Genomic DNA, 48,927 nt, shown 5'->3' on the forward strand with positions numbered 1-48,927 from the left:
GTATCGACGCATTAGTCATGTCCTCAAGCCCCCGGATGTACTGATCAGAGGGGTGACAACTTTCCTGAAACTGGGGGCCAGCCCCCTCCTCGATGTAAGCGCGTTCCTGGCGGCCGAGGGGCCGATCGTGGACGTGCGCAGCCCTGGGGAGTTTGAGCAGGGGCACATTCCGGCAGCGTCCAACCTGCCCCTGTTTAGTGATCAAGAGCGGGCTGAGCTGGGTACCGCTTACAAGCAGCAAGGGCGGCAGGTTGCCGTGCAGCTGGGACTGAAGTTGGTAGGGCCGAAGTTGCCAGATCTGGCCCAGGCTTTGTTGGAGCTTGCTGAAGCAGGCAAGACCCTGCGCCTGCACTGCTGGCGCGGCGGCATGCGTTCAGGCAGCATGGCTTGGCTGGCGAGCACCCTGGAACTGCCCGTTTTGCTGTTGCAAGGCGGCTATAAGGCCTACCGCCGCTGGGTGTTGGAAAGTTTTGAGCAACCCTGGCCCCTGCTGGTGCTCGGTGGCCGCACCGGCACCGGTAAAACCGACCTGCTGCTTGCCCTGAGGCAAAGAGGGGAAGCAGTGGTTGATCTCGAGGGACTGGCTAATCACCGTGGCAGCAGCTTCGGCGGCCTGGGCCTTCCCCCTCAACCGAGCACGGAGCATTACGAGAACCTGCTGGCTGCAAGCCTTACGGCCAGCGCAGGCCAGTCACCAATCTGGCTTGAAGCCGAAAGCGCTCAGGTTGGTCGCTGCCGTATTCCTGCGGGCTTGTGGCGCCAAATGGGTGAGTCGCCGGCTGTTGAGATCCAACGTCCCATGGCGGAGCGGGTTGAGCAATTGGTTTCCGTATATGGCAACCAAGGGGAGGAGTCCTTGCGCCTCGCCACCGAACGCATCGCCCGGCGGCTTGGCCCCCAGCGCACGGCAACAGCTCTAGAGGCGATCGCCTCTCAAGACTGGGCGGCTGCCTGCCGGCAGATGCTCGACTACTACGACCGCTGCTACGACAGCGAACTCAGCAAGCGCGATAAACCCCTGCTGTCCAGCTTCGATTTGGGCGGACTAGACCCCGATGCAGCTGCGGCTGAATTGCTGCAACCAGCTCCCTGGTGGGATCAGGTCTGCGGGGAGATAGTTGAGGCGAGCTCCTAGGATCGATTTTTGTCCCCGCTTGCCATGGGCGCCGCCATTCAGTTCTTCCGTGGGGTGGATGAGCCGGTCGTGCCCGACATCCGCCTCACCCGCTCGCGGGACGGCCGCACCGGCCAGGCCCTTTTCGTGTTCGAGGAGCCCGATGCCCTTGCCCCCGAAAGCATGGGCGACATCACCGGCATGTTTCTGGTCGATGAGGAAGGCGAGCTGGTGACCCGTGAGGTGAAGGCCCGCTTCGTCAACGGCAAGGCCAGCGCCCTGGAGTGCACTTTCACCTGGAAGAGCACCGAGGATTTCGATCGCTTCATGCGCTTCGCCCAGCGCTACGCCGACAGCCACGAGCTGGGCTTCTCGGGTAATAAAGATGATGATCAGCCCGAGCAGGACGAGGCCTGATCCATTGAAATTCGGCCAGTGGTTAGGCCTGTTAGCCCTGGTGGCATCCCTGGTGCTGCTTTGGAGCCTGCGTCAGAGCCTGATGCACCTGTTTGCAGCCGTGGTGCTTGCCATGGCCCTCTGCACTTTGGTGGGATCGATAAAGTCCCGGCTGGGGTGCTCTAGGCAGCTGGCTCTCCTGCTCAGCCTGGGCACGGTACTTCTGGTGGTGGCTGTGACGGCCACCGTGGTGATCCCACCTTTTATTGATCAATTCAGTCAGTTGCTCGGCAAGCTGCCGACAGCAGCTGAAACCCTGTCAGAGCTCATGAGGGGGAGCCTGTCAAAAGTCTCTCAAATGATCTACGGCAATACCGATAGCGGCCTCTCCTGGCTTCGAAATGGTCTGGTTGGCAGCAGCGTTTCCGAACGCCCTGGGATCGCTACAAACCTAGGCAGCAGTCTCGGCAGCGGCGCCCTGCGACTGCTTGGGTTTGCCGGTGGAGTCGGCACTGGATTGCTGCAATTCCTGTTTGTCGTTGCTGTGGCCCTAATGGTTGCGGTGCAGCCCACCGCTTACCGAGAGGTGGGTGTGCTGCTGGTGCCCTCTTACTACCGGCGCCGCTTCCGTCAGGTGTTGGTTCAATGCGGTGATGCCCTAAGTGCCTGGATGGTGGGGGTGTTAATTAGCTCACTCTGCGTTGGCATCTTGGCGGCTATCGGCTTGAGCTTGCTGGGGGTGAAATTAGTAGCGGCAAATGCTTTGCTGGCAGGCCTGCTGAACATTATTCCCAACATTGGACCAACCCTAAGCACGGTTTTTCCGATGTCCGTGGCACTGCTAGATGCTCCCTGGAAAGCAGCAGCGGTGCTAGCGCTTTATATAGCTATTCAAAACCTGGAGAGCTATATAATTACCCCTTCTGTGATGCACCACCAGCTCAAGCTGCTGCCCGGTCTCACCCTTACCGCCCAGTTGCTATTTACGGTGGTATTTGGTCCCCTAGGGTTATTACTGGCATTGCCATTGGCCGTTTGCTTACAGGTGATGGTGCGCGAACTGCTTATCCGCGACATCCTGGACCCATGGAAACGCCTGCGCCTGGCAGGCTGATGCGATGAACGGACGCACGGTGCTGGGTGCCTTAGCCCTGATTGTCCTTGGACTACTCACCTGGGAGTTGCGCTGGGTCCTCCTGGTCCTATTCGGCGCTGTTGTCCTGGCTGTTGCCCTTGATGTTCTAATAAGCCTATTGCGGCGATTTTTACCTCTCAATCGCCCCACGGCCCTTGTAGTGGTCTTGGTGTCTTTGGTGTTGTTAGGCGGGCTACTAGGCCAGCTTCTGTTGCCTGAGCTGCTGGAGCAGATCAACCAATTGACCTCCCTTTTGCCTGTTTTAGCTCTGCGGCTGAGCAGCCTGGCCCGCCAGGTCGATTGGCTACCCGATCTGGAGCAGCAGTTGATGGCGCTTGGCACTTGGGAGAGGCTCCAGCCCCTGGGCGGTCAACTTCTTGGCATAGCAGGAGGAGCTGCAAGCACCACAATCCAGATGCTGCTTATGGCCTTGCTAGCGATCCTGCTGGCCCTGGATCCTCGTAGTCACCAGAAGGTGGTGGTTGCCCTTACTCCCAGCTTCTGGCGACCCCAGATGCAGCATCTGCTGGGTGAATCACGCCAAGCCCTGGGTGGCTGGCTGGCTGGCATGACCCTCTCTTCGGTGAGCGTGTTTCTGCTCACCTGGGCCGGGTTGGCCCTTTTGGGCGTGCCGCTGGCCCTATTGAGCGCCCTGGTGTGCGGCCTGCTTACCTTCGTGCCCACCATTGGCCCCACCGCCGCCACCTTGTTGCCACTGGCGGTGGCTTTACTGGTATCACCAGCAAAAATGCTGCAGGTTCTAGTGCTACGGCTCATTCTGCAGAATGCCGAAGCCTTTTTGCTTACGCCTGTGCTGCTGCGGCGAACCGTGAATCTGCTGCCGACCGTGGCACTCACTGCCCAGCTTTGCCTTGGTGCTCTGCTGGGGCTGCCAGGGGTGCTACTTGCCTTGCCGTTAGTGGTCGTGCTGCAATTGCTCTTTGAAGAAGTAGTTGTAAAGGAAGTGATGGATCACTGGGATTGATCACTAGAGCTGATCACTACATTAACCTTTAAGGCCTTTGACGGTAGTGCTGCAATAACGAAGGTAATAATAGCAAGACTGCTGTGGCTAAGAGATGGCTGCGAATCGCTGCCGCCAAGGAAGTCAAGGTGAAGTGGTCTGCTAGCAGCTGCAGTTCGACCCACAAATCTAGAAAAGCGAGCAACCCGAGCAAGATCGGCACAATGGAGCCTCCCAGCCTCCGCCGACTCGGCCTTGCAGCATTAGCAGGAGTCTGATTAGCGACGGGACAATACCGGTAGCAGAGTGGGGGCCACAACAATACTTGAGTAAGCTCCTGCCAAAATACCAAAGCTCAAGGCAACTGAGAACCAAAACAGGGTGCTGCCACCAAAGAAAATCAGCGCTATTAAAGGCAGGAGAGTTGTTAGTGATGTATAGACAGAGCGGGTCAACGTACTTATGACTGCCTCATCTGCCTGATCCGCCAGGGATAGGTCCTTGAGTTGTGCACGCTTCTCCCTTATTCGGTCAAAAATAACCACAGTGTCGTTCACTGAATAGCCCGCAATAGTAAGTAGGGCCACAGCAAAAAGGCTATTAACCTCTACCCCGGCTAGCACTCCAAGCCAAGCAAACAAGCCACAAGTGATCAAAACATCATGGCCTAGGCAAACAAGTGCCAGAAATGCATATACTCGGTCGTAGCGGAAGGAAATGTATATGGATATGCCTACGAAACTAACTAACAAAGAGATTAAGCTGGCCCGCAGCAGCTGGGAACCAAGGGTGGGGCCAATCGTGTCCACAGCCAACCCCCCCGAGACCGTATCGCCTATCTGGCTCTGAAGGGACTTGAGCACCGTTTCGGACTGGGCTGGGCTCAGGCTTGGGAGGCGCAAAACCAAAGAACTCCCACCATCAAGAAGCTGGACTGAGGCTCCAGCGAGTGGTGGAGCAGGATCCTCGCCATCCGCTGGCAGCTTCAAGGACGCCAGGCTGGCTTGGACCGAATTTGCAGTCAGTGGGGAACAAGCAGGGTCGCAGCTGCGCTCTATCTGAATCTGGGTGCCACCAGTGAAATCAATTCCTGGTCTCAGTGGAGCGCGAATTGACGGAGACAACCAGCTAACAGCCATTCCCAGAAAACTCAAAAGCAAAGCTACTGTGGAAAGTAGCCATAGTCTCCGGCGATGGTGGTTAACGCGGAAAGAAAACATTGGCCGATGACTAGTTGGTGCAAGGGACATCTCAGGCGACCCCCTCGGCGCGTTGAGCTAAAGGGATGAAATAGTTGATGCGGCGTAAGCCTGGATAGCTCATCAACACACGCAAGAGCGTGCGAGTGCATGTAAGTGAGCTGAACAAGCTAAGCAAAACACCAATTCCAAGCGTGACTGCAAATCCTTTGACAAGCCCGGTTCCCAGCGTGAATAAAGCAATGCAGCTTATAAACGTTGTAACCTGGCCATCAAGGATGGACGAGAATGCGAGGGCGAAGCCAGTATCAATGGAGCGAATCAAAGTATTGCCGGATCGCAGCTCCTCCTTGATCCGCTCGAAGATCAATACGTTTGCGTCTACTGCCATTCCCAGCGACAAGATAAATCCAGCAATTCCTGGCAGGCTGAGAGTGACCGGAATCAGGGCATAAACAGCCAAGTTGAACAGGCCGTAGAGGGACAAGGCAACTACCGCAACCAGCCCAGCCAATCGATAAACGATCACCATGAAAACAGCTACTAGCAGTAGGCCTGTAAGGGCTGCCACCAGGCTGGTGCGAATGTTTTCAGCTCCTAATGAGGGCCCAACTGTGCGCACTTCGAGGATTTTCACTGGCAGGGGCAAGGAGCCCCCTCGGAGCTGAACCTCTAATTCTCTAGCCTGCTCGGCGGTGAAATTACCCGTAATACTTGCTGAGCCTCCAGTAATGCCCGCCGCCTTGAACTCAGGGCCAACGCTGGCCTCACTTATGGAGCGACCATCCAGAACAATGCCAAGCAAGCGGCCAGTGCCGGCGATCGACTGGGTAAGGCTGGCAAACTTATCGCCTCCATCTTTAGTGAAACCGAGAGTCACATCCCAGCCGGTGCCTGTTTGCTGCTGCTGGCGTCCTGCGGTGACAAGATCCTTGCCGCTGATGACTGCTGGTTCGAATTGGGCGACGATGTCAACGTTGATACGTTGTAGATCTGCTTCTAACTGATCACGATCAGCTTCTTTGTCGTCAGGCGAAGTTGGTACATCCGGCTGGGAGTCAGCAGCTTCATTCACAGGGCCGTTTAGGCGGATTAAAAGTGCCGTTGCTTGGCGCTTTAGGTTGAGCAGTTCCTGCATCCGCTGCTCGGTACCCGGTTTTTGGGCCCGAAATTCAAGTAGTGCCGTAGTGCCAAGAACCTTGGCGGCGCGTGACGGATCCTGCTCCCCAGGCAGTTGCAGCACTAGCTGATTGTCACCAACAGTTTGCAAGGTCGACTCAGCCACACCCAAACCATTAATGCGTCGATCAAGTACCTCCTTGACAGCATCTAGCTGCTCCTTTTCTACCTTTTTGATGGCACCGGCGGGTAAAACCTGGAGAGTGAGTTGGCTGCCGCCTCGCAGGTCAAGTCCAAGTCGCTGGCCTAGGGGGGTCTCCGGTGTGTTCCAACTAAAGAGCAAGGCCCCGGCCGCAATTGCCAAGGCAAGGATCAGGGCAAACCACCCCTGTTGACGAGCCATATCTAGATCTTTCCGGCGACGAGCTGCTGGGCCGCATCAACAATCTGATGGGGTTGAATGATGGTCAGGTTTTCCAGGGCACCGTTGTAGGGAGTTGGGATGTCCTGGGAAGACAACCGAATCGGCCGAGCATCAAGCTCATCAAAACAATGTTCCGTAATCAAGGCCAATAATTCAGCCCCAATGCCGCCTGTCTTCATACATTCCTCCACCACAATCACCTTGTGGGTTTTGCGGATCGAGGCGGATATGGTCTCCATATCAAAGGGCTTAAGGCTGATTAGATCGATCAGCTCCACGCTCACCCCCGCCTTCTCCAACTGCTCGACAGCCTTGAGACAGTGATGGCGCATGCGTGAGTAGGTAAGAATCGTGACATCCGATCCAGCCTTTACAACCTCGGCCTGGTCAAGAGCGCAAATGTAATCACCTTCTGGAATATCTTCAGAAAGGTTGTACAGCAGCACGTGCTCAAAAAAGAGCACGGGGTTGTTGTCGCGGATTGCGGCCTTCATCAGGCCTTTGGCATTGGTGGGGGTGCTCACCGCCACAATTTTGATGCCGGGTACGGCATGGAAATAGGCCTCTAGGCGCTGGCTGTGCTCAGCGCCTAGCTGGCGACCAACCCCGCCAGGACCCCGCACGACAGTGGGAATGGTGTAGTTACCGCCGCTGGTGTAACGCAACATCCCCATGTTGTTGGAGATTTGGTTGAAGGCAAGCAGCAGGAAGCCCATATTCATGCCCTCCACGATTGGGCGCAGCCCCGTCATCGCCGCACCAACTGCCATGCCAGTGAAGGCGTTTTCGGCGATCGGGGTGTCCAGCACCCGCAGCTCACCATATTTTTCGTAGAGATCTTTAGTGACCTTGTAGGAGCCGCCGTATTGGCCGACGTCCTCACCCATCACGCAGACATAAGGATCTCTAGCCATCTCCTCGTCGATGGCTTCCCGGAGGGCATTGAAAAGCAGCGTCTCTGCCACGTCTGGGCTTGCACCATTTAGCTGCCAACCTATCTCAGCCGCCGGCGGCGAAGGTTGACAGCAGCAACACCGAAAGCAGCATGCCGGGGAGCAGCAGCGTTACTAGCAGGCCCAGATCGTGGGGAGTCATAGGGAAAAGTTAGGGCTTTTCGCCCGCCTCGGCAGGGGCCGATCCGGAACCGGACACCAAGCTGCGCACGAACACCAGCGCCAGACCAATGCCAATGAAGGCAAAGCTGAAGGTGGCAAGAAACGACATGCCAACAAGCAGTGTTTTGAGGGCCGTGGCGATGCTCTGGGCAATCGCCGAGCTGTAGCTGGGGGGATGCAGGGCGTAGTACGCCACCAATTTCTGGCTCAGACCCAAGGCCAGCCAGGCCAGCAGACCAGCGGTGAGCGAGCCCGAGAGGAAACTCAGCGGCCCTTTACGGGGCGCTGGATCACTGGGCTTGATGGGGGATTCGGATTTGGTCACTTAATCAGGCTGACACCCCGATCGCTGAAGCCACAACTCCAAGACTCAAAGCCGTCCCGCTCAAACCGTTCGGCTAGGTCTGCATGGGCGCTGCGAGCTTGGTCCACCCCTGGAAACAGGGCGAACAGACTGGGTCCAGAACCGCTCATGGCGACCGCCAGGGATTGCTCGCTCTGGCGCAGTAGTGCCAGACCCTGGCTCACGGTTTCCACCTCTGGTTCTACCACGGCCTGCAGGTCGTTGCGCAGTGGTGGCCAGCTCCCATGTCCCGCGATGGCCCCTAGCAAGGGCGCTTGGCGTAGGGCCTGACGGCGCTGCTCAAAGTCTGCTTCAGCCTCGAGATAGAAATCGCCGCGTAGCTCCTTGCAGCGTCCATAGGCCCAGGGCGTGCTGACACTCACCTCCGGGTGCTTGATCAGCAGTAGCGCCGGAGGCTCGCTTGGATTGAAGGGCAAGGATTCCAACAGCTCACCGCGGCCAAAGCAGAGCTGGGTGCCGCCATCAAGGCAAAACGGCATGTCGGAGCCAAGTTCAGCCGCCATGCTGTGCAGTTCCTGACTCTTAAAGCCCAGTCCCCATAGCTTGTTGAGACCAATCAGCGCCGCCGCTCCATTACTGGAGCCGCCCGCAAGGCCAGCCCCGATCGGGATGCGCTTTTCGAGCACGATCTGGGCTCCAAGCTCGGCAAAACCTGAGCGGGCGCGCAGCATCTCACCTGCCTTGACGACCAAATTGCTGCTGTCAGTGGGCAGGTCGGCCCGATCGCACTGGAGGCTGATTTTGCCATCCGCCGTGGGCCGCATCCTCAGGCTGTCGGCCAGATCGATCGACTGCATCAGCATCGCCAGCTCGTGGAAGCCATCGGGGCGCAGGCCAAGCACCTCCAAGTGCAAATTGATCTTGGCGGGGGCACGCACGCATAGATCAGCCATGGGTAGGGGCGGCAGCGGGCTCAGCAATGACCTGATTCAAGCTGCCCGCCAACGCCACCCAGGCTGCTGGCGCGATCTCCTGGGGCCGCTGCTGCAGGCCGATGCCCGCTGCTTCCGCCAACCCAGCCAGTTCAGCTTCGGGCAGCAAGCCCGCCAGAGTGTTGCGCACCATTTTGCGTCGAGCTGCAAAACAGCGCTTCAAAAGCATCTCCACCGTGCGAGCTAGTTGGGGTGCCAATTGCTTCTCCACTGGCAGCGGCTCCAACAGGATCACCTCCGAGTCCACTTGGGGCGGCGGCTGAAAACAGCGCGGTGGCACGGCACATACGGAGCGGCAGTTGGCCAGCAGCTGCATGCGCACGCTCAGAGCTGAAAAGGCGCTGGCGCCAGGCTCACTGCGGATCCTTTCCCCTACCTCCCGTTGCACCAGCAGCACTAGGCGGTCGTAGGGATGGGCCACCGGCCGATCGAGCCGGCCCACCAGCCGCTCTAGGAGGGGGCCGGTGATGTTGTAGGGAATGTTTGCCACAACCTTGTTGGCGGCAGGCAGATCCACTGTCAGCACGTCCCCCGAGGTGAGTTGGAAGCGCGGCTGGTCGCCAAAGCGCTCCTGCAGCCCCAGCACCAGATCGCGATCAAGCTCCACTGCAGCCACTGCTGCCGCCGGGGTAGCCAGCAGCCGCTCGCTGAGAGCTCCCCGGCCCGGCCCCACCTCCAACACCCGATCGCTGGCTTCAAGCTCTGCGGCCGCCACGATGCGCGCGAGCACCGCCTGATCTATCAACCAGTGCTGGCCGAAGCGCTTGCGGGCGCGGTGGGCAGTAAATGTCATCTTGAAGTCGTCAGGTATCCACAATGGCTGTTGCCCCACATCCAGGCATTCATCCGCAGGCATTGATTTGCGCGGCCGCCATAGTTGCCGCCCTGCCGTTCCTGTCGCTCCCCGCTCAGGCAGGCAGCGTCACCGCCTCCTCGATCTGGGACAAAAGCAACGCTATTCAGCGGGCCCGCCAGCAGCTTCCAGCAGGCGCGGTTGTTACCGCTGAGCGTTGCCAGGAAACGGAGGTAGGGATGGGCAACTATCGCTACCTATGCACCGTCGAGTTCAGCCAGCCTGCGCCAGCGGCCACTACCGATCAGTGATCGGCGCGGATCCAGCGGACAGGTCCGGACGTCGGTGCCAGAGGCACCAAGGCAAAGACCAGCTCCACCGAGCTCTCCGCCCAAACCGGATGCTCCTCCAGCCAGCAGCGCCAGGCTCGCTCCAACCGCTGCCGCTTGCCGCGGCGCAAGGTGCCGGCACCCCAACTATCTGGCCCGCAACGACTGCGACCTTTCACTTCCACCACCAATAGGCGACCCCCTTTTTCCAGCACCAGATCCAGTTCTCCCCAGCGACATGCCCACTGGCGTGAGAGCAACCGCCAACCCCTGCCGAGCAGTAGGCGCAGCACCCGCTGCTCAGCCCAGTCGCCCTGGCGGCGTGCAGTGGTGCGAGCCATTGGCCTGGAGCAGCAGCCTGCAGGGTTCCCACGCAGTGCGCTGCTAGGTGCCCTGCCTAGGCTGGCAATAGCCATCCAGCTGCCATGTTGCCACCTTCATCTTCCGGTCGATCCCGTTCCGGTCGTTCTCCGCGCAGCCTGGCTGGCGGGGTTCTGGCGCTGTTGTTCGCCCTGGCCAGTGCCATCGGCTTGGGCTCGATTTGCCCACTGCCCGCCCAGGCGGCCATGGATGTGGCCAAACAGGTGCTAATTGGCGCTGATTTTCATGACCAGGATCTGAGGGGCGCCACCTTCAACCTCACCAACCTGCGGGATGCCACCTTTGCCGGCTCCGACCTGCAGGGAGCCAGCCTGTTTGGCGCCAAGCTTCAGGACGCTGACCTAAGCAACACCAACCTGAAAGAGGCAACGCTTGATTCGGCGATCTTCAATGGCACGAACCTCACCAATGCAGTGCTGGAAGACGCCTTTGCCTTCAACACCAAATTCACCAATGTGGTGATTGAGGGGGCAGATTTCACCAATGTGCCTTTGCGGGGTGATGCGCTCAAAACCCTTTGTGGCCTGGCCAGTGGCACCAACCCGGTGACCGGCCGCGACACCCGCGCCAGCCTGGGCTGCAGCTGAGAGCTAATCGATGAGCTTCGACGCCCGTAGCCGCGAACGCCTCCAAGCCCTAGGCCGCAGCCTGCCCCAACCCCTACCTAAGCCTGAGCCGCCTCAGCAAAGCCAAACCAAAGCCACCGATAAGCGCCACAAGGTGGAGCTGGAGCAAAACCCGGAGGCCCTGTTCCGGGAGCTGATGCAGGTCAGCCCCGATGGCACGGTGCCGCCCCACCTGATGGAGCGGCTGCGAGAGCTTGAGAGCCGCCGCCAGAGCGCTACCCCTGCGCCGGCGCCAACCATTGCCGCCAGCCCCAGCAAGCTCCGTGGTCGCAACACCGCTGGGCGGGCCGATCGGCGCACTGCAGCTGAATATGGCGATCTCTACACCGCCTTTCAGCAATTGCTGCTGGAGGACGAGGAGGACATCCCCTCAGCTATTGATAAGTGATGGCTCCACCCCTTTCCAGCGATCCCAGCCTGGCTGCCTTCGGCTCCAGCCTCACCGCCATCACCCTGGCCGAGCTGGGCGATAAAACCTTTTTCATGGCGCTGATCCTGGCGGTGCGGCACCGCGCCCGCTGGGTATTTATTGGCTCATTTGCCGCCCTAACCGCGGTCACCCTGATCTCCCTGGCCCTTGGATACGGCCTGCGGGAGCTGCTACCCCAAAGCCTGGTGCCCTGGCTGGCCGCCGTGCTCTTCCTCAGCTTTGGCATCAAGCTGCTGTTCGATGCCCAGGGCATGGCGGCCAATGCCGCCACCGAGGAGAAGGCGGAGGCTGAGCAGGCGATCAATACGGCGGAAAGCAGCAAGGCCTTCAACACGGCCTGGGCCGTGATCTGGGAGGCCTTCGTGCTGGTGTTTATCGCCGAGCTAGGCGACCGAACCCAGTTCACCACGATTTTTATGGCCACTGCACCGGCCCAGGTATTCAGCTTTGGCGGCCTGCTGGCCGGCACGCTGTTAGGACATGCCCTGGTCACCTGGCTGGCCGTAGGCGCTGGCAAATGGATTGGTCAATGGGTGAATGAGCGCCTGCTCTATCGCCTAAGCGGCGGCTTGTTTCTAGTGTTTGGTCTGGCGGCCTTGAGCCAGGCCCTGAGCTGATCCATCCCCCGTATGGTGCCCCCATACTTTCGCCACAGGGTTTAGGGAGCTCCGCCATGACCATTCGCATCGGCATCAATGGTTTCGGCCGCATCGGCCGCCTGGCCTTCCGCCGTGCCATGACCCTGGCGGACGTGGAGATCGTTGGCATCAACGACCTAATTGAGGTCGACTACCTGGCCTACATGCTCCGTTACGACTCCACCCATGGCCGCTTCCAGGGTGAGGTGGCCGTCGAAAACGGCCAGCTGGTGGTGAATGGCCAGGTGATCCGCATCAGCGCCGAGCGAGATCCAAACAACCTCAAGTGGGGCGAGGTTGGCGCCGACTACGTACTTGAGAGCACCGGTTTTTTCCTCACCGACGACTCTGCCCGCGCCCACATCAATGCTGGTGCCAAGCGTGTGGTGATGAGCGCTCCCTCCAAGGACGCCACACCAATGTTCGTGATGGGCGTGAACCACAGCAGCTACGCCGGCCAGGACGTGGTTTCCAATGCCAGCTGCACCACCAATTGCCTGGCACCTGTCGCCAAGGTGCTGAACGACAACTTCGGCATCGTCAATGGCTTGATGACCACGGTGCATGCCACCACCGCCACCCAGAAAACCGTGGATGGCCCTTCGGTGAAGGACTGGCGTGGTGGCCGCGGCGCGGCCCAAAACATCATCCCCAGCTCCACCGGTGCCGCTAAGGCGGTTGGCCGGGTGATCCCCGAGCTCAACGGCAAGCTCACCGGCATGGCCTTCCGCGTGCCCACCCCCGATGTGTCGGTGGTGGACCTCACCGTGAACCTGGCCAAACCGGCCAGCTACGACCAGATCAAGGCCGCCATGAAGGCTGCTAGCGAAGGGCCCATGGCCGGAATCCTCGGCTACACCGAAGACGAGGTGGTGAGCACCGACTTTCTTGGCGAGAGCTGCACCTCGGTGTTTGATGCCGGCGCCGGCATCGCCCTCACCGACACCTTCGTGAAGGTTGTGGCTTGGTACGACAACGAGTGGGGCTACAGCTGCAAGTGCCTCGACTTGATGCGCCACATGGCCAGCGTGGGATAGGGCCTGCGCCGCTGACCGTGGGACAGGCCGGGCACTGGAGAAGGGTCCTGTCCTTTTCTGCCCATGGCCTGTGCCGCTGTGATCTCCCTGCTCGAACCCTGCCAATCCCGCCAGGGCCACTGGCTGCTGCCAGATGCCGGCTTCCCCCAGCAGCTGGCCAGCTTGCTTGGCTCGCCCCTGCGCAGCAGCGGCAGGCCGCCCAGCAGCTGGCAGGAGCTGCAGGCTGTTTTCTTGCCATTGGCGCCGCTGCCGCCGCCAGAAACCCTGTCGCCAACGCCTGCTGCTACCTACCGCTACCTAATCTGCCTGGACCGGCGCGGTGGCCGTGTGTCCTGTTGGCGGCGCTATCCGGAAGGGCTGGGCTGGCAACGCCGTTGCGGTCCGATGCCGCTGGCACTGTTCATACGTCGCTTCAACCAGCGCCTAACCTCCACCCCATGACCGGCAATCTCCAGGCGATCGGCTTTTTGTTCAGCTGGGTGCTCGGCTGGGGCATCGGCGGCTCCCTGATCGATGCGGGACTAATCCAGGCCGGCGTCTATTCCCTCGAAACCGGCCAGCTCGGCACCCTCACCACCTTCGTGTTGTGGACCTTGCTGTGGGGTGCAGCTGGCGCCTGGCTCTACCGCCGCTTCACCACCACTACGCCCGAGTCCGGCGAGCCGGACTAAAACAGCGCGGCAGTACGCCTGAACTAGTGTGGGTTGACTCGCGGCGCGCGCCTGGCACACCCAGCCCATCCAGCCTCCTCGCCATTGCCGGGCAGCGCCAGTCTCAGTGCCCAGCTAATCCGCTGCCACGCCAGCACGGTGTTGCTGCGGGTGAGTGGTGAATCGATGCAGGCGGCCGGAATCAACCACGGCGACCTGCTGATCGTCGATCGAGGCCTGGAGCCCCGCCCCGGCCAGATCGTGGTGGCCTGCCTGGATGGCTGCTTCACCCTTAAACGGCTAGTAGCCCACCAAGGCCGGCTACGCCTGGAGGCAGCCCACCCGGCCTACCCGCCCCTAGAGCTGGATTGCTTTGATGGCGCTCGCATCTGGGCGGTGGCCCTGCACGTGATCCGCACGCTGAAAGCGCCATGACCTGCAAGCCCTGGAGCCGCCGCCGCCAGGCAATCGTGCTGATCGACGGCAACAACTTCTACGCCTCCTGCGAAGCGGTGCTGGATCCCGCCGTGCTGGGGAGGCCGTTGGTGGTGCTCTCCAATAACGACGGTTGCATCGTGTCGCGCAGCGCCGAGGCCCGAGCCCTCGGCATCCGCATGGGCCAGCCCTACTTTCAGGTGCGGCGCGAGCTGGAGCGCCAGGGCGTGGTGGTGCGCAGCTCCAACTACGCCCTCTACGCCGATATGAGCCAGCGGCTGATGGCCACCCTGGAGCCCTGGGTGGAAGCGCTGGAGATCTATTCGATCGATGAAGCTTTCGGCCAGCTCAGCCGGCCCGCCGACCAGCGCAGCCTGCACGATTGGGGCCGGCAACTGCGTCACCACGTGCTCTGCCAGCTCGGCCTACCGGTGGCGGTAGGCATCGGCCCCAGCAAGGTGCTGGCCAAGCTCGCCAACCGACTTGCCAAGACGACGGCCAGTGCCACGGGTGTCTTCGACCTCGGCAGCATGGATGACCCCGATCCCCACCTGGCAGCGGTCGCCATCGAGGATGTTTGGGGTATGGGCCGCCAGCTTTCCCGCTGGTGCCGCCTGCGCGGTGTAGCCGATGCCAAGGCTCTGCGCGACATGCCCAGTGGCGAACTGCGCCGCCGCTGCGGCGTGGTGGGACTGCGCCTGCAGCAGGAGTTGCGGGGTATGGCCTGCCTACCCTTAGAGACCATGCCGGCCGCCAAGCGGGAAACCTGCGTGAGCCGCAGCTTCAGCCAGCCGATCATCAGCCAGAGCGAGCTGAGGGAGGCGGTTGCTACCTACCTGAGCCGGGCAGCGGAGAAATTGCGGCGGCAACAGCAACGGGCTGGAGCCATCACGGTGTTCGTGCGCAGCAACCCCTTCAATGGCACCAGTTTTTACAGCAACAGCGCCACGGTGAGCCTGGCGCTGGCCAGCAATGACACCGCCGTGCTGCTGCAGGCAGCCCTACCCCTGGTGGCAGTGCTGTTCAGCCCCCACAAGCCCCTGCACAAAGCGGGGGTGCTGCTGCAGCAACTGCAGGGCGAGGAGACCCTCCAGCACAACTTGCTGCTGCCACTGCCTTTGGAGCAGCAACACCGTCGCACAGCCCTGATGGCCACCATCGACCAGCTCAACCGCCACTACGGCAGCGGCACCGTGCAATGGGCAGCAGCGGGAATGCAAACCCCCTGGCGGATGCGGCGCTCACGACTGTCTGGGGCGGCCACCACCCGCCTAGACGCCATCCCGGTGGTGCGGGCCTGATCACTGCGGGCCTGATCACGATGGCAACAAGGCCGCTTCGATCATGGCGGCAGTAACGGTGATCGTCTCCAGTTCATCGGCATTGTCGAGGTAGGCCTCAAACGAGGCATAGCGCCGGATGCAGGGAGGAGCGCTGGCAGCGGCGCAGGCCTCAGCCCAGCTGCTGTCTTCAGGCTGCACGGAGAGATAGGCGGTGAGGGCTTCCTCAAGATCGCTGCCATCGCCAATGGCTTCACCGTCCCAGAACACCTCGAAAAACCCCATGGAACCAGGGTGAAATCAGCAGTCAGGCAGCGTATGCGGGGATCAGCAAAGAAAGGAGTAGACAAAGGCTGACTGTGACGGGCCGATGACCCCATTGCCTAAAGCGCCCGGCAAAACCTGGTGGGAACACCAGCGCACCGGGCTATCAAAATTGGTGGCAGCACTGGCATTCCTTGTAGTAGCACTCACCCAGAGTCGCTGGGAGCTGAACCATGAGAATGTGGCCACTTTTCTGTTCAGCACGGGTCTTGGCCTGGCCGCCATTGGAGCAACAGGGCGGATCTGGTGTTCATTTTTTATCTCCGGCCGCAAGGACGGAGAGCTGGTCACTGAAGGTCCCTACTCGATCAGTCGCAACCCGTTATATGTATTCAGCTGCATTGGTTTAGTGGGGGTGGGACTTAGCACCGAAACACTCACCTACCCGCTGCTCTTTCTGGTGATATTTGGTCTTTATTACCCGGGAATTATGGCTCGGGAGGAAAGAACTGTTCGACGAGTCCTTCCGCCAATACCGGCAGCGGGTGCCACGCTTCTGGCCCAATCGCCGCCACATCCTCAGCGACATCTGGTTTGTATGGATTGCGGCAATCATTGAACTGGTGGAGGGCTTGCGCAACGTTGGCTTGCTACCCCACCTGCTGATGCTCTGGTGAAATCACCACCAGTCATTCAAGAAAGGGCCGCCAAAATCGTCGTCATAGGCGGGTTCCACGGTCCATGTAGGTGTGGGGCCACCTGCCTGCGGCGGTTTTGGGGGGCCGGAGAGAGTTTCGGCGTTGATGCCGGGAATCGGCACCACCCCACAGGGGCACTGACACAGACCATCTGGGCCGATCACGCCCTGGCTGGGTTGCTCACAGCTGCAGGGGCAGGGTTGGGCAAGCGCGGCAGGGGTAAGCCACAAAGGCATCAATAAAGACGGCAGTAAAAGTAGGGAAAGCCGGGGAAGAAACATCAAAGCGAAGGGAAAACAAAGTGCTGAAAAGGTCTTGGGGCAAGACAGAGGTGGTTACCGCTAATCAAGCCGCCGGTTGAGCCATCACCTCCTCGTAGCCAGCGCGGCGCTGGGAGTCGAGATGTTCGAGATGTTTGCGTTCGTTGTAATAGAGCTCCTGAAAGCGCAGGGCGTCGCTGTTGAGTTCGCTGAAGAGGGCCTCGATGCGCGATTCCATATCGCTCAGCGGTGCCAGGCCTGAAGCCGTGGCCCGGGCCTCCTCCCTTTCTTGCTCCAGCAGCCGGGCAATACAACGCTCCAGGGTCTCAAGACGCTGACTGCTCCAGGCATCCAGCAGATGCCGGCAGCGCTTGACGCTCTTCTGGCGCTCCAGAGATGCCGTGGCACCGCGCAGCTGAAGCAGGGGCTGGCCAAAAGCCATGCGCTGCAGCTCATTAGGCTCCAGCAAGGGCGTCAGCCTGGAGAGCAGGGCGCTCTGCTCCACCACCAGCTGATCACCCAGCAACCGGGGCAAATCAAGATCGGCGAGGTCTGAGCCGGGGTCTTGGCCTCGGTTGATCGCCTCGAGCCGGCCCACACCGAGGTTGACCTCCTCTAGGCCGCTAATCGCAGCCCAAAGCAGGCGGTGGTGCTTGAGGGCGAAATCATCGAGTTCGCGCTGCCGCAACTCCACCCGGATCGCACTGCGGTAGTTGGGGCAGTGCAGATACATCCGCAACACCTCCGCTTCTGCCCGCTCCCGAAGCCCAGCCTCACCCGGCAATTCCCACTTCTGGGAACGGCCATGCCAGCGCTGGCCTTTGACCTGCTGACGCAGATCGTCTTCCAGCTGGATCGCCAGACGGGCCTGACCACCGCTGAGGCGCTCGGCCACCCGCTGCAGATAGTGGCTGCGCACCGCGCTCTGGGGCAGCTTGCCAAGCAGGGCAACAAGGGCCGTCACCGCTAGCTGGAACTGGTCGGGGCGGGCTAGATCTCGGCCCTCGAGCACCTGCTCGATCTGCCAGTCGAGCCAGAGCGGCGCCTGATCAAGCAGGGCCCGGTAATCGCCGGCACCCTGGCTCTTAAGGAACTCATCGGGATCCTTGCCGGAGGGCAGCTGCAGCACCCGCAGCTCCAGCTGGCCCTGCAAGGCCAGCTGCTCCACTTCACCGATGGCCCGTTGGGCAGCGCGCACACCGGCGCCATCGCTATCGAAGTTGAGCACCATCCGGCGCCCCTCGCAGCAGCGGCAGAGCTGGGTGATCTGCTGGCTACTGAGGGCAGTGCCAAGGGACGCCACCGCGTTGGTGATGCCGGCGGCGTGCAGGGCGATGACGTCGAAGTAGCCCTCCACCACCACGGCCCGGTCGTCCTTGCGGATGGCGGCCGCGGCTTTGTCGAGACCAAAGAGGTGCTTGCCCTTCTCGAATATCTCAGTCTCCGGAGAGTTGAGGTACTTGGGCTCGCCGCCATCGAGGCTGCGGCCACCGAAACCGATCACCCGCCCTTGGCGGTCCTTGATCGGCACCATCACCCGGCCGCGGAAGCGATCGTAGAAGCCACGGCCGTCCTGGGAATTGGCGCCCTTGCGTGGCACCACCAGGCCTGCTTCCTCAAGCAACTCCGGCCCCAGCCCCTCCACCTGCTGCAGGTGGATTAGTAGGCCATCCCAACGGTCGGGAGCAAAGCCGAGCTCGAAGGCCTCCAGGGTGGCTTCACTCAAGCCGCGACTTTCGCGCAGATAGGTGAGAGCGGCGGCTCCCTCAGGGGCGCGCAATTGGCTGCGGAACCAACCAGCCGCCAGGGTGAGGACCCGGTGCAGCTGTTCGCGGCGGGAGAGCTGCTTGCGCAGCCGCTCCTGCTGGGGGCCATCGAGGGTCTCGATTGGCAGCTGGTATTTGCGCGCCAGCTCCAGCACCACATCGCTGAAGCTCTGACGCTGGTGCTCCATCAAAAACTTGATGGCATTGCCGCCGGCACCACAGGAGAAGCAGTAGTAGAACTGTTTGGCCGGGGACACCGTCATCGACGGCGATGTGTCGTCGTGGAAGGGACAGATGCCTACGTACTCACGCCCCTTCTTCTTGAGCACCACGTGCTCGCCCACCACATCAACGATGTCAGCCCGCTCCTTGACGGCCTCAATCGTGCGGGGGTGGAGACGCGGCAGGCTCAAGGAAGGGGCTAGTTGCGGTGGGCGCTGAAGCGAAGCCTGATTCTGACCGGGGGAGGCAAGCCATGCTCGGCATGGTGGCCAGTGCCCTGAGCTTTTCGCTGATGGGCGTTTGCGTCAAGCAGGTGGGCGGACGCATTCCCGCTGCTGAGGTGGTGTTCGCCCGGGCGATCGTGAGCGTGGCCCTGAGCTGGTGGCTGCTGCACCGAGCCGGGATTCCAGCGTGGGGCAATAGGCGCTGGCTACTGATCTGGCGCGGAGCGATCGGCACGGCCGCCCTGCTGTGTGTTTACGCCGCCCTAGCGGCCTTGCCCCTGGCAGCGGCCACGGTGCTGCAATACCTCTACCCACCGTTCACTGCCCTACTGGCCTGGCTGCTGCTGGGTGAGCCAATCGGCAAGCGAGTGCTGGCGGCCATGGCCCTGGGCTGGCTGGGGGTGCTGCTCGTTGCCCAGCCGGCCGGCCTGCTGCAGGGCGGCGAAACTCTGGCGCTTGTTCCCGTACTGATCGCCGTTGCCGGTGCCCTATTCACCGCCCTTGCCTACGTAAGCGTGCGCTCCCTAGGCACGAGTGAGCACCCCCTGGTGATCGTCTTCTACTTCCCTTTGGTGGCTCTGCCCTTGAGCTTGCCCCTGGTGGCCCTCAATCCCGTACTGCCCACCCCAGCGGAGTTGCTTTGGCTGGTCGGGGTTGGGGTATTCACCCAGCTTGGTCAGGTGTATCTGACCCGCAGCCTCACGGCCCTGCCGGCGGCGCGAGCAACGGCGATCAGCTACGTGCAAGTGCTGTTTGCCGGTAGCTGGGGCTGGTTGCTGTTCGGCGAGTCAATCGACAGCTGGACCATCGCCGGGGCTGGCCTCGTACTGGCAGCCACCCTGGTGAGCCTTAGCCAAAGTCAGCGACAGAAACCTTCTTAGCCTCGGCATGGGCGAGAACCCGGCGGCAAAACTCCACCAGCTCCTCCGGCGTCATGTCGTCTTTGGAGTCGTTGTCGCAGGTGCCAATCAGATGCCAGGCGAGCTGCTCGCCGGTCCAGTGGTCCAAGCCGCCCGATGCAATCACCGCGTTGTGAATCGCGATGCGGTATTTCTGCACATTGCTGCTGTCTAAGGCAGCCAGGCAGGCGGGCTCGTATCCATCCTTTAAGTCATGCCGATCAGCCCCTTGCCTTGAGTGGTAGCGGGTCGGTGATCCAGGTCTGCTGGCCGTCACCCCCAGCCCCGTCAGCGCCGGCAGATGCGGCAGGACCAACGGGGCGGGCCAAACGCCAGCTTTGCCCGCGCTCGCCCCGCTGCAGGAAGAGCTCAAAGGGACTGTCCACCCGGATCGGATCGCCAGAGAGGCGCCAGTCGAACTGGCCCTGCAGCCGCAGCCCCTTGGCCTCACCGATCCCGATCGGCTGCTGCTGAGCCACCCGCACCCGACTCACCTCCGGCATGCCGCCTGCATCTAGGGCCAGGGCATCAGCGATGGCGCCCTGGGTGAGCTGAATCTGCAACTCAAGGGCCTGCAACAACACCGACCGCGGCGGCTGAGCGGCAGTACTGCAACCGGTGAGCACTAGGCAAACCATCAACAGCAGTGGCAGCAAGCAGGCGCTCAACCGGCGAAGCAGCAGGGGCTGGGCACGGCTGAACACGGCGGGCACGATGGGGAACCTATTACTGACTCCATGATCGGCTGGCTGCAAGGGCAACTCAACCATCCCTGGCAGCAGGACAAGCGCTACGGCCTGCTGCTGGTGTGTCAGGGGGTGGGGTACGAGGTTCAGGTGAGCCAGCGTCAATGGCAGCAGCTGCCGGTGGAGGGCAGTGCTCTGGGGCTGCACATTCACCTGGCAATCCGCGACGACGCCTGGATTCTCTACGGCTTTGGTGAGCGCCACGAAAGGGATCTGTTTCGGGAATTGGTTGCCGTAAGCGGCGTAGGGCCCCAAATGGGCCTGGGATTGCTGGGAGTGATGGATCCCAGGGAGTTGGTACAGGCCATCGTGCAAACCGATCTACGCCGGCTCTGCCAGGCGCCCGGGGTGGGCAAGCGCACCGCCGAGCGCTTGGCTGTCGAGCTGCGCACCAAACTGCAACAGCGGTTTCTGGGGCAACTGGATAACCACGGCGATCCGGATTCGCTGGCAGACGGCCCCCTGCTGCCGGCAGAAGGCCGTGATGAAGTGCAGCTAACCCTGGCTGCCCTGGGCTACGAAGCCCTTGAAATCCATCGCGCCCTGCGCGCCGTAGCCGCTGTCGGCATGGGGGAGTCGGCCGGGGCAGAAGATTGGATCCGAGAGTGCCTGCGCTGGCTATCCCGCCCAATGGACTGAGACGGCAAAACCTATGTCCGCCAGAAGGTATGGTGGGAGCTTGCACCGTAGGTCCCCAAACCGGGCCCAGCCTGCGTTTTATTCCCCAGCCCATGCCGCTCACCACCACTAAAAAGCAGGAACTGATCAACGGTCACCAGACCCATGGCACTGACACCGGATCGGTGGAAGTGCAGGTGGCCATGCTCAGTGAGCGGGTCAGCCAGCTGACCGGCCATCTGCAGAAAAACAAGCACGATTTTTCTTCGCGCCAAGGCCTGCTGAAGATGATCGGACGCCGTAAGCGCCTGCTTGGTTATCTAAATGGCATCAGCAAGGAGCGTTACAGCGCTTTGATTGCCAAGCTCGGCATCCGGGGCTGATCGAGGCAGCCATGGCCGGAAAGGGAATGCAGGGTCGCGCCCAATCGGGCAAGGGCAACCCAAAACCGACCCGGCGTTCCGGCCCCAGCCAGCAGGTAATCCCTGACGCGGTTGCCAATCGCATGGCGCGCCGAATTGCAATCGGCACCGGCATTCCCACTTTGATGGGCATGGGCGTATTTATTGGCAGCTACTTATTAGTCAGCCGCCAAATCTTCGACGTTCCACCCAGTGCCACCTTGGCGGCATCGGGTGGATGTTTTTTTCTAGGGCTGCTGGGCTTGAGCTTCGGTGTGCTTTCCGCCAGCTGGGAAGAGAAGCCAGGCAGCTTGCTTGGCAGCGAGCAGATTGGACTCAACATCAGTCGCTTGCGCAGCTCGGTTAAGGCTATGCGCAATGGTGCGGGTAATCAGCCAACCAGCTCAGGCCGCCAAGAGCGATGAGCTGATGCGGGCCTGAAAATCGGCAGCGATGAGGGTATCAAGGGCAGCGCCCACATCGCCTACGCAGAATTGGGGGCCAAGCCGCACAAAGCGGGTCTGGCCCGCCTGACGAACCAGGGCCACCACAGGCACTCGCAGGCCAGCCTCGTCCTGAGGTGGCTTGTGACGATGTAGGCACTCGCGCAGGCGGTGCTGAATGGCGATGTCGGCGGCCTGATCGGCGGGTAAATCGACCATCAACAACTGCAGATCGTCAATGGAGCGGCAGTCCTCGACAATTAATTGCACCCGATCATCGCGGCGATCCACCGAAGCCCACACCAGCAAGCGCGCATCCACCATTAGGTGGTCGGCTAAACGGGCATAGCTTTTAGGAAAAACGACCGCCTCACAGCTGCCGGTTAGATCCTCAAGCTGAAGCACGGCCATCCGGTCGCCCTTGCGGGTGTTCACCTGACGCAGCTCAGGCACCATCACAATTGCACTCACCTTGGCCTTGTCGGCCATCTCCTCGAGATTGCCCAGAGCCACCGGCGATAGCAACTTCACCTGCTGGGCCAACTGTTTGAGGGGATGGTCTGATAAGTAAAAGCCCACCAACTCCTTTTCCAGGCGTAGTTTTTCGGTTGGGGGATAGTCGCGCACCGGAGCCGCTTTGGGGGCGGTGCTGATATCGGCCAGGCCGGTGGCAACGGAACCCCCAGCAGAATCGGCTGCGGCGCTGGCGCCAAACAAATCAAAGAGGTTGCCCTGACCGCTGGCCCGATCCTTGGCGCGGGAGCTGGCCCAGTCGATCACCAGATCCAGATCCGCCATCAATTGGGCGCGATTGCCCAGAGGCTCGAGGGCATCAAGTGCTCCTGAATGGATCAGGGCCTCCAAGGCGCGGCGGTTGAGCTGCTGACCAGGAATCCGATCGCATAGCTCGGCCAGGGAGTTGAAACGACCATCGCCAGAGCGAGCCTCAATCAACTGTCGAATCGCCCCATCACCCAAATTGCGAACGGCCGAAAGGCCAAACAGAATTCGATCGCCAACGGGTGTGAAATCGATGCCGGAAGCATTTACATCGGGGGGCATCACTTCGATACCCATAGCATTGCAGTTGGCGATATATCGCTGCACCTTGGCTGAGTCACCGGAATTTACGGTGAGCAGCGCCGCCATGTAGGCAACTGGGTAGTGGGCTTTGAGATACGCCGTTTGATAGGTCACCGCGCCATAGGCGGTGGAATGGCTCTTATTGAAACAGTATTCAGCAAATAGAACCATCTGCTCAAACAATGCCTCCGCTATTCGCGGTTCGACGCCACGTTCAGTAGCACCGCTCACGAAAAGGCTCTGGTGTTTCTCCATCTCACTCTTTTTCTTCTTACCCATCGCCCGCCGCAGCAGGTCTGCTTCGCCAAGGGAATAGCCCGCCAATTCCTGAGCGATCTTCATGATCTGCTCTTGGTAAACCATGATCCCGTAAGTCTCCTTAAGGATCGGCTCAAGCTTCTCGTGGGCTACATCAATTACCTCACGACCGTGCTTGCGATTAATGAATTTAGGGATCAGACCTGCATCAAGCGGACCGGGCCGGTATAGGGCCAAAATAGAAGATATATCCTCAAGTGATGAAGGCTTGAGATCGCGCACAATCTGGCGCATGCCGCTTGATTCAAGCTGAAAGATGCCCTCCAGATCACCACGGGCAAGCAGGGCGTAGGTACCTGCATCGTTAAGAGGCAGATCATCTGGGACAACCTTAACGCCACTATATTGCTGCACAAGATCGACAGTTTTATCGATCATTGTGAGATTTTTGAGGCCGAGAAAGTCCATTTTCAATAGACCCATCGACTCCACATCTTCCATGAAGTATTGAGTAATCACCTGGCCATCGTTGTTGCGCTGCAATGGGACCAATTCATCAAGGGGCTCCGCCGCAATCACCACGCCAGCCGCGTGTACGCCAAAGGTCTTGTTTGTTCCCTCAATACGCATTGCCATATCAACCCAGCGCTGTACCACTGGATCTTTTTCATATTTCTCGCGAAATTCTGGCGCCGGTGATTCGGCTCCGATCATTTCCTTGAGCTTGGCAGGTTTGCCTCGCACCACTGGGATCAACTTGGCCAGGCGATCCGCATCGCCATAGGGAATATCGAGTACGCGGGCCACATCCTTGAGCACTGCTTTTGAAGTCATACGGTTGAAGGTGATGATCTGGGCCACCTTCTCTTCGCCATAGCGCTTAGTGACGTAGTCGATAACTTCTCCACGTCGCTCGATACAGAAATCCGTATCAATATCTGGCATCGACTTGCGCTCTGGGTTCAAGAATCGCTCAAACAGCAAGCCATTGGTAACCGGATCAATGTTGGTGATCCCCAGGGCGTAGGCCACCAAGGAACCCGCCGCTGAACCACGACCCGGCCCCACAGGTATGCCGTTGTCTCGGGCAAAGCGGATGTAGTCCCACACCACCAGGAAGTAGGTGGGAAAACCCATCTGCTCCATTACCTGGAGCTCAAAGGCGAGGCGATCGCCGTAGTGGGGTTCGAAGCCAGCGCCACTATCCAGGCGCAGACGCTGCCGGAGACCCTGCTCGGCCACCTCAGTGAGATAGCTCACCGCTGTGTGCCCCGCCGGGATCGGGAAGCGGGGCATCTGATAGCGGCCGAGGATGTCGTAGGCCTCCACCTTTTCGGCCACCTTGGCCGTGTTGGCCACTGCTCGCTCGATCAGCTCAGAAGGAAGATGGTCATTGAACAGGGAGAGCATCTCTGCCTCCCCCTTGATGTATTCAGTCCCCGTGTAGCGCAGGCGTTTCACGTCGCTGATCAACTTGCCCGTAAGCACGCAAAGCAGCGCGTCGTGGGCTTCTACGTCGTTGGCACTGAGGTAATGGGCATCATTGGTGGCGATCAACTCAATGCCCAGCTCGGCACCGATGCGGGCAATGCCGGTGTTGACGATGCGATCTTCGATGCCGCCATGATCCTGGATCTCCAGGTAGAAGTCGTCGCCAAAAGTACGTTGATACCAGCTGGCAACCTCCCGCGCCGCATCGGGCCGGCCCTGCAAAATTGCCTGGGGAATTTCGCCTCCCAGGCAGGCAGTTGCCACGATTAACCCTTCGCTGTACTGGCTCAACAATTGCTTGTCGATACAGGCACGGGCAAAGATGCCCCGGCCGCGCATGCCGCGTAGGTGGCTGATGCTGGTGAGCTTCACCAGGTTGCGATAGCCGACCGCGTTCTTGGCCAGCACCACCAGGTGGTAGCGCTTCTCCTTTTTCTGCTGGGGGTCATCAATGGAGCCATTGATGACATACATCTCGTTGCCGATGATCGGCTTGATCCCGGCCTTGGTGCAGAGCTTGAGCAGCTCGATGGCGCCATACATCACACCGTGGTCGGTGAGTGCAAGGGCTGGCATGCCCAGCTCCACAGCCCGATCCACCATCGCCGGCAACTGGCTCGCCCCGTCTAGAAGGCTGTAGTCGCTGTGGTTGTGGAGCGGAACGAAGGCCAAGGGCAGCTCTAGCCGGAAGGCATCGGAAGCCTCCCCAAGCTAGGCGACCACGCAAGATCCAGTGTCATTTGCGCCCCGTACCAGGGCGAAACCACTAGATCTGGGGCCAGCGCCTAGGGCACCAATGGGGCCACAGGGCGAGCCTGCATCACTTGGGCAGCCAGTTCATATTGGTGAGCCACCTGAAGCAGGCGCGGCTCTTCAAGCACCCCCGTGATCAGCTGGAGGCCAATCGGCAGGCCCTCGAGATCAAAGCCGCAAGGCACATTGATAGCAGGCAGGCCAGCCATGTTTGCTGGGATCGTGAGCAGGTCGGCGAGGTACATGGCCAGGGGGTCGTCGCTGTGGGCGCCAAAGCCAAAGGCCGTGGTGGGTGAGGTGGGGGTGAGCAGCACATCCACCGCCTCAAAGGCCCGGTCAAAATCACGCCGAATCAAGGTGCGCACCTGCTGGGCTTTCTTGTAGTAAGCGTCCACATATCCGGCCGAGAGGGCGTAGGTGCCGATCAGGATGCGCCGCTGCACCTCGTCGCCAAAGCCCTCAGCCCGGCTGCGGGCAGTCATCTCGGCCAGGCTGGTGGCATCCGGAGCCCGGTAGCCGTATTTGACACCGTCGTAGCGGGCCAGGTTTGCAGAGGCCTCCGAGGGCGCAATTACGTAGTAGGTGGCGATGCCGTCGTTGAAGCGGGGGCAGCTCACATCCACCAGCTCGCAGCCCAGGGCCTCCAGCTGGGCGGCAGCGGCCAGCACCGCAGTCTTCACCTGGGGATCAAGGCCCTCAGCCTCGAAGCACTCGCGCACCATGCCCACCCTCAAACCAGCAACAGGCTGGTCAAGGGCGGCGACGTAATCGGGCACGGGGGCCTGCAGGCAGGTGGCATCGCGCGGATCCGCACCGGCGATCACCTGCAGCAGCTCGGCCGCATCCGCCACCGAGTTGGTGAAAGGGCCCACCTGGTCGAGGGAGCTGGCAAAGGCAACCAGGCCATAGCGGCTGACGCGGCCATAGGTGGGCTTCAAACCCACCACCCCGCAGAAGGAGGCGGGCTGGCGAATCGACCCGCCGGTATCGGAGCCAAGGGCAGCGATGCACTCGCCTGCTGCCACTGCGGCGGCGCTGCCACCGGAGCTACCACCAGGCACCCTGTCTGGATTCCAAGGGTTGCGGCTGGGGCCGAAGGCTGAGGTCTCGGTGGAGCTGCCCATGGCGAACTCATCGAGGTTTGTCTTGCCAAGCAGGACAGCGCCAGCCTGCCAGAGGCGTTCGGTAACAGTGCTCTCGTAGGGGGGCACGAAGTGCTCCAGCATGCGGCTGGAGCAGGTGGTGGTAACCCCCTTGGTGCAGAGGTTGTCCTTGATCGCCAGCGGAATACCTGCCAGGGGTGGCAAAGCTTCTCCAGCGGCGCGGCGGGCGTCGATACGGTCCGCATCTGCCCTGGCCCGCTCGGCAGTTATCTCGAGATAGGCGTGAACAGTGGGATCTACCGCCTGGATGCGGGCAAGATGGTGTTCGGTGAGTTCACGGGCTGAAACCTCACCCTTCTCCAGTTGTTGACGCCATTCGGCAATTCCCTGTTCGCGCGAATCAGCGATCCCCATCAACCCTATGGCCAGTTGAATTGGACGCTATCAGTCAGCGGCAACGGCCAAGACCCCTCAGTCGAGCTCGGTGAGTGGTTCCCCCCGACGGGTGCGCAGCAACTGGTGATCCAGGGAACCGGGAGACTCGGTCCGGAGGTCGTTCAGGAATGCCGGCAGATGGGTTTCAAGCGTGCCGCGACGCACGAAAGGGCCAAACCAATAGACAGCGTTTGGGGAGTGGGTTTCAACCCGTGCCCACCAGGCCAGGCCCAGAGCGTTAGCGCAGCTGCGCACTGGCCACAGCAGGGAATTCATCAGGCGGGGTCAGCAAGTTGAACATTCTGCCCGGCGACGGTACCGGGCCCCATGTGCAGAGTCACAGCTGAATGTCCCCAAGGAAACCTGACTTGCTGGACGGGTCGAAACCGAGCTCAATCCCCGATTCCGGCTCCGGCGAATCCACTGATGCACACAGCTCCTCAGCCACTACCTCTGCCAGTTCCTCTGTTAGTTCATCTGGCTCAAGCCCACGCTCAAGCAGGGGCTCAAGCTCAAGCAGGGGCTCGAGGGAGGCGTCTGCCTGGTTTGGAGAAATCTTTTCGGAGAATGAATTGCTCTCCTCGATAGCCTGGGTCGCCTCGCCTAAATCGAGGCTGGCGGCTGGAGCGGGCAGCTGGGGGCGCACCAGACGTGGAGCGGGCTGGGAGCCGCTCAAACCCTTCATCCAGCCCCGCCGAGCGACCTCATAGAGCAACAGGGCTGTAGCCACAGAGGCATTCAGGCTGGGTGTGGCACCACGCAGGGGGATGCGCACCAGCTGGTCGCAGTTGCGGCGCGTGAGCATGGATAGGCCATCACCCTCAGAGCCGGTAACAATCACAAGGGGCCCTGCCAGATCGGCTTCCTCCAGGCTGACTGTGCCCTCGGTTGCCAAACCCACGACCCGATAGCCCTCCTGTTTGAGGGTGTCGAGGGCGCGATTGAGATTCACCACACGGGCTACGGGCAGATGTTCAAGGGCACCGGCAGCCACCTTGGCCACCGAGCCAGTAAGGCCAGCGCTGCGGCGCTGGGGCAAAACCAGGCCATGGGCGCCTAGGGCTTCGGCGCTGCGCACAATCGCGCCGAGGTTCTGGGGATCGGTGAGACCGTCTACCGCCATTAGCAAGGCCGGCTCGCCAATGGTGGCGCAGCCCTCCATCAGGGTCGGCAGATCGAGAGTCTCGGCCGCTGCTGTCTGCAGGGTGATGCCTTGGTGCACAGCACCACCAGTGAGCTGACCCAGGCGCGCCCAGGTGACTTCCTCCACCAGCACTCCCGAGGATTTGGCCTCGCGCAGCAGCTGTAGAAACTTCGGACTAAAGCGAATTTCCGGCGTGCACCAGACCCGGTGAATCGGGCGACCGCTCTCCAGAGCAGCTTGAGCTGGGTGGCGACCCCAGATCAGGTCGGTACTGGGATCGACGCTGTGGCGCTCCGCATCACCACTGGGGGGCAGGCTATCGGCATCGACGATCAGAGGCTTGGCAGCGAACCTGCCAGGCGTGGGGCGGCCGCCTCCGTCGAAACGTCGACCATCTGCTCTACCACCCCCTTCAAAGCGACGGCCATCAGGGCGACCTGAGTCGGGACGGCGGCCCTGGGGACGACCTTCAAAGCGGCCCCCTGGTCGCCGTTCGTAAGGCTTGCTATCGGAGCCAGAGCGGTCGCTAGAAAAACGGGGAGCAGGCGGACGGTCGAAGGACGGACGATCTCCGGAAAAGCGCTCTGGCCGGCGGTCGCTGTAGGGACGCTCGCTGTCGCCGCGCCGTTCAAAAGGTCGGCGCTCGCCGCGACTGCTGGGGCGATCGGTTGATGCTTCTCGGCGGGGCTGGAAGCGGGATACACCCCTTGGAACGGGGCCTGCCCCGGGCTCGCGCCGGGCGTCCCTTTCCTTAGGCCCCTCCCGGCCTTCACCAGCTCCCTCGCGGCGCCATTCCGGCTTGGGACCGCTGAAGCGGCTTGGGCGGCCAGCCCCGCGGCCGCCGCTTCCCGCGCGCTTCTCGGGACGACGCTCAAATCGTGGGCTCATGGCGATGTCTGCAGGTTATGGATCGTTCTCCTTCAAGTGATCTAGCAGTTCGGCTAACCGGGCAGGCTCGTGGAGAAACAACCAACCGAGCAGGGCCTCAAGGCCAGTGGCCTGTCCATATGCCGCCGCGTCCCCCCGCCGGGGCCCCCGGCCAGCCCGATTGCGGCCCCGGCGCACCAGATCGCGTTCGGCATCACTGAGCTGTTGGTCAAGCCTCTCCAGAGCAAGGGCCTGGGCATCTGCGCGCACCACCTGAACAACTTCTTGGTGCAGGGTGTGGGAGCGGCCTGGACGCTGGCAGCGCTGCAGGCGGTGATGAAGCTCCCAGACCGCATCACCTAGCCAGGCCAGCTGCAGGGGCCCTAGCTCGGCTTGGGGCGGATGGGGAGCAAGGCCAGCCAGCCAACTCGAAGCCGGCTGGCTGGCCTTCAGGGGCTCAGGCGGGGAGGTTGCCAAGAGCTGTGTCGAGGTCGGGCTGCAGGTGCAGAAATTCTTCCAGGCGTACCAGCTTCACCGTTTGTACAACCCGGGCATTACCCACCACCAAAAACTTCTGCCGATCGGTGTTGCACTGCTTGGCAAGCTGCACTAGAGCGCCAAGACCGGAAGAGTCGAGGAAGTCGATGTGGCTGAGATCGATCACCACTGGCCGACCAATGCCGCGATGAGAGGCCACAAATTCCCCAAACTGTTTGTCGGAGTAGGCATCTAGTTGGCCAGTGAAGCGGAACAGCTGGCAGTGAGCCTGCTGCTCGAAGCCCCCTCGCAGGGACACCGTCAATCGCTGCAGGTCGTTGATGGCTCCAGTCCTCGATCTGTTCTGGGGCGAAGTGTAGGGAGCAAATTTGCCGTTGCAGAAGACGCAACAAAAGTGCGTCAGCGGCGGCTGGCCATCAGGGCCGTGAAGCGAGCAAAGTGATGATCGGCATCGTGGGGACCGGGACTTGCCTCCGGGTGGTACTGGATGCCAAACGCTGGAGCCCTAAGCATCTCAATAGCGGCCACGGTGTGGTCGTTGAGATTGCTGTGGGTCACCCGCACCCGGTCTAGGGGCAAGCTGTCTGGGTCTAGGGCAAAGCCATGGTTTTGGCTGGTGATCTCCACCAGACCAGGGCTACCGCAAGGGTGGTTCAGGCCGCGGTGGCCGAAACCCAGCTTAAAAGTTGTGCCGCCGAGGGCTAGCCCCAGGATCTGGTGTCCTAGGCAGATGCCAAACAGGGGCAGATCGGGCTGGGCAATTAGGCCTTTTGCGAGCTCGATGCCACTGCTAACGGCGGCCGGATCGCCAGGTCCATTGGACAGAAACACTCCCTCGGGCTTGTGACTGAGCACTTGCTCCAAGCTGGCAGCAGCGGGGAGCACGGTCACCTCGCAGCCGTGGGCAGTAAGGCGCTCAAGGATCGCCCGCTTGATGCCGAAATCGATCGCCACCACCTTGTAGGGGCGATCGGGCTGGGGCTGAAGACGGGCATCGAAGGCCGCCCCGCAGGCTTGATTCCAGCGATAAGGCTCTGGGGTGGACACCAGCGCCGCCAGATTGAGGCCCTGCATCGAAGGAGCCGAACGCACCTGATCAAGAAGGGCCACCGCCGAGGTGCTGTCGCTACAGATCGCGCCATTGATGGCGCCGCCATCACGCAAATGACGCACCAGTGCTCGCGTATCTACAGCGCGAATCCCAACTACTCCGTGGCGGAGCAGCCAGCTGTCCAAGTCCCCTTGCGAGCGCCAGCTGCTGGGGCGAGGTGAAAGCTGGCGGGCAATCACCCCCCGCACATGGGGACAATCCGCTTCTTGGTCAGCGTCGTTAACCCCGGTGTTGCCAAGTTCTGGGTAGGTGAAGGTGACCAACTGCCCGGAGTAACTCGGGTCGGTCATGACCTCCTGATAGCCGGTCATACCGGTGTTGAATACCACTTCTCCGATGGCCGTGCCCCGGGCCCCAAAGGCCTCACCCCGAAGCACGGTGCCGTCGGCCAACACCAGCAAGGCAGTGGCAGCGAACTCGCTCACGGGTTGAGGGCAGTTGATTCGATCATCCCGCAAGGGGGGCTGGCAGGGCGTCGCGCAGCCGCTCCAGAGCTTGCCAGCCAGCTCCACTGGCCAGGGCCTGCTGGGCCTGACTCACCCCAGCGGCGACCGAGTCGGTTAGGCCAGCGGCCCAGAGCACCAGAGCCGCGTTTAGGGCAACCACATCAGTCTGGGCGCGGCTACCTCGGCCCTGGAGCACAGCTTCGAGGATGGCTTTATTGGTGGCGAGATCTCCACCCGCCAGATCGGTGATCGGGGCCAGCTGCAGTCCCAGGCTCTCCGGATCAAGCTGGTCGCTACGCACAACTCCAGACTCCACCAGACGCAGCGAGTTAATACCCGCCAGGGAGGCCTCATCAAGGCCGCCGTGGCCATGCACCACCACTGCCCGACGCAGCCCCATTCGTGCCAGTGCCTCAGCCATCGGATCGAGCAGATCAGGCCGGGCCACCCCGAGCACCTGGGCCTCAGGCCGCAGCGGATTCACCAGTGGGCCGAGCAGATTAAAAACAGTCCGGACCCCCAGGCTGCGGCGCAGCGGTGCCAGTCCCACGAGAGCTGGATGCCAGCCAGGAGCAAACAAAAAGGTGACTCCCGCGATGGGTAGGGCAGCGATCACCTGCTCTGGTGGGGCCTGAAGGTGAATGCCGGCGGCCTCGAGCACATCGGCGGAGCCCACCCGACCACTGGCGCTGCGATTGCCATGTTTGGCCACACGGGCGCCGCAGGCAGCCGCAACAAACGCTACGGCCGTTGAAATATTGAAGCTGTCGGCCCCATCGCCTCCGGTACCGCAGGTATCAACAAGAGCTAGGCAGGGACGGGCAGCTGGCAGCGGACAGGCCTGGCGCAACACCTCTGCCATGGCCGCCAACTCCTCACCGCTTACTCCCTTAGCCCGCAGGGCGGCAAGCAGTCCCCCGGTGAGAACTGGATCGATCTGTTCAGCCAGCCAGCCCTGCATTAGCGAGGTGGCCTGTTGAGTGGACAGCGATTCGCCATTAAGCAGCTGGTCCAACAGGGCTGGCCAGGACTGAACAATGGCCATAGCTAGAAAAAAGCCCGGGTGCAAAGCACTCCGGGCCGGGTGATGGGGACTTCCCCACTATCACCCGAAGAAGGGGTAAATGGCGATGGCTGCCCTGGTGAGTTGTCAGCTCTGCTCCTGGTCCGCGGTATCGAAGCTTGAGCCCACCGCCTCACTCGCCGCCGGTGCAGGCCGGTAACCCTTAGCCCAGATCGCCTTGGTGCGGCTGTGCAAATCATTCCGGCTCATGCCCCACAGGCGCAGGGCCTTGGCTAGATCGGAGCTGAGATCACGGGCACCAGGAAAGGCCTCATATCTCATCAATAAGCGGGCTGCATCAACCAGGTTTGCGTCGGCTGGCACCTCGGCAGCAAGTAGCCGATCCACCACATCCCTGTCAGTGGCATAAAGCGGATGGCTTTGGTCGCCGCTGCTGGATTTGGACGGATCGGAAGCCATGGCGGAGCCGTTGCTGAAGCCAGCCTGCCGGAAAAGCAGCTCCCTAGGTTGGTGGCACCTGTGCACCCGGCCCCTGATGGGAGCCATTCGGCTGGATCTGATCCTTCGCTATCTGCGGCCCCATCGCAAGGTGGTGATGGTTGGCGTCGCCGCCCTTGTGGTGGTGAACCTGCTGAGCGTCTCAATCCCCCTATTGGTGCGTCGGGTAATCGATGACCTCCAGGATGGTTTCGCTCTCCAAGACGTGCTGACTCAAGCGGCCCTGATCGTCGCCCTGGCGACGATGATGGGCGCGGCACGGCTCTATTCCCGAATGTTGGTGTTTGGCGTGGGGCGCCAAGTGGAGGCAGACCTAAAGCAACAGATTTTTGATCACCTGCTTAAGCAGGAGCCTGGCTGGGTGCAAACCACCGGCAGCGGCGAAGTGATCAGCCGGGCCACCTCCGATGTTGAGAACGTGCGCAAGCTGCTGGGCTTCGCCGTGCTCAGCCTCACCAACACGGTGCTTGCTTACGCCCTGACGCTTCCGGCAATGCTCTCAATCGACGCCTGGTTGACCCTGGCGGCGATTGGGCTCTATCCGCTGATGTTGATGGTGGTGCGTCTGTTTGGCGGTCGCATGATGCGCCAGCAACGCCGCCAACAGGAGGCTCTGGCCTCGCTGAGCGACTTGATCCAGGAGGACCTTTCCGGGATCAGCGCCATCAAGATTTACGGCCAGGAGAGCACCGAACAGGCCGCCTTTGCGGGTCGCAACCGCATCTACCGAGATGCCGCCCTGAATTTGGCCCGCACCCGCAGCACCCTGTTCCCGCTGCTGGAAGGCATCTCCTCAATCAGCCTGCTGCTGCTTGCTTTGGGCAGTGGCCAACTAGAAAGCGGACGCCTCAGCATCGGCGACCTTGTTGCTTTAATTTTGTTTGTGGAGCGGCTGGTGTTCCCCACCGCTCTGCTGGGCTTCACCCTCAATACCTTTCAGACAGGTCAGGTGAGCCTGGAGCGGGTAGAAGAGCTGTTGAGACGCCGCCCCTTGATCATTTCGCCAGTTTCACCAACCCCCCCTGCCTTGCCCAGCCAGGGGGCTGTTGAGGCCCGGGGCCTCACGGTGCGGTACCCAAACGCTCCCCGACCAGCGTTGGTGGATGTCAGTTTTGAGCTCAACCCTGGTGAGCTGGTAGCGGTGGTGGGACCCGTGGGCTGCGGCAAAACGACCCTGGCCCGGGCCCTTGGCCGCATGGTGGAGGTAGATCCGGGCCAGCTCTGGTTGGATGGAGTCGATATCACTGACCTGGAATTAGCTGAGCTGCGGGCCCGGGTGGGGCTAGTACCACAGGAGGGCTATCTGTTCACCGCGAGCCTTGCCGACAACCTGCGCTACGGCGAGCCCGATGCGCCGTTGGAGCGGGTAGAGATGGCTGCTCGCCAGGCCAGGCTTGAAGGTGATATCAAGGGATTCCCCGATGGTTACCAGACCCTGGTCGGGGAGCGGGGCATCACCCTTAGCGGCGGCCAGCGCCAGCGCACGGCCCTGGGAAGGGCCCTGCTAGTACGTACCCCGCTATTGGTACTGGACGACGCCCTAGCCAGCGTCGACAACACCACCGCAGCTGAAATCCTGCGCACAATTCGCCGCGAGCAGGCCAACGCCCAGTCGAATATGCAAGGACTGGGTCGCACGGTGCTGATGATCAGCCACCAACTCTCGGCCGCAGCCGCCTGTGATCGTGTTTTGGTGCTTGAGGAGGGGCGGCTTGTCCAGCAAGGGCACCACAGCGAGCTGCTGGCTGTGCGCGGAACTTACCAGCGACTCTGGGACCGAGAACAGGCAACTGAACAACTGAAGGCAGCCGGCTGATCTCAACACTTGTTGAGCTGTTCAGACAAGCGACCCGGATTGGGCTTAGGTGGGAGGTGTCGCCTCTCGCGTTCCCCGTCCAGGAGCACCCATGGAGCCAGTTGCCCCGTTTTCCGGCTTGCCCTATCGGCTGCGCTGCACCCTGACTTTCGGCGACATTTACGGCCAGATCCTGATCTGGATGCTGGTGATATTTGCCAGCCTGGCGGCCGGACTGGCCTTGATGGGAACTAGCAAGCCGATTTTTGCGCTGGTGGGTGTGGGTCTGATCCTGGTTCTATCATTGCCATTTCTGCTATTCGTCTTCACCACCACCCTGTTAAATCACATCGCCTTTGAGCCCGACGCAGCATCTAAAGGGACTGCCTAGGCTCGAAATTAACTGCGATTACCAGCGTGTTCGGGCTGTTTCAGAGCACTCCTCAGGCCCAAAGCCCCCATGCTGTGCTGGGCACTCCGATTGACATGGCCCCAAAAGCCGGTCAGGCGGAAGCATTTTTTGGGTGTGGTTGTTTCTGGGGAGCAGAAAAGGGCTTTTGGCGCCTGCCTGGAGTATTCACCACGGCTGTGGGCTATGCCGGGGGCTCGCTTCAGGACCCCAGCTACGACCAGGTGTGCTCCGGCCGCACCGGCCACAGTGAGGTCGTGCGGGTGGTCTGGGATAAATCCCTGATCGATTTCAGTGATCTACTCAAGTTGTTTTGGGAATGCCACAACCCCACCCAGGGGGATCGCCAGGGCAATGACCGAGGCAGTCAGTATCGCTCGGTCATCTATGTAGAGGATCCAGGCCTGCTGACCCAGGCAGAAGCTAGCCGTGACGCATATCAGGCCCTTCTGACCAGCGCCGGCTTTGGGGCGATCACCACGGAGCTGCGCAGCAACCAAACCCTTTGGTTTGCCGAGCCATATCACCAGCAATATTTAGCCAAGCCAGGTAGTCGCCCCTACTGCTCGGCCCAGCCGACTGGCCAGAGGCTCGCAAATTTTGCGGGTGCGTCCTACAAGCTCGACCCACGTGTGTGGTCTTCTTACGACTGGTCAGTGGCCCACTGCATTTTGCGGGGTGACAATGACCCTATTCAGCTGGCCTGACCATGTTTCTGCCGCTGCTTGCCCTTGCCCTGCTCTCCATGGGGTCGCCCTGGTGGGAGGACTACGGCATCACTGAAAAGTTCATCTGCCCCGATCAGCGCCGGGTCATCCTGGAGCGCAATGACGCCCAGGCCTCACTCCTGGCTGGCCGCTTCCGATCCACCCTATTTCGCGTGGCTTCAGAATTGCCAGGCATTCGCTACAGCAACGAGCAGCTAACGCTGATCCTCAGGGGAGATGTGCTGATCATGGAGCAACAATTCTTGCGGTTGGAGTGCTTACGCACAGAGCAAGTATGAGGAGCCAGTTCCTGTGACTCCTTTACCCGATCGAGTCGTGATTCTCGGGGTGTTGATCACCCTGGGACTCTGTTTTTCCCTGATTTTCTGGAGCGTCAAGCTGAATCCGCGGCCCGAGCCCCAGCTCCAATGGCGAGATAGACCTTCCAGCCAGCCATCTGGCTGGCCGAGCGATCCCAAGCCCCACTTGCTATGAGCAAGCTCGTTCCCAAGCCTCGCAATCGCCCCCTGCATCCGCTGCCCAAGGGGCTGGTAGAGCTTTACGGGTTGCTGGCGGTGTTGTTTGTGCTGGTGCCGGAATGGATGGCTGGTGGGGCCCTGCTGAGTTTCTCGGCCAACCGCAAGGGTTCCGACCTGCCTGCAGCCTCAGCCGTATGGAGCCGATTGCCCGAGTTGCGGCTAGCTAGTCTCGGGGTCGGTGAACTGAGGCAGCTGGCCAGTCGCCTGCGAATTCCCGGGTACGCGGTTCTGGGGCGAGAGCGACTCACCGTGCGGCTTATCCGACGGCTGAAACAGCGCAAAGCGCTGTGGTAGTTTCAACCTGCCGGGGCGTAGCGCAGCTTGGTAGCGCACCACTTTGGGGTAGTGGGGGTCGCAGGTTCAAATCCTGTCGCTCCGATTTTTAACCGTCCACCATTTTTGGTGATTTCTTTTTTTGCCGGCTTCCCCAGCCGGTTTTTTTGCCGCCAGTCGTTCACTCAAGCCGGGTGCTCACCCGGAGGCGTTCCAGCCAAAGGTTGACGCGAGGTCGCAACCGTGGCGGCACCTCCTGCAGCAACTGGCCCAGCTCCTGGGCCGCTAGCCGGCGTATATCGCGCACGTCGACCCGCCATAGCCCCTCCGCCTCTTGAATCAGCCGCGCCCAAGTGCGCACTGCCTGCCAGCGGAGCAGCCGTTGCTGCGGCATTCGACCAGCCATGGGATCCATGGCAAATATCAATCCAGCCTGCGGAGGCCACGGCCAAATGGGGTGAAGGTGCCGTTCGGCTTCAGAGATTGGAACAAAAGCTTTACGTATCACAAGTCCCAGTTTTGGGCTCAAGCTGCCACCGAATCGGCCTCCACCCGCTGCACCAGGAAAGGTAAAGACTCGGCTTGGCGCTTGCTGAGCCGGCGGCTCCAGGCACCCCGCACCGGCTCATTCCAGCGAAAGCCTGCCTGTTTGGCCTTATGTCGTTCGGCATAGGGGAGATTGGCCCGGTAGAGCAGCCTGGGCTCTAGTGCTGCCACGAGTAGGGCCTCCAGATCGGAGCAGCGCTCCAACACCTGAACGAGGTAGGTGCAATCGGTGAGGGCCCGATGGGCAGCCCACACTGGAACCCCGTAGGCCAGGGCCAGATCTCGTACCGAAGGGGCCGACCGCAGGTGCCGCTCTGGCGGCCACTCGATGTCATCCATCGAGCAGATCCAGGGCTTTTCAATTGAAGGCAGCGGTTTTTTGCCAAACCATTGGGCATCAAAAGCAGCGTTGTGGGCGAGCACAGCGTCGGCCACCTCCAGCAGGGCCTGGAAATGCTGGAGGCCCGCCTGCCAGGGCTGGGATAGGCGGGTCACCATTGCAGCTATGCCGTTGACATGTTCTGCTGGGTTCTCCGCCGCCGGCAGCAAAAAGGAAACCTGGCTCAATACCGACCGACGGGGCACGTGAAACAGAACGGCTCCTACCTCAATGCACTGGGCTGATGCTGGGTCAAGTCCCGTGGTCTCTGTGTCAAGGACCAGCAGGGTGGTCGGCGGTAGCTGGGACCGTGTTGGCACAAAGCTGAGCAGGTCGCTTTGCTGCCAGAGGCTGGGCTGTTCCTCGATCGGGCCAGTCACGTCTGCCTGCTCTGCTAAATCCATCGTCCCAGTTCACTGTGGCGGCAACCAGGGGCAACTGCCTAGGGTTAAAAAACCAATTTCGTTTTTGCTGATATGGGCTTAACCGCCGGAGATCGAGCCCCCCTCGTAGCCCTCAGCGATCACACCGGCAGCGAGCGTCGCAGCGATCAGCTAGCCGGCAAGGCATTGGTGCTGTTCTTCTATCCAAAAGACGACACCCCAGGCTGCACGGCTGAGGCCTGCGCCTTCCGCGACAGCTACGCCGATCTCCAGGCTCTGGGGGCTGAGGTGTGGGGTGTCAGCGGTGATGATCTGGCCAGCCACCAACGCTTTGCAAGCCGCCACAACCTGCCATTCCCCCTATTGGTGGATGGGGGCAACTCGCTGCGCAAGGCCTTCGGGGTGCCAAGTGTGCTCGGCTTGCTGCCAGGCCGGGTCACTTATGTGATTGATGGTGAAGGGGTGATCCGTCACGTGTTTAACAACCTGCTGGATGGCTCAGCCCATCGCAACGAAGCTCGGGCGGCCCTGCAGCGCTTGGCCCTTTGAGCATGCTTGGCTGGCGGCAGCGTGGTGATATTTGGCAGTTAGATGCCAAGCGGGCCAACCGCGGTACGGTCGAATTCATCGGCGGCAGCTACCTAGCGGCCACTCCTCAGCTCAGCTACCGGCGGCTTTTGGAAGGTCTCGCGGTTCGGGGCTGGCGGATTCGGGCCTGGAGCTATGTGCCCGGCTTTGACCACCAGGACCAGGCCAATACAGCCTGGCGAAGGTTCCGCCAGTTGCGGGATGCCGATGTTGAGGGCGAAGAGCCTGGCCAGGTGTGGCTGCGGCTAGGCCACAGCCTGGGGTGCAAGCTGCACCTGCTGGCGCCTGATGGAGGCCGGGGCGCCGCCGGCCTGGTGTCCCTGAGCTTCAACAACTTCTCAGCTGAGCGCTCCATACCGCTGCTGGCGGAGCTCGGGCAGCAATTCAACTTTCGCAGCGAATTCAGTCCTTCACCGGAGGAAACCCTGCAGCAGGTGGCGCGCACCTATCTCCAACCCCGCAACTTATTGGTGCGCTTCAATCGCGACCAAATCGATCAGAGCAAGCGGCTGCTGGGGGTGCTGCAAGGGCGTCGAGGAGATGCCAGCCGGTTGATGGAACTCCCAGGCGATCACCTCGCTCCAGCTAGCGCAGGGTTGCGTCAGAGTTTGCTAGGTAAGTGGGCAGACGATCCCACCAGAAAGCGAGCCCTGGACAGCATCGCGGCGACGATTGATAACTGGGACGGCCTAAACCCTTAGGGCATCGAGTACGGAACGATCTTCCAAGGTGGAGGTGTCACCGGTCACTTCCTGGCCGGAGGCCAGGGACCGCAGGATGCGGCGCATGATTTTGCCGCTACGGGTTTTAGGTAGGGAATCGGTGAAGCGAATTTCATCGGGCTTGGCGATTGGGCCGATCTCCTTGCCCACATGGGCCCGCAACTCGGCAATCAGGGCGTCTTCGCCGCTGCGGCCCGTCTCCAGGGTCACAAAGGCCACAATGCCTTCACCCTTGAGCTCATCTGGCCGGCCCACCACCGCCGCCTCGGCCACGGCCGGGTGGCTCACCAGGGCGCTCTCAATTTCCATCGTGCCTAGCCGATGGCCACTCACGTTGATCACGTCATCAACTCGGCCCATCACCCAGAAGTAGCCATCGGCGTCACGGCGGGCACCATCACCGGCGAAATAGAGATAGGAGCCATCGGCGGGTCTGATCTCCTCCCAGTAGCTCTTGCGAAAGCGCTCCGGATCGCCATGCACGGTGCGCATCATTCCTGGCCAAGGCCTTCGCACTGCCAGGTAGCCACCGGCATCAGCCGGCTGGGATACGCCGTCCATGTCGACGATGTCAGCGGCGATTCCAGGCAGGGGCAGGGTGCAGGAGCCAGGTTTTGTGGGGGTGGCGCCGGGCAGGGGGCTGATCATCACGCCGCCGGTTTCGGTTTGCCACCAGGTGTCCACTACCGGGCAGCGGTCGCCGCCGATCACATCCCGGTACCACATCCAGGCCTCGGGATTGATCGGCTCCCCCACGGTGCCCAGGATTCGCAATGAGCTCATGTCGTATTGATCCGGCACGGCTCGGCCTCCCTTCATAAAAGCCCGGATCGCCGTGGGGGCGGTGTAGAAGATTGTGCAGCGATGCTTCTGAATTACCTCCCAGAAGGCACCTGGCTTGCTCGGCCTGGGAGCACCCTCGTACATCACCGTGGTGGCGCCATTGGAGAGGGGCCCGTAGACGATGTAGCTATGGCCGGTGATCCAGCCCACATCGGCCGTGCACCAGTGGATGTCGTCCTCGCGGATGTCGAAGATCCACTGGAAGGTGAGATGGGCCCAGAGGTTGTAGCCGGCGGTGGTGTGTACTACCCCCTTAGGTTTGCCGGTGGAGCCAGAGGTGTAGAGCACAAATAGGCGGTCTTCGCTGGCCATGGGCTCGGCGGGGCACTCTGGGCTCTGCCCATCCACCAGCTCGTGCCACCAGTGGTCCCGGCCGGTAGCCATTGCGCAGTCGCCCTTAATTCGCTGCACCACCAGCACATGCCCAACGCTGGGTGCGCCGCCATTAGCCGCGAGTGCCTCATCCACCGCGGGCTTGAGGGGCACGGGCTTGTCCTTACGAAAGCCACCATCGGCGGTGATCACAGCCTTCACCTGGCCATCGATCAGCCGATCCCGTAGGGCATCGGCTGAGAAGCCGCCGAACACCACCGAGTGGGGGGCACCGATGCGGGCACAGGCCAGCATGGCAATCGCTGCCTCCGGGATCATCGGCATGTAGAGGGCAACTAGATCCCCCTTGCCGATGCCAAGAACCTTGAGGGCATTGCTGGCTTTACACACCTCGGCATGCAGTTGGCGGTAAGTAAAACTGAGGCTGTCGCCGGGCTCCCCTTCCCAAATCAGGGCGGTCTTATCTGCCCGAGGGCCATCGAGGTGGCGATCGAGGCAATTGAAGCTCAGGTTGGTGGTGCCCCCTGTAAACCACCTAGCGAAAGGCGGATCACTCCAATCGAGCACCGAATCAAAAGGCTCAAACCAGTGCAGCTCACTACGGGCCAGGTCGCCCCAGAAGGCATCGGGATCACTTTCTGCCTTGCCGCAAAGGGCCCGGTAGGCATCCAGAGAGCCAATGCGGGCCGAGGCGGCCAGCTCAGCTGGCGGCGCAAATAACCGTTGCTCCTGGAGCACCGATTCGATCGTCGGGCCCGTTGTGGCATCAGGCATGGAGCAGAGGAAGACAGATGCTGGCAGCCATTCAAGCCAGCTCGCGCTTTATCCGAAGCTGCCTTGCGCTGGCATGTAACGGGACGTCGTGATGCAAAGTAGGTATATGGGTCCTGCCGCTTGCCTGTTCGATCTCGACGGCCTGCTCCTCGACACTGAACCACTACAAGCCCGGGCCTGGTTTGAGGCTGCAGTCCATTTCGGCTGCGAGCTCAGTGCTGAACAACTGCTGAGCCTGCGTGGCCAGCGGCGGCTGGATTGCGCAGCCCTGGTGTGCGGCTGGATCGCTGCTACAGGAGCCAATTCCCCTGGTTGCGACGCCCTACTGGCCGTGCGTCAACCGCTAGCCGACGCACTGGTGCCAACCGCAGCAGCCATGGATGGCGCCGCGGAACTGGTGCAGGCCTGCTGGGATCGCCAGATCCCCATGGCCCTGGTCACGAGCAGCACCCAGGAGGCGGTCCGGCGCAAGGCTGCACCTCACCAATGGTTGGAACTGATCCAGGAGCGGGTCTATGGCGATGATCCGGCGCTGGCTGCTGGCAAGCCCGCACCTGATCCATTTCTGCTTGCAGCTGAACGCCTTAACACCAAACCCTGCGATTGTTGGGCCTTCGAAGATTCAGCCGCAGGCATCCAAGCTGCCGTGGCGGCGGGCTGTCACGTGTATGCCCTGCTCCCAATCAACGAAGGCCAAAGAAGTGAAGCCGAAAATCCACAACACATACCAGAAGGCGTGACCTGGCTGAAGTCACTTAGAGATGTGAGCTGGAGGTGGCTTGAGAAGTATTAGTAGAGCCGACTGAGCACGAAATCAGGTAGGGCCCTCAGGGCGCTGCGCGGCTCTGAGGGGGCTAACCAGCCCAGAGCTTCAGCCGCTTCCTGGGCGAAACCCTCAGCTAGATCCCGGGAGCGGGGAATAGCCTCGCAACCCCGGACCAGCTCTAAAGCCTGCTCAAGGTCGCCCTCTTCACAGAATTCGCGTTCAATCAAGCCAGCCAGGGCAGGGCGCTCTTGCAGGGCATAAAGAGCGGGGGCAGTGAGATACCCAGAGGCCAGGTCACTGGCTGCTGGCTTGCCGAGCTGCTGATCACTGCCAGTGAAATCGAGAATGTCGTCTACGACCTGGAAGGCCAAACCCAGCTGGCGGCCGAAGCGGTAGAGGTCATCGAGCTGGGCCCCTGGCAAACCGGTGAGCACCCCAGCTGCCTTAGCACTATTCGCAATAAGGGAGGCTGTTTTGCAGTAGCTCTTTTCGAGGTAGGTCTCGAAGCTCTGGCCGGTGTCGTAGCGGAAAAGGCCCTGTTTCACCTCGCCGTCTGCCAAATCCATGATCACCCGGCTGAGCAGCTTCACCACCTCGAGATCATCGAGATTGGCTAGATGCCAACTTGCCTGGGCGAAAAGGAAATCCCCTGCAAGCACCGCTACTCGATGGTTGAAACGGCTGTGCACCGTGTCAACGCCGCGGCGGGTTGCAGCCTCATCGACAACGTCGTCGTGGACGAGAGAAGCGGTGTGGATCATTTCAGTGATCTCAGCCAAGCGGCGGTGGCGGGGGCCCAACTCACCGTCTGGGGCTACTGCCCGCGATACCAGAAGCACAATGCCGGGCCTAAGCCGCTTACCACCTGCAGCAAACAGATGCTCAGCTGCCGCCTGCAAAATTGGATGACCAGCTCCTATAAGGCTGCGCAAGTCGGCCAGCAGGGCATCCAGATCAGCCTCCACGGGCTGGAGCAGCTCTGCAACCGTTGCCACAACACCTCCGCTGTGGCGAGATCCTAGAAGGCTTGCGCCACCGACCGCAGGTCCACCCGCTCAACCGCTGGCCGGTAGCCCAACCAGCGGCTTGCCCCGTCAGCGAAGGCATCTGCACACCCACTGACGCAGACCCGGGTGCGCTCGGCTGGGGACATCACCTCCACGGCAACGAGTTCGCCTTCCGGCAAGCCACCCATGCTTGCCAAAAGGGGCCCGAGGCGACGTACCGCCGATTCAGCTGGATCAACAAGCCGCACATGGGGAGGCAGCAGGTCCGTGAGCAAGGGGCGCAGCATCGGGTAATGGGTGCAGCCCAGCACCACCGTGTCGACACCAGCGGCTAGCAGGGGCTCCACGTATGCCTTGGCCTCCGCTACTAGGGCTGGAGCCTGGAGATCACCGGCCTCGATCAAGGGCACAAAGGTGGGACAGCCCACCTCAAGCACAAAAGTGTGGGGCCGGCAGGCATGGATTGCCCGCCTGTAAGCACCGCTTGCGGCTGTGGCGGGAGTTGCCAACACTCCCACGCACTCGCTGTTTAGGTCGGCAGCAACGCTGTCGATCAGGCCCACCACGGGAACACCGGCCTCCGCCACGGCCACATCAAGAGCAAGGGCATTGGAGGTGTTGCAGGCCATCACCAGAACCCCCACCTGCTGGTGGCGCAGCCAAGCCACCACCTCAGCAGCTATGCCGCGGATATCGGCGACGCTGCGCTGGCCATAGGGAACTCGAGCCGTGTCGCCGAGATAAAGGCAGCAGGAATGGGGATAGCGCTCCTGCAGACGCCGCAGCACAGTCAGCCCACCAAGGCCACTATCAAATAGCCCCACCAAGGCGCTCATGGCCGCTCCTGCAGGGCGTTAAGAATCCCAGCGCTCAGAGCTAAGGCCATGCGGCGCCGGAAATTGGCATCGGCGAGGCGCCGAGAATCGATCTCTCCGGTGAGAAAGCCCATCTCAACAAGGGCAGAGGGCATCACCGTGCGGCGGATCACGAAAAAGCGTCCGGTGCGCACGCCGCGATCAGGACTGCCAGGGGATATGGCCACCATCTGCTCCTGCAGCGCCACAGCAAGGCGACGGGAGGGGGATCCCGCACCCTCAAAGAAAAAGGTCTCGATACCGTTCACATCTGGGCGGGCCATGCTCAAGGCATTGGCATGCACGCTCACAAACAGATCGGCGCCACTGCTGTTGGCCAGGGCTACCCGGGGAGGCAGGTCAACGTCTACCTCTGAGGTGCGTGTCATCAGCACTTGGACGCCGCGAGCTTGCAACAGCCGGGCAATTTGCAGACAAACATCAAGCACCACGTCGGTTTCCCGCAGGCCGCCAATGCCAACTGCGCCGGGGTCGGGCCCACCATGGCCAGGATCGATCACCACCTTGAAGCGTCCTCGGGGCACCACCGGCAAGCCATCGGCGGAAAGGGGCATAGCTGCGGTGGGGAAGGCGGTCTGTTGCTCTGCGCCAAAACGGGCGACAGCATCGAGGTCTCCCTCGCCGATGCCCAGCCCAGCTTGATTGCCAAGTCCTGGCAACTCCATGCGCCAACGGTCGCGGGAGGTGCCTACCAGGCGCAGGCCAGCGGGATCAAGTTGGGTGCCCGGTGCAAATTCCAGCACCAGGCGGGTAGTGAAGCCATCGGGGCGGCCGATCCGCACCTCACGCAAGGCACCATTGCCACGCACAGTGCGTGTGCGCGATGGGGCACCGGGCAGGTCTACCCACACCCGGGGGCCCCTAAAGCCAGTGCCCGCTTCAAAAAAGGCCTGGGGGCGCACATCGATGCTGGTTCGTAACTCCAAATCACCACTCCTCGTGACGCGCCAGGCCGCCAGGGATGATGCCCAGGCCGGCAGATCGACTAGCGCCAAAGCAAGCGCTGCCAGAGCAGCAGTCCACCGGAATTTGACAGGCCAGGGCATCGAGAAAGTCAGAACAGGGCCGGCCGGCGGTGATTGAGGCTGGGCATCTGGGCCCGCACTCTCAGGGCATGGCCCGGATCGATCGGGGCAATTGCAGAGCTGACACTCACGCCGGCATCTGCCAGCACAGTGCCCCAAGGGTCGATCACCAAAGCATGGCCGTGGCTCTGCCTACGTCCGTAGTGCTGGCCCGTCTGGGCGGGAGCAACGACATAGGCGGTGTTTTCAATTGCACGGGCTTGCAGCAGCACCTGCCAGTGGTCCTTGCCGGTGAAAGCTGTGAAAGCCGCAGGCACAAACAAAACATCTGCACCAGCCTGGGCGAGGTGGCGATACAACTCCGGAAAGCGGACGTCGTAACAAATAGAGAGGCCGATCCTGCCTAAGCCCGGGACATCAACTACCGGGGGCAGTTGGTCTCCTGGCTGCACCGTGGCCGATTCCCGATAGGTGTTGCCGTCAGGCAGGTCGACGTCGAATAGGTGAATTTTGTCGTAGCGGGCAAGGAGCTGGCCCTCTGTGCCCACCAACTCAGCGCGGTTCAAGGTCTGCCCCGGTCCCGCCGGGACGGGAAAGCCCCCACCTAACAAGGTCACTTGATAGCGGCGCGCCATGGTGACAAGAAAGCTGCTGCAGCGCTCCGCCAAAGATGGAGCCAATTCAAGGCGCTGCTCGTCCTCCCCCATGAAGGCGAAGTTCTCAGGGAGGCCGACCAACTCCGCTCCGCGACGGGCAGCAAGCTCGATCTGCTCTTCCGCCGACGCGAAATTCGCATCAGGATCCGGCGTGCTTGTGAGTTGCACAGCTGCCGCCAGAAAACTGCTCACCGACTTCCCCAACCATTCCCGCGAACTTTAAGGGAAGTGCCAGGAGGCCTTCCGCGCCCCTGCGATCAGCTGGCCTTAAGCACGCCGGGCTCTGCCTGGAAGGGCACTAGTTGCAGGCTGTCGACAGCTGCGCAGCAAGCAAAATCGGCGTCGTGATCGCCGAGATTGATCAGGCGCTGGCCGTGACTGGCAGTGCGCAAGCAGGTCTCGGTATCGAGGTGCCACTGCTGCCAGAGAGCAAGGGCCGCCAGCATTTCGTCGTTGCCGAAGCTCACACCGATGTGGGGAGCCACCGCCATCTCAATCGCCGCAGAAGCAACGGCACCGGCGGCGAGGCTGTCTTCCAGGGAGTAATCGCCTTCCCAGCCGCTGCCCACGATCCATACCCGCTTGCAGTCTTGCTGCAGCAGGCGCCGGGCCACGGCACTGCGGTTGGGAAGACAGGCCGTCAGCAGCAGCGGCACCGACTTAACTGCCGCCAAGGAGCGGGTGCCATTGGTGGTGCTCATAAATATGCGCTTGCCACCCACCAGCTCGGGGGTGACCGCAAGGGGGGAGTTACCCAGGTCGTAGCCCGCAACCCTCTGGCCGCCTCGCTCACCGGCACGCAGTCGCTGCTGGTCTGGCCAGGCAGCCGCCGCAGCTTCAAGCTCCTCCAGGTTGGCGAAGGCCTCGATCGCCTCAGCTCCGTTCTGCAAGGACCAAGCAATCGTGGTCGTTGCCCGTAGAACGTCGATAACTACGGCCGCGTCGGGCCCACCCTCCGCCAGGGACCTGACCGGTGGCACGCATTCAGAGGAGTGGAAGTAGGAAATTTGCACAGCCGCGGCCCCAGTTCAAGTGCGTCACAGTAGTCACCACTCATAAAAGTCGATGCCGAGTAAGGGAATTAGTCAACGCAGTCGCCGGGATTTGCGCGGCTTCATCGACCTCCTGGAGCAACGGGGCCGGCTGCGCCGCATCACCGCCCCGGTGGATCCAGATCTGGAGTTGGCCGCGATTGCCGACCGGGTCCTGGCCGCTGGCGGACCGGCGCTGTTGTTTGAAAATGTGATCGGCTCCACCATGCCGGTGGCCGTGAACCTGCTGGGCACCCAGGAGCGGGTGCTGTGGAGCATGGGCATGGAACAACCAGAGGAGCTGGAACGGCTGGGCGAGCGCCTGGCCCTGCTGCAGCAACCCCGTCCCCCCAAGGGGGCCCGGGAGGCGCTGCGCTTTGGCTCGGTGCTGCTGGACGTGCTCAAGGCCCGGCCCGATCTCGACCTCACCCCTCCCTGCCACCAGCAGGTGTTTAAAGGCGAGGCTGTGAATCTCGATGCCCTGCCCCTGCTGCGGCCCTGGCCCGGCGACGGCGGCAGGATCATCACCCTGGGGCTGGTGATCACCAAAGATCCAGAAACCGGTACGCCCAATGTGGGCGTGTACCGGCTGCAACAGCAGTCGGCGAACTCAATGACCGTGCACTGGCTGAGCGTGCGTGGAGGCGCCCGCCATCTGCGCAAGGCGGCGGCGATGGGCAAAAAGCTGGAAATCGCCATTGCCATCGGCGTGCATCCGCTGCTGGTGATGGCGGCCGCCACGCCGATCCCGGTGCAGTTGAGCGAGTGGCTGTTCGCCGGCATCTACGCCGGCGAGGGTGTGCGGCTCGCAAAGTGCAAAACGGTGAATTTGGAGGTGCCGAGCCACAGTGAGGTGGTGCTGGAAGGCACGATCACCCCTGGCTCTGAGCTGGCTGACGGACCATTTGGCGACCACATGGGCTTCTACGGCGGCGTCGAAGATTCGCCTCTCGTCCAGATCCAGTGCGTCACCCAGCGGCGTGATCCCGTGTACTTCACCACCTTCAGTGGCCGGCCCCCCAAGGAAGACGCCATGTTGGCGATCGCCCTAAACCGGATCTACACGCCGATCCTGCGCCAGCAGATCCCCGAGATTGTCGATTTCTTTCTGCCGATGGAGGGGCTCAGCTACAAACTGGCCGTAATAGCCATCGATAAGGCCTATCCAGGCCAGGCCAAGCGGGCGGCGATGGCCTTCTGGAGCGCCTTGCCCCAGTTTACCTACACCAAGTTTGTGGTGGTGGTGGACAAAAGCATCAACATCCGCGACCCGCGCCAAGTGATCTGGGCGATCAGTGCCCAAGTGGATCCGCAGCGGGATTTGTTTGTGCTCGAAGACACCCCCTTTGACACGCTCGACTTCGCCAGCGAGCGCTTAGGCCTGGGCGGCAGGCTGGCGATCGATGCCACCACCAAAATTGGTCCGGAGAAGCGCCACCCCTGGGGCGAACCCCTTAGCCGGCCTGCCGAGCTGGAGGCAAGGCTCGATGCCCGCTGGGCCGAGCTTGGCTTGGCCGATATCGGCAAGGATGAGCCAGATCCAGCCCTATTTGGCTACACCCTGGAGCACGTGCTGGAGCGGCTGGCGGGGCGGGCAACGGCTAAGGCCTGATGCTTTCTCGCCAGGCCAGCCATGCTCTCAAGGCCCTGTTGGGGCTGGCAGCAAGGCCACTGGAGTGGCAGTCAACCCACGCGCTGGCCATGGCCCATCAACTACCCGAACCCATGCTGGAGCAGCTGCTGCTGCGCCTACGCCGGGCCGGGCTGCTGGATGGGAAGCGGGGTCGCCTGGGCGGCTACCGACTCACCAGGCCAGCGCGGGACATTTCAATGGAGCAGATTTTGGCAGGGCTGGGCGAAACTTTGAAAGAAAGTGCGAATCGGTCTGCAACGTCGGAGCCGGCTAGCTCTCCAGCCGATCAAGTGACCCATGCGTTGCAGCTACGGCTAGAGCGGGTCCGGCTGAAGGCGCTGGCCGAACTCAGCCTCGAGGATCTACTGTTCGACCTGCGCAGCGCCGTAGCCGGATCCGATAGCGAGGGTGGGGTGATGCTGGGTTGAGCCATGGGCCTCCCCACCGTTCATTGCCGGAGCAAGCCGATGCTTAGTCGCAACCCTCCACCGACACGCGATAACTGAAGCCAGTAGAGGCGGGCATCTTGGTGGCACCCACCCGCACATTCACCTGGTTCGTGCGCCGGCCAGGTACGGCCGGGAAAGGACCGAAGACGTGCCTCTGCTCAGGTTGAAGGGTGCGATTCTCATTCACCACGCGAAGGTCGCTGTTGTCGGTGAACCGCAAAAATGCTGAAGTTGGGAACACCGCCTGCTCTGTCGATGCCGACTGCAAGTTGATGCGATAACTGGCGTAGTTACGATCCACCGCAAAGTCTGTGTTCCAGTTGTTGCGGCGAAACAATCCATCCGGACTGATGCGTTTTTGCACAACGGGCTCACCACCTGCTGCAACGGGCATCAGAAACCGACAGTTGGCTTGAGCTGCGCCAGCGTTAGTTGATAACACGAGAACGGTAGCGGTTGCTAACGACACATTTAGCCGTAGCGCAATCCTGCCAGCATGGATAAAGGGCACCTCGAAAAAAGAGGAATTCCAAGCCTGCAGTCATCTACAAAAAAACGCCTTACGGCGCCAAGGGGTCTAC

The 48,927-nt window shown here is 61.5% G+C and carries 58 protein-coding genes, 1 tRNA gene and 1 pseudogene; 30 read left to right on the plus strand and 30 right to left on the minus strand.

The annotated features are described in order from the left end of the window. Positions 1-70 precede the first annotated feature (70 nt). Genes mnmH through AC01FP_RS05830 form a run of 4 tightly spaced genes read left to right on the plus strand, consistent with a single transcriptional unit; the run spans position 71 to position 3,630 of the window. Positions 71-1,135 (plus strand): tRNA 2-selenouridine(34) synthase MnmH, encoded by a 1,065-nt coding sequence (gene mnmH, locus AC01FP_RS05815; RefSeq protein ID WP_474478901.1) that lies wholly within the window; start codon positions 71-73, stop codon positions 1,133-1,135. 24 nt (positions 1,136-1,159) lie between these two features. Beyond that, positions 1,160-1,531 (plus strand): photosystem II reaction center protein Psb28, encoded by a 372-nt coding sequence (gene psb28, locus AC01FP_RS05820; RefSeq protein WP_474478842.1) that lies wholly within the window; start codon positions 1,160-1,162, stop codon positions 1,529-1,531. Between the two features lie 4 nt (positions 1,532-1,535). After that, complete coding sequence (locus AC01FP_RS05825) at positions 1,536-2,624, plus strand: AI-2E family transporter (RefSeq protein ID WP_474478843.1); 1,089 nt, start codon at positions 1,536-1,538, stop codon at positions 2,622-2,624. Between the two features lie 4 nt (positions 2,625-2,628). Next, complete coding sequence (locus AC01FP_RS05830) at positions 2,629-3,630, plus strand: AI-2E family transporter (RefSeq protein WP_474478844.1); 1,002 nt, start codon at positions 2,629-2,631, stop codon at positions 3,628-3,630. A 257-nt stretch (positions 3,631-3,887) separates the two neighbouring features. Here the strand turns inward: AC01FP_RS05830 and secF are convergent, their stop codons facing one another. The 6 genes from secF to rsmA form a co-directional block, all read right to left on the minus strand. Next, positions 3,888-4,859, minus strand: a complete 972-nt coding sequence (secF, locus tag AC01FP_RS05835) for a protein translocase subunit SecF (protein WP_474478845.1) — start codon at positions 4,857-4,859, stop codon at positions 3,888-3,890. A 1-nt stretch (position 4,860) separates the two neighbouring features. Beyond that, positions 4,861-6,330 (minus strand): protein translocase subunit SecD, encoded by a 1,470-nt coding sequence (gene secD, locus AC01FP_RS05840; RefSeq protein ID WP_474478847.1) that lies wholly within the window; start codon positions 6,328-6,330, stop codon positions 4,861-4,863. Positions 6,331-6,332: 2 nt separating this feature from the next. After that, positions 6,333-7,316 carry a pyruvate dehydrogenase complex E1 component subunit beta gene (locus tag AC01FP_RS05845; RefSeq protein WP_474478848.1) on the minus strand — a complete coding sequence of 328 codons (984 nt, stop codon included), beginning with the start codon at positions 7,314-7,316 and terminating at the stop codon, positions 6,333-6,335. A gap of 139 nt (positions 7,317-7,455) precedes the next feature. Beyond that, positions 7,456-7,791: a DUF3082 domain-containing protein gene (locus AC01FP_RS05850; protein ID WP_474478849.1), complete on the minus strand. Its 336-nt coding sequence runs from the start codon at positions 7,789-7,791 to the stop codon at positions 7,456-7,458. Next, positions 7,788-8,723, minus strand: a complete 936-nt coding sequence (ispE, locus tag AC01FP_RS05855) for a 4-(cytidine 5'-diphospho)-2-C-methyl-D-erythritol kinase (RefSeq protein WP_474478850.1) — start codon at positions 8,721-8,723, stop codon at positions 7,788-7,790. Before ispE ends, AC01FP_RS05850 begins: the two co-directional genes overlap by 4 nt. After that, entirely contained in the window at positions 8,716-9,555 is an 840-nt protein-coding gene (rsmA, locus tag AC01FP_RS05860) for a 16S rRNA (adenine(1518)-N(6)/adenine(1519)-N(6))-dimethyltransferase RsmA (protein ID WP_474478851.1), read from the minus strand. The genes ispE and rsmA overlap by 8 nt, the downstream gene beginning before the upstream one ends. Before the next feature lie 23 nt (positions 9,556-9,578). On the opposite strand from rsmA, the gene AC01FP_RS05865 reads away from it, so the two are divergent. Next, on the plus strand, positions 9,579-9,866 hold the full coding sequence (locus tag AC01FP_RS05865; protein WP_474478852.1) for a hypothetical protein: 288 nt from the start codon (positions 9,579-9,581) through the stop codon (positions 9,864-9,866). On the opposite strand, the gene AC01FP_RS05870 is transcribed toward AC01FP_RS05865, so the two are convergent. Next, positions 9,860-10,225, minus strand: a complete 366-nt coding sequence (locus AC01FP_RS05870; protein ID WP_474478853.1) for a YraN family protein — start codon at positions 10,223-10,225, stop codon at positions 9,860-9,862. The two genes, AC01FP_RS05865 and AC01FP_RS05870, sit on opposite strands and share 7 nt — an antisense overlap. 84 nt (positions 10,226-10,309) lie before the next feature. On the opposite strand from AC01FP_RS05870, the gene AC01FP_RS05875 reads away from it, so the two are divergent. From AC01FP_RS05875 to AC01FP_RS05910, 8 genes are all read left to right on the plus strand, one after another. Next, the gene (locus tag AC01FP_RS05875) at positions 10,310-10,852 is read left to right on the plus strand and encodes a pentapeptide repeat-containing protein (RefSeq protein WP_474478854.1); all 543 of its coding nucleotides are present in this window, start codon (positions 10,310-10,312) and stop codon (positions 10,850-10,852) included. 10 nt (positions 10,853-10,862) lie between these two features. Further along, the gene (locus AC01FP_RS05880) at positions 10,863-11,279 is read left to right on the plus strand and encodes a hypothetical protein (protein ID WP_474478855.1); all 417 of its coding nucleotides are present in this window, start codon (positions 10,863-10,865) and stop codon (positions 11,277-11,279) included. After that, positions 11,279-11,938 carry a TMEM165/GDT1 family protein gene (locus AC01FP_RS05885; protein ID WP_474478856.1) on the plus strand — a complete coding sequence of 220 codons (660 nt, stop codon included), beginning with the start codon at positions 11,279-11,281 and terminating at the stop codon, positions 11,936-11,938. The genes AC01FP_RS05880 and AC01FP_RS05885 overlap by 1 nt, the downstream gene beginning before the upstream one ends. A gap of 56 nt (positions 11,939-11,994) precedes the next feature. Further along, positions 11,995-12,996 carry a type I glyceraldehyde-3-phosphate dehydrogenase gene (gene gap / locus AC01FP_RS05890; RefSeq protein ID WP_474478858.1) on the plus strand — a complete coding sequence of 334 codons (1,002 nt, stop codon included), beginning with the start codon at positions 11,995-11,997 and terminating at the stop codon, positions 12,994-12,996. Between the two features lie 63 nt (positions 12,997-13,059). Beyond that, positions 13,060-13,437: a hypothetical protein gene (locus AC01FP_RS05895; protein WP_474478859.1), complete on the plus strand. Its 378-nt coding sequence runs from the start codon at positions 13,060-13,062 to the stop codon at positions 13,435-13,437. Beyond that, a complete protein-coding gene (locus tag AC01FP_RS05900) occupies positions 13,434-13,667 on the plus strand; it encodes a hypothetical protein (protein WP_254936852.1) in 234 nt (77 codons plus the stop codon). Before AC01FP_RS05895 ends, AC01FP_RS05900 begins: the two co-directional genes overlap by 4 nt. A gap of 51 nt (positions 13,668-13,718) precedes the next feature. Further along, positions 13,719-14,081, plus strand: coding sequence for a LexA family protein (locus tag AC01FP_RS05905; protein ID WP_474478903.1), 363 nt, complete (start codon positions 13,719-13,721; stop codon positions 14,079-14,081). After that, entirely contained in the window at positions 14,078-15,382 is a 1,305-nt protein-coding gene (locus tag AC01FP_RS05910) for a Y-family DNA polymerase (protein ID WP_474478860.1), read from the plus strand. Before AC01FP_RS05905 ends, AC01FP_RS05910 begins: the two co-directional genes overlap by 4 nt. Positions 15,383-15,397: 15 nt before the next feature. On the opposite strand, the gene AC01FP_RS05915 is transcribed toward AC01FP_RS05910, so the two are convergent. Next, the gene (locus tag AC01FP_RS05915) at positions 15,398-15,646 is read right to left on the minus strand and encodes a hypothetical protein (protein WP_474478861.1); all 249 of its coding nucleotides are present in this window, start codon (positions 15,644-15,646) and stop codon (positions 15,398-15,400) included. A gap of 85 nt (positions 15,647-15,731) precedes the next feature. Between AC01FP_RS05915 and AC01FP_RS05920 the strand changes: the two are divergent. Both AC01FP_RS05920 and AC01FP_RS05925 read left to right on the plus strand, forming a co-directional pair. After that, positions 15,732-16,088 (plus strand): annotated as a pseudogene (locus AC01FP_RS05920) (methyltransferase family protein); the annotation flags it as partial. A gap of 4 nt (positions 16,089-16,092) precedes the next feature. Continuing rightward, positions 16,093-16,302: a hypothetical protein gene (locus tag AC01FP_RS05925; RefSeq protein ID WP_474478911.1), complete on the plus strand. Its 210-nt coding sequence runs from the start codon at positions 16,093-16,095 to the stop codon at positions 16,300-16,302. Between the two features lie 2 nt (positions 16,303-16,304). Here AC01FP_RS05925 and AC01FP_RS05930 read toward each other — a convergent pair whose 3' ends face one another. Both AC01FP_RS05930 and dnaG read right to left on the minus strand, forming a co-directional pair. Continuing rightward, positions 16,305-16,559: a hypothetical protein gene (locus AC01FP_RS05930; protein ID WP_474478862.1), complete on the minus strand. Its 255-nt coding sequence runs from the start codon at positions 16,557-16,559 to the stop codon at positions 16,305-16,307. A 109-nt stretch (positions 16,560-16,668) separates the two neighbouring features. Then, the gene (gene dnaG / locus AC01FP_RS05935) at positions 16,669-18,762 is read right to left on the minus strand and encodes a DNA primase (RefSeq protein WP_474478863.1); all 2,094 of its coding nucleotides are present in this window, start codon (positions 18,760-18,762) and stop codon (positions 16,669-16,671) included. A gap of 71 nt (positions 18,763-18,833) precedes the next feature. Here dnaG and AC01FP_RS05940 point away from each other — a divergent pair, with 71 nt between their 5' ends. After that, positions 18,834-19,676 carry a DMT family transporter gene (locus AC01FP_RS05940; protein WP_474478905.1) on the plus strand — a complete coding sequence of 281 codons (843 nt, stop codon included), beginning with the start codon at positions 18,834-18,836 and terminating at the stop codon, positions 19,674-19,676. On the opposite strand, the gene AC01FP_RS05945 is transcribed toward AC01FP_RS05940, so the two are convergent. Together AC01FP_RS05945 and AC01FP_RS05950 are read right to left on the minus strand one after the other, a co-directional pair. Continuing rightward, on the minus strand, positions 19,645-19,854 hold the full coding sequence (locus AC01FP_RS05945) for a hypothetical protein (RefSeq protein ID WP_474478864.1): 210 nt from the start codon (positions 19,852-19,854) through the stop codon (positions 19,645-19,647). The two genes, AC01FP_RS05940 and AC01FP_RS05945, sit on opposite strands and share 32 nt — an antisense overlap. A gap of 61 nt (positions 19,855-19,915) precedes the next feature. Next, positions 19,916-20,410, minus strand: a complete 495-nt coding sequence (locus AC01FP_RS05950; protein WP_474478906.1) for a hypothetical protein — start codon at positions 20,408-20,410, stop codon at positions 19,916-19,918. 21 nt (positions 20,411-20,431) lie between these two features. Here AC01FP_RS05950 and ruvA point away from each other — a divergent pair, with 21 nt between their 5' ends. The 3 genes from ruvA to AC01FP_RS05965 all read left to right on the plus strand — a co-directional run bounded on the left by ruvA (position 20,432) and on the right by AC01FP_RS05965 (position 21,884). Continuing rightward, positions 20,432-21,079, plus strand: coding sequence for a Holliday junction branch migration protein RuvA (gene ruvA / locus AC01FP_RS05955; RefSeq protein ID WP_474478865.1), 648 nt, complete (start codon positions 20,432-20,434; stop codon positions 21,077-21,079). 92 nt (positions 21,080-21,171) lie between these two features. Then, the gene (gene rpsO, locus AC01FP_RS05960; RefSeq protein ID WP_106501986.1) at positions 21,172-21,441 is read left to right on the plus strand and encodes a 30S ribosomal protein S15; all 270 of its coding nucleotides are present in this window, start codon (positions 21,172-21,174) and stop codon (positions 21,439-21,441) included. Between the two features lie 11 nt (positions 21,442-21,452). Further along, on the plus strand, positions 21,453-21,884 hold the full coding sequence (locus AC01FP_RS05965; protein ID WP_474478866.1) for a photosystem II biosynthesis protein: 432 nt from the start codon (positions 21,453-21,455) through the stop codon (positions 21,882-21,884). Here AC01FP_RS05965 and AC01FP_RS05970 read toward each other — a convergent pair. From AC01FP_RS05970 to AC01FP_RS06010, 9 genes are all read right to left on the minus strand, one after another. Next, on the minus strand, positions 21,864-25,406 hold the full coding sequence (locus tag AC01FP_RS05970; RefSeq protein WP_474478868.1) for a DNA polymerase III subunit alpha: 3,543 nt from the start codon (positions 25,404-25,406) through the stop codon (positions 21,864-21,866). The genes AC01FP_RS05965 and AC01FP_RS05970 overlap by 21 nt on opposite strands. A 113-nt stretch (positions 25,407-25,519) precedes the next feature. Further along, complete coding sequence (gene gatA / locus AC01FP_RS05975) at positions 25,520-27,004, minus strand: Asp-tRNA(Asn)/Glu-tRNA(Gln) amidotransferase subunit GatA (protein WP_474478869.1); 1,485 nt, start codon at positions 27,002-27,004, stop codon at positions 25,520-25,522. Between the two features lie 57 nt (positions 27,005-27,061). Then, positions 27,062-27,301, minus strand: a complete 240-nt coding sequence (locus AC01FP_RS05980; RefSeq protein ID WP_474478871.1) for a DUF1816 domain-containing protein — start codon at positions 27,299-27,301, stop codon at positions 27,062-27,064. A 61-nt stretch (positions 27,302-27,362) separates the two neighbouring features. Then, positions 27,363-29,057 carry a 23S rRNA (guanosine(2251)-2'-O)-methyltransferase RlmB gene (gene rlmB, locus AC01FP_RS05985; RefSeq protein WP_474478872.1) on the minus strand — a complete coding sequence of 565 codons (1,695 nt, stop codon included), beginning with the start codon at positions 29,055-29,057 and terminating at the stop codon, positions 27,363-27,365. Positions 29,058-29,072: 15 nt separating this feature from the next. Then, positions 29,073-29,459, minus strand: coding sequence for a ribonuclease III domain-containing protein (locus AC01FP_RS05990; RefSeq protein ID WP_474478908.1), 387 nt, complete (start codon positions 29,457-29,459; stop codon positions 29,073-29,075). 34 nt (positions 29,460-29,493) lie between these two features. Further along, positions 29,494-29,838 carry an STAS domain-containing protein gene (locus AC01FP_RS05995; protein ID WP_474478873.1) on the minus strand — a complete coding sequence of 115 codons (345 nt, stop codon included), beginning with the start codon at positions 29,836-29,838 and terminating at the stop codon, positions 29,494-29,496. 95 nt (positions 29,839-29,933) lie between these two features. Next, positions 29,934-31,070, minus strand: a complete 1,137-nt coding sequence (gene carA, locus AC01FP_RS06000) for a glutamine-hydrolyzing carbamoyl-phosphate synthase small subunit (protein WP_474478875.1) — start codon at positions 31,068-31,070, stop codon at positions 29,934-29,936. Positions 31,071-31,092: 22 nt separating this feature from the next. Beyond that, complete coding sequence (trpD, locus tag AC01FP_RS06005) at positions 31,093-32,136, minus strand: anthranilate phosphoribosyltransferase (RefSeq protein ID WP_474478876.1); 1,044 nt, start codon at positions 32,134-32,136, stop codon at positions 31,093-31,095. A 105-nt stretch (positions 32,137-32,241) separates the two neighbouring features. Then, the gene (locus tag AC01FP_RS06010) at positions 32,242-32,574 is read right to left on the minus strand and encodes a DUF3288 family protein (RefSeq protein WP_474478877.1); all 333 of its coding nucleotides are present in this window, start codon (positions 32,572-32,574) and stop codon (positions 32,242-32,244) included. 76 nt (positions 32,575-32,650) lie between these two features. Here AC01FP_RS06010 and AC01FP_RS06015 point away from each other — a divergent pair, with 76 nt between their 5' ends. The 6 genes from AC01FP_RS06015 (at position 32,651) to AC01FP_RS06040 (ending at position 36,442) form a co-directional block, all read left to right on the plus strand. Then, positions 32,651-34,429 carry an ABC transporter ATP-binding protein gene (locus tag AC01FP_RS06015; protein WP_474478910.1) on the plus strand — a complete coding sequence of 593 codons (1,779 nt, stop codon included), beginning with the start codon at positions 32,651-32,653 and terminating at the stop codon, positions 34,427-34,429. Between the two features lie 91 nt (positions 34,430-34,520). After that, entirely contained in the window at positions 34,521-34,799 is a 279-nt protein-coding gene (locus AC01FP_RS06020) for a hypothetical protein (protein WP_474478878.1), read from the plus strand. A gap of 95 nt (positions 34,800-34,894) precedes the next feature. Continuing rightward, positions 34,895-35,524, plus strand: a complete 630-nt coding sequence (gene msrA, locus AC01FP_RS06025; protein WP_474478879.1) for a peptide-methionine (S)-S-oxide reductase MsrA — start codon at positions 34,895-34,897, stop codon at positions 35,522-35,524. 2 nt (positions 35,525-35,526) lie between these two features. Further along, on the plus strand, positions 35,527-35,823 hold the full coding sequence (locus AC01FP_RS06030) for a hypothetical protein (RefSeq protein ID WP_474478880.1): 297 nt from the start codon (positions 35,527-35,529) through the stop codon (positions 35,821-35,823). A 192-nt stretch (positions 35,824-36,015) separates the two neighbouring features. Next, positions 36,016-36,357, plus strand: a complete 342-nt coding sequence (locus AC01FP_RS06035) for a hypothetical protein (protein ID WP_474478882.1) — start codon at positions 36,016-36,018, stop codon at positions 36,355-36,357. Positions 36,358-36,368: 11 nt separating this feature from the next. Then, positions 36,369-36,442: transfer RNA gene (locus AC01FP_RS06040), tRNA-Pro, on the plus strand. Between the two features lie 75 nt (positions 36,443-36,517). Here the strand turns inward: AC01FP_RS06040 and AC01FP_RS06045 are convergent. After that, positions 36,518-36,751 (minus strand): hypothetical protein, encoded by a 234-nt coding sequence (locus tag AC01FP_RS06045; protein WP_474478884.1) that lies wholly within the window; start codon positions 36,749-36,751, stop codon positions 36,518-36,520. Positions 36,752-36,861: 110 nt separating this feature from the next. Further along, the gene (locus AC01FP_RS06050) at positions 36,862-37,641 is read right to left on the minus strand and encodes a 3'-5' exonuclease (RefSeq protein ID WP_474478885.1); all 780 of its coding nucleotides are present in this window, start codon (positions 37,639-37,641) and stop codon (positions 36,862-36,864) included. A 96-nt stretch (positions 37,642-37,737) separates the two neighbouring features. Here AC01FP_RS06050 and AC01FP_RS06055 point away from each other — a divergent pair, with 96 nt between their 5' ends. Next, positions 37,738-38,193, plus strand: a complete 456-nt coding sequence (locus AC01FP_RS06055) for a peroxiredoxin (protein WP_474478886.1) — start codon at positions 37,738-37,740, stop codon at positions 38,191-38,193. Between the two features lie 2 nt (positions 38,194-38,195). Next, the gene (locus AC01FP_RS06060; RefSeq protein WP_474478887.1) at positions 38,196-38,933 is read left to right on the plus strand and encodes a DUF1350 family protein; all 738 of its coding nucleotides are present in this window, start codon (positions 38,196-38,198) and stop codon (positions 38,931-38,933) included. Here the strand turns inward: AC01FP_RS06060 and acs are convergent. Further along, positions 38,922-40,904 (minus strand): acetate--CoA ligase, encoded by a 1,983-nt coding sequence (gene acs, locus AC01FP_RS06065; protein ID WP_474478888.1) that lies wholly within the window; start codon positions 40,902-40,904, stop codon positions 38,922-38,924. The genes AC01FP_RS06060 and acs overlap by 12 nt on opposite strands. 106 nt (positions 40,905-41,010) lie before the next feature. On the opposite strand from acs, the gene AC01FP_RS06070 reads away from it, so the two are divergent. Beyond that, on the plus strand, positions 41,011-41,697 hold the full coding sequence (locus tag AC01FP_RS06070) for an HAD family hydrolase (protein ID WP_474478890.1): 687 nt from the start codon (positions 41,011-41,013) through the stop codon (positions 41,695-41,697). Here the strand turns inward: AC01FP_RS06070 and sds are convergent. From sds to AC01FP_RS06095, 5 genes are all read right to left on the minus strand, one after another. Next, positions 41,694-42,665 carry a solanesyl diphosphate synthase gene (gene sds / locus AC01FP_RS06075; RefSeq protein WP_474478892.1) on the minus strand — a complete coding sequence of 324 codons (972 nt, stop codon included), beginning with the start codon at positions 42,663-42,665 and terminating at the stop codon, positions 41,694-41,696. The two genes, AC01FP_RS06070 and sds, sit on opposite strands and share 4 nt — an antisense overlap. A gap of 23 nt (positions 42,666-42,688) precedes the next feature. Beyond that, complete coding sequence (gene murI / locus AC01FP_RS06080) at positions 42,689-43,513, minus strand: glutamate racemase (protein WP_474478893.1); 825 nt, start codon at positions 43,511-43,513, stop codon at positions 42,689-42,691. Next, positions 43,510-44,598 (minus strand): N-acetylmuramoyl-L-alanine amidase, encoded by a 1,089-nt coding sequence (locus tag AC01FP_RS06085; RefSeq protein WP_474478895.1) that lies wholly within the window; start codon positions 44,596-44,598, stop codon positions 43,510-43,512. Before AC01FP_RS06085 ends, murI begins: the two co-directional genes overlap by 4 nt. 8 nt (positions 44,599-44,606) lie before the next feature. Beyond that, entirely contained in the window at positions 44,607-45,425 is an 819-nt protein-coding gene (locus AC01FP_RS06090) for a carbon-nitrogen hydrolase family protein (protein ID WP_474478896.1), read from the minus strand. Between the two features lie 65 nt (positions 45,426-45,490). Next, on the minus strand, positions 45,491-46,246 hold the full coding sequence (locus tag AC01FP_RS06095; protein ID WP_474478897.1) for a 2-phosphosulfolactate phosphatase family protein: 756 nt from the start codon (positions 46,244-46,246) through the stop codon (positions 45,491-45,493). 52 nt (positions 46,247-46,298) lie between these two features. Between AC01FP_RS06095 and AC01FP_RS06100 the strand changes: the two genes are divergently transcribed. Beyond that, positions 46,299-47,876: a UbiD family decarboxylase gene (locus AC01FP_RS06100; RefSeq protein ID WP_474478898.1), complete on the plus strand. Its 1,578-nt coding sequence runs from the start codon at positions 46,299-46,301 to the stop codon at positions 47,874-47,876. After that, positions 47,876-48,325, plus strand: a complete 450-nt coding sequence (locus AC01FP_RS06105; RefSeq protein ID WP_474478899.1) for an Rrf2 family transcriptional regulator — start codon at positions 47,876-47,878, stop codon at positions 48,323-48,325. The genes AC01FP_RS06100 and AC01FP_RS06105 overlap by 1 nt, the downstream gene beginning before the upstream one ends. 43 nt (positions 48,326-48,368) lie before the next feature. Here AC01FP_RS06105 and AC01FP_RS06110 read toward each other — a convergent pair whose 3' ends face one another. Next, positions 48,369-48,740: a hypothetical protein gene (locus AC01FP_RS06110; protein ID WP_474478900.1), complete on the minus strand. Its 372-nt coding sequence runs from the start codon at positions 48,738-48,740 to the stop codon at positions 48,369-48,371. Positions 48,741-48,927: the final 187 nt, after the last annotated feature.

The sequence above is a fragment of the Cyanobium sp. NIVA-CYA 375 genome, from assembly GCF_056108345.1.

What these genes read in the sequence shown, in the direction of transcription:
- psb28 (WP_474478842.1), top strand. Translation starts at nt 1,160, where the DNA reads ATGGGCGCCGCCATTCAGTTCTTCCGTGGGGTGGATGAGCCGGTCGTG.
- AC01FP_RS05830 (WP_474478844.1), top strand. Translation starts at nt 2,629, where the DNA reads ATGAACGGACGCACGGTGCTGGGTGCCTTAGCCCTGATTGTCCTTGGA.
- secF (WP_474478845.1), bottom strand. Translation starts at nt 4,859, where the DNA reads ATGTCCCTTGCACCAACTAGTCATCGGCCAATGTTTTCTTTCCGCGTT.
- secD (WP_474478847.1), bottom strand. Translation starts at nt 6,330, where the DNA reads ATGGCTCGTCAACAGGGGTGGTTTGCCCTGATCCTTGCCTTGGCAATT.
- ispE (WP_474478850.1), bottom strand. Translation starts at nt 8,723, where the DNA reads ATGGCTGATCTATGCGTGCGTGCCCCCGCCAAGATCAATTTGCACTTG.
- rsmA (WP_474478851.1), bottom strand. Translation starts at nt 9,555, where the DNA reads ATGACATTTACTGCCCACCGCGCCCGCAAGCGCTTCGGCCAGCACTGG.
- AC01FP_RS05865 (WP_474478852.1), top strand. Translation starts at nt 9,579, where the DNA reads ATGGCTGTTGCCCCACATCCAGGCATTCATCCGCAGGCATTGATTTGC.
- AC01FP_RS05870 (WP_474478853.1), bottom strand. Translation starts at nt 10,225, where the DNA reads ATGGCTCGCACCACTGCACGCCGCCAGGGCGACTGGGCTGAGCAGCGG.
- AC01FP_RS05875 (WP_474478854.1), top strand. Translation starts at nt 10,310, where the DNA reads ATGTTGCCACCTTCATCTTCCGGTCGATCCCGTTCCGGTCGTTCTCCG.
- AC01FP_RS05880 (WP_474478855.1), top strand. Translation starts at nt 10,863, where the DNA reads ATGAGCTTCGACGCCCGTAGCCGCGAACGCCTCCAAGCCCTAGGCCGC.
- AC01FP_RS05885 (WP_474478856.1), top strand. Translation starts at nt 11,279, where the DNA reads ATGGCTCCACCCCTTTCCAGCGATCCCAGCCTGGCTGCCTTCGGCTCC.
- gap (WP_474478858.1), top strand. Translation starts at nt 11,995, where the DNA reads ATGACCATTCGCATCGGCATCAATGGTTTCGGCCGCATCGGCCGCCTG.
- AC01FP_RS05895 (WP_474478859.1), top strand. Translation starts at nt 13,060, where the DNA reads ATGGCCTGTGCCGCTGTGATCTCCCTGCTCGAACCCTGCCAATCCCGC.
- AC01FP_RS05900 (WP_254936852.1), top strand. Translation starts at nt 13,434, where the DNA reads ATGACCGGCAATCTCCAGGCGATCGGCTTTTTGTTCAGCTGGGTGCTC.
- AC01FP_RS05910 (WP_474478860.1), top strand. Translation starts at nt 14,078, where the DNA reads ATGACCTGCAAGCCCTGGAGCCGCCGCCGCCAGGCAATCGTGCTGATC.
- AC01FP_RS05915 (WP_474478861.1), bottom strand. Translation starts at nt 15,646, where the DNA reads ATGGGGTTTTTCGAGGTGTTCTGGGACGGTGAAGCCATTGGCGATGGC.
- AC01FP_RS05930 (WP_474478862.1), bottom strand. Translation starts at nt 16,559, where the DNA reads ATGCCTTTGTGGCTTACCCCTGCCGCGCTTGCCCAACCCTGCCCCTGC.
- AC01FP_RS05940 (WP_474478905.1), top strand. Translation starts at nt 18,834, where the DNA reads ATGGTGGCCAGTGCCCTGAGCTTTTCGCTGATGGGCGTTTGCGTCAAG.
- ruvA (WP_474478865.1), top strand. Translation starts at nt 20,432, where the DNA reads ATGATCGGCTGGCTGCAAGGGCAACTCAACCATCCCTGGCAGCAGGAC.
- rpsO (WP_106501986.1), top strand. Translation starts at nt 21,172, where the DNA reads ATGCCGCTCACCACCACTAAAAAGCAGGAACTGATCAACGGTCACCAG.
- AC01FP_RS05965 (WP_474478866.1), top strand. Translation starts at nt 21,453, where the DNA reads ATGGCCGGAAAGGGAATGCAGGGTCGCGCCCAATCGGGCAAGGGCAAC.
- gatA (WP_474478869.1), bottom strand. Translation starts at nt 27,004, where the DNA reads ATGGGGATCGCTGATTCGCGCGAACAGGGAATTGCCGAATGGCGTCAA.
- AC01FP_RS05980 (WP_474478871.1), bottom strand. Translation starts at nt 27,301, where the DNA reads ATGAATTCCCTGCTGTGGCCAGTGCGCAGCTGCGCTAACGCTCTGGGC.
- rlmB (WP_474478872.1), bottom strand. Translation starts at nt 29,057, where the DNA reads ATGAGCCCACGATTTGAGCGTCGTCCCGAGAAGCGCGCGGGAAGCGGC.
- trpD (WP_474478876.1), bottom strand. Translation starts at nt 32,136, where the DNA reads ATGGCCATTGTTCAGTCCTGGCCAGCCCTGTTGGACCAGCTGCTTAAT.
- AC01FP_RS06010 (WP_474478877.1), bottom strand. Translation starts at nt 32,574, where the DNA reads ATGGCTTCCGATCCGTCCAAATCCAGCAGCGGCGACCAAAGCCATCCG.
- AC01FP_RS06015 (WP_474478910.1), top strand. Translation starts at nt 32,651, where the DNA reads ATGGGAGCCATTCGGCTGGATCTGATCCTTCGCTATCTGCGGCCCCAT.
- AC01FP_RS06020 (WP_474478878.1), top strand. Translation starts at nt 34,521, where the DNA reads ATGGAGCCAGTTGCCCCGTTTTCCGGCTTGCCCTATCGGCTGCGCTGC.
- msrA (WP_474478879.1), top strand. Translation starts at nt 34,895, where the DNA reads ATGGCCCCAAAAGCCGGTCAGGCGGAAGCATTTTTTGGGTGTGGTTGT.
- AC01FP_RS06030 (WP_474478880.1), top strand. Translation starts at nt 35,527, where the DNA reads ATGTTTCTGCCGCTGCTTGCCCTTGCCCTGCTCTCCATGGGGTCGCCC.
- AC01FP_RS06035 (WP_474478882.1), top strand. Translation starts at nt 36,016, where the DNA reads ATGAGCAAGCTCGTTCCCAAGCCTCGCAATCGCCCCCTGCATCCGCTG.
- AC01FP_RS06045 (WP_474478884.1), bottom strand. Translation starts at nt 36,751, where the DNA reads ATGGATCCCATGGCTGGTCGAATGCCGCAGCAACGGCTGCTCCGCTGG.
- AC01FP_RS06055 (WP_474478886.1), top strand. Translation starts at nt 37,738, where the DNA reads ATGGGCTTAACCGCCGGAGATCGAGCCCCCCTCGTAGCCCTCAGCGAT.
- AC01FP_RS06060 (WP_474478887.1), top strand. Translation starts at nt 38,196, where the DNA reads ATGCTTGGCTGGCGGCAGCGTGGTGATATTTGGCAGTTAGATGCCAAG.
- acs (WP_474478888.1), bottom strand. Translation starts at nt 40,904, where the DNA reads ATGCCTGATGCCACAACGGGCCCGACGATCGAATCGGTGCTCCAGGAG.
- AC01FP_RS06070 (WP_474478890.1), top strand. Translation starts at nt 41,011, where the DNA reads ATGGGTCCTGCCGCTTGCCTGTTCGATCTCGACGGCCTGCTCCTCGAC.
- murI (WP_474478893.1), bottom strand. Translation starts at nt 43,513, where the DNA reads ATGAGCGCCTTGGTGGGGCTATTTGATAGTGGCCTTGGTGGGCTGACT.
- AC01FP_RS06085 (WP_474478895.1), bottom strand. Translation starts at nt 44,598, where the DNA reads ATGCCCTGGCCTGTCAAATTCCGGTGGACTGCTGCTCTGGCAGCGCTT.
- AC01FP_RS06100 (WP_474478898.1), top strand. Translation starts at nt 46,299, where the DNA reads ATGCCGAGTAAGGGAATTAGTCAACGCAGTCGCCGGGATTTGCGCGGC.
- AC01FP_RS06105 (WP_474478899.1), top strand. Translation starts at nt 47,876, where the DNA reads ATGCTTTCTCGCCAGGCCAGCCATGCTCTCAAGGCCCTGTTGGGGCTG.
- AC01FP_RS06110 (WP_474478900.1), bottom strand. Translation starts at nt 48,740, where the DNA reads ATGCCCGTTGCAGCAGGTGGTGAGCCCGTTGTGCAAAAACGCATCAGT.